Raw genomic sequence first — 57,671 nt, 5'->3', positions numbered from 1 at the left:
GTCGATGGGCGCGTCCGGGACGACGGTCCCGTTGGTCTCGACTGTCGTGTGATACCCCCGGTCGGCCAGCCGCTCTAGCAGGGCCTCGCTCGAATCGTGAATGAGCGGTTCACCCCCAGTGAGGACGACGTGGTCGGCGTCGTACTCTTCGATAGCTGCCAGCACGTCGTCGACACCGAACCAGTCGTGGGTCGGTTCCCAGGAAGTGTGATAGGAGTCACAGAACCAGCAGCGGAGGTTACAGCCGCTGGTCCGGACGAACACGCTTGGAACACCCGCCAGTCGACCCTCCCCCTGGAGTGACTGGAACAGTTCGTTGATGGGGAGATCGCCCGCCTCCGCGTCGCCGTCGGCGCGCTCGATATCGACCCCGGGCGCGTCGTTTGCGACCGGCATCAGCGGACACAGAGTTCGCTCGTCTCCCGGACGGAGACGGCGACATCGGACACCGTCTCCGGGAGGCGGTCAGTGAGCCGCTGTTCCAGAATTGTGGCCATGACCTCGGCTGTCGGCGGATAGTCGAGGACGACCACGGCGTCGCCGTCGCCGCTGGCCTCGAAGGCCTCGACTAGCGGGTCGCCGGCCTCAAGCAGGAAGCGGTGGTCCCACTCGTCGACCACGTCCGTGATTTCGCCCTTGTCGACGACCCACCCCTCGTCAGTGAGGTCCCCGGTGATGCGGACGGTGACTTCGTAGTTGTGCCCGTGTGGGCGGGAACATTTGCCGTCGTGGTGCAGTAATCGATGGCCTGCGGAGATACGGAGCGGCCGGTCGCCGCCGACGACGAGTTCGCGTTCGCCCGCGTCGGCGAGCGTGTCTTCGGCCTTCGATAGTCGCTGAGACATACCACGGTATTATCGAAGGGGGGCTTAACTCTCACGGGAGCGGGTCGCCGCAAGGGATAGGTCACTGCAGTCCACAGAGACGGGTGTGACACGACGTGCCGTCGAACGGGAATTCGAGCGCTACCTCTCGGAGTTCGTCGACGAGACGTACGCAGCCTTCGACGTGGCGGCCGTGCTGCGCGGGTCAAGCGGGGGCGGTAGCCGCGTTGCGAGCAAACTGCTGAACAACAGCCGGCCGCTGGAACGCCACGCCATTCGGCCGAAACTCCAGTCCTACCAACAGCAGATACTCGACCAGTTGGAGCCGGTGCTAGACTACGCCGAAGCCACTGACGCGACGTTTGAGACGTATGCCGACGACGTGCTGGCCCGTGATATCTACTGGAACGGCCTCCGGGACACCGTTCGCGGCGACCGCCGGGACCGAATCCGGGAGCGGCTCCTGGCCCGCCAGCGCTCGTTCGGCGACGACCTCGCACCGCTGGTCGCCGCCGACAGCGACGACTTCTGGACCGCCGTCACCGAGTGCTACGACCGGGAAACGGCGACGGAAATCATTCAAAACCACCTCGAATTCACCGTCCCGCTGCGGGAGGAGCGGGACGCCTTCGCCTTCGAACTCACCATCGACCCCGGCGAGGTGCTGGGTGGCCTCGCGCGGGCGCTGCCCACGCTCGATGTCGAGTTCACGGACGAGGCGCTGCGGTCGATGCGACAGGCCGAACAGCAGGTCATTCCGGCGGCGAAGGCTGACGTGGAACAGGCCTACGAATCGTAATCAGCGGCGTCGCTATCAATCGTTTTTCACAGTACCAGCAACTGACTGGTGTTCCTCACGAGTTCGGTCCGAAAGTGGACACGGTAGCCGTCTTGGCACGTGGACGGCCGTCGTGTCAGGTATTGGTGTTGGTGTTGACTGACGACGGCAGGTGTGTTCTCACGTCGACTCGGTCTCGGACTCCGCGAGACCGATTTAGCATGGGAGCTTGCAGCGAACGCCGGTGACGGCGTTCACGTGCGGGCTACTGTACGTAGACCGATCGACCTGCCATCGGTTTCCAAGGACCCATATGGTAAATAACCTACGGAATATGTTACTTCTATACCGAGTAAATCATTATACCCCACTATCAGGGACCAGAGCACCGGAACGCGGCAGGCGGCAAACATACTAGAAATCTGGTAGTTCTTCGTCACAGGTCACGGGACGCAGATACAGCAGTCCGACTCAGTCGTCGTAGGGCCAGTCACCGGTAATCCGCATCCCTTCGGCGAGGTCCTGCGATTCGAGCGCGTCGGCGATTTTCGCGGGGTCCTTGTGGGCTGGCACGACCGAGCCATCGGCCAGCGTCACGGCGAGTTCGGTCAGGAGGACGGCCTGTTCGCGGAACGTCCGGGGCTCCAGTTTGTCCAGCGTATCGGCGTGAGTGTGGCCCCAGCCCCGCCCCTCGCCGCCGGTTTCACTGGTCACGTGATAACCGGGAACGCCCCGCTGCACGAACGGCCAGTGGTCGCTGTGGGGGCCTTGCTCTGGCGTGAGCGAAATGGGGTGGTCGAAGCGGTCGGCCACGTCCTCGGCGGCGGCTTCGAGTGCGTCGAAGCCGTGGGTGTAACAGTTCAGCGTCCGGCCCTGGACGACCCCGTCGAAGTTGAGCACGGCCGTCACGTCATCGAGAGTGGTTTCGTCGGCCAGCCGGTTCGAGCCGACCAGGCCGACCTCTTCGGCACCGAAGGCGACGAACTCCACGCGCGTCGCCAGTTCGTCTTTGCGGCCGGCCAGCGCGCGGGCCACCTCGACGACCATCGCCGTCCCGGCCCCGTTGTCCATCGCCCCCTCCGCGATGTCGTGGGCGTCGACGTGGCTGGTCACCAGCAGCCGCTCGTCGGTGTCTGGGCCGAGTTCGGCGTGGACGTTCTGGCTCGTGGCGTCGGGCGTCTCGCAGTCGACGCTGACGGTGACGGTATCGCCGGCGTACCGGCGTGACAGCCGCGCACCTGTCTCGCTGGCGACGCCGACGGCCGGAATCTCGCCGATGGGTGCCGCCGCCGTGCCGACGCTCCCGGTCGGTGGCAGCACGCCCTCGACGTGGTTGCGGTAGATGAATCCGACTGCGCCGGCCTCGACGGCGTGATAGTACTTCTCCCGCCGATGGATATACCGGTCGTACCAGTCGGGCACGTCAGAGCGGGCCATCACGACGTTGCCCTCGCAGTCAGTGTCCTCGAACTCCTCCGGGAGGCCGTGACCGACATCGACCAGTTTACCGGTCACCTCGCCGGCCGGCGACCGCGGCAGGGCGATGCACTCGTGGGCCTGGGCCGCGACCGGCGACCCGTCCGCGTGGACGGCGCTGTCGCCGCGCTCCCAACCCTGAATTTCGAACTCGGAGAACCGAGCGTCGCGGGCGTACTCCGCGAGTGCGTCCCGGGTCGCTTCTGCGGCCGCCCGTTCGCCGTCGCTGCCCGCCATCCGGTTCCCGATGTTGACCAGCGTCTCCAGGTGGTCCCACCCGACTGCGCTGGTGAAGGTCTCGCCGATCCAGTCGGTGTCGTCCATACCGCCCGGTGGGGCCGTGGCGGGTTTGAAAGTAGGGGTGGCCGTCCGGGAATCGACGCGGCGATTACGAGGGCGCGAGTGGGCCGTACCGACTGGCGACCCCGTACCCGACGACTGCCAGTGCAGTGATAGCGAGGCCGAAGAGGAGCAAGGAAAAGAGGAGGTCAATCGGCGTGACAGCTATGAACCGGCGGTCCAAGAGGCGATAGTACACCGAAAAGAGCCCATTCCCGAAGACAGCGGCGGCGAGAAAGCCGCCGAAACTGGCGACGCCGACGGCGGCGGCAGCGATAGTGCGGTACCGCTGTGACAGGTCGCGCCGACTGGCGTCGGCGTACACCAGCGCAGCGGCGACCGGCGACACAAACAGGGCGACGAAAGCCGGAAGGAGGGTCATATCCGGTTATATAGCCGATGACAACATAAAACCGTCCTCGGTAGCCGGCCGGTCACCCACCTGTGGTCGCCGCCCTCCAGTATTTTGTCCGGGGCGCGCGAAGCCGACCCATGCGCGCCGCAGTGTTAGAGGCGTACGGCGAACCGCTTGGGGTCCGGGACCGGGACCCACCGACACCGGACCCGGACGGAGCCGTCGTCGCAGTCGAGGCGTGTGGTATCTGCCGGAGCGACTGGCACGCCTGGCAGGGCCACGGCGACTGGGCCGACGACGACGTGCCCCTCGGACAGGTGCTGGGCCACGAACCGGCGGGCCGCGTCGTCGCAACGGGCGACCGGGTGTCGACAGTGTCGCCGGGCGACCGTGCCGTCGTGCCGTTCAACCTCGGCGACGGGACCTGTGGCTACTGCCGGAACGGGCACGGCAACGTCTGTACCGACGGGTGGGCGCTGGGCTTCGAATCCGACGTTCCGGGCGCGTTCGCCGAGCAGGTGGCCGTCCCACGGGCCGACTACAACCTCGTGACACTGCCCGACGGTGTGGGGTTCGACGCCGCGGCGGCGCTTGGCTGTCGCTACGTCACGGCCTTCCACGCGCTCGCTCACCGTGCCGATATCGCCGCCGGGGACCGCGTCGCGGTGCATGGCTGTGGCGGCCTCGGACTGGCCGCAGTTCAAATCGCGTCGGCACTGGGCGCGAGCGTCATCGCTGTCGACATCCGGGACGAGCCGCTGTCGATGGCCCGCGACGTGGGCGCGAATAGCGTTGTTGACGCCAGCGCTGTCGAGGACGTGCCGGCAGCTATCGAGGCCGAAACCGACGGCGGCGCGGAGGTGTCCGTGGATGCGCTGGGTCGGGCCGAGACCTGCCGGAACAGCGTCCGGAGCCTCCGCCCCCGTGGCACGCATGTCCAGGTCGGGCTGACGACCGACACCGAGCGCGGCGAGGTGGCGCTGCCGACCGACTGGATAACCCGCTGGGACATCGACGTGCTGGGGTCCCGGGGAATGCCACCCTCGCGGTACGACGAACTCCTCCGTCTGGTCGCCGACGGCACGCTGAACCCCGGTGCGCTCGTCACCCGACGGGTCAGCCTCGATGCGGTATCGGAGCGGCTGGCGGCGATGACCGACTACGGAACCGAGGGTATCGAACTGGTGACTGAGTTCGGCCGATAGCGGAGTGTGCGTTTGCCGGTTCGGCGGACTATCCGAGTATGTTCGACACACTGCAGACGGCGGTCACCGAACCAGTCCGGGTGCCGTGCCGTTCCCGGTCATCACCGTGCTGTAGGTCGTCTAGTCGGCAAGACAGAGCGGGACGTAGCTGTCTCAAGCAATCCCTACCCAACGTCTGGCTTCACACCAGTTGCCGCCAGCTCCAGGTCGGCTCCCAGCCGAGCAGCCGCTCGGCTTTGGTCGTGTCGATCAGCGCCGCGTACGGGTTCTCGTCGTCGCCCGTTGGCCCTCGGTAGTCAGCATCGGGGTACAACGCCGCCGTGAGGTCGGCACTCGGCGTCTCGGCGCTCGTGTCCGGGGCCGACACCCAGACCCGCTCGTGGCCGGTAAACGACGCCTCGACGGCCCGCTCGACGAGCGTGACGGCGTCGGCGGCGTGGACATAGCCACAGAGGGTGTTGCGCTGGGTGTGAAAGTGCTCTGAATCCCGAAGCCCGGCGAGTGTGCGGTCGGTCTCGACGAACGTCTCCCGAGCCAGGTCGTCGTCGACGACCCACGGAAACCGAAGCGACGTGATGGTCTCGGGCGCGTCCTCGCTCCGGCGAGCGAACCCGTCGGCGGCAACTTCCATCGCCTGCTTCCCCATGGCGTACGGATTCGACGGTGTGAGCCGGTGATCCTCATCAATCGGGAGGTACTCGACCCTGATGGGATCCGGTTCGAACCCGCCGCCGATAGCGCTGAAACTCGACGCCAGCGCAACTGTATCGACGCCCAGTTCGCCGGCGGCCTCCAGCACGTGATAGCTGGACATGACGTTGCTCTCGTAGGTCCGATACCCCGGCGTGTGGTCGGGCGTGGGGATCATCCCCAGGTGGACGACGGCATCGGGGTCGCTCTTTGCGAGCGCGCCGTACACCTCCCCGGCGTCGAGCAGGTCCGTCCTGACGTAGGCGTCCGAGTGCGCTTCGTCCCGTTTGCCACGCGAGAGATTGACCGTTCGATACCCTTCGGCGGTCAGGTGTTCGAGGACGTGCTGTCCGAGGCGACCGTTTCCGCCGGTGACGGCGACCGATTCGGGCATACGTCCGTCTGCAGTCCACAGCTCCAAAACAGTCCCGCAGCCGGGACACATCAAGTCCAGATATCAGCCCGACATAAGCGCCGTCCGAACCGCATCCTCGATGGGCGTCTGGTCGATGGGAACGACGTTCTGGAGGTCCATCTCCGGGTCGACCGTCACCGGGTTCCGCATGCTCTCGGCCAGCGGCCGAGCGATGGCGTACTGCACATCGGTCGTCAGGCGAAGCCAGTGGGAGGACAGACTGGGCGTCATCACCGGCACCGGGACGATGAACACGCGCTTGCCCTTCTCCGCCGCGGTGAGTTTCAGCAGCGACTCGTAGGACCACACCGACGGCCCGCCGATGTCGTAGGTCTCGCCGCGGGTGGCATCGGCGTCGAGGAGTTCCACGAGGTACCTGATGGCGTCGTCGACGCCGATGGGCTGGCAGGGCGTCCGGACCCACTTGGGGACGAGCATCAGCGGCAGGCGGTCGGTCAGGTCATCGACGATTCGGAAGCTCGCGCTTTCAGCGCCGATAATGACGGCCGCCCGGAGCACCGTCAGGTCGAACGAACCCTCGGCCAGCACGGACTCGACTTCGCGCCGCGACGCCAGATGGGGGGAAAGGTTCTCCTCGTCGCCGCTGATGCCGCTCAGGTACACTACCCTGTCGACGCCCGCGTCAGACGCCAACTCGGCGAACCGGCGCGCGTAGCGGCGGTCGAGTTCGGCGAAGTTCTCGGCTGTCAGCGAGTGGATCAGATAGTACGCCACGTCGATACCGTCACAGAGGCCGTCCAGGGAATCCGGGTCCCCGAGGTCGCCCTCGAACGGTTCAACCCCGTCCGGAAAGGACTCCTCGCTTGCGCTGCGGGAGAACGCCACCACCTCGTGGCCCGCGTCGGACAGGGTACGAACCAATCGCTGTCCGATGAATCCGGTCGCACCCACGACGAGCACACGCATGTGTTCGTATCTTGTCTCCAATCCCCAAGGACGTTGCGGCGATCACTGTCGACTCATTCCGGTCCGGACTGAACGACCGCTGATTTCTCTCTGTCCAGCATCCGAGTACAGTAGTGTTCCCAGCCCAAATCTACTGAGTATAGAGATAACCAACGTTGAAATACATGGTTAGGGCATTTTTACTGCCATAAAATAAGATATAATTCTGTATTTTCGATTTTGAGAAGGTCTGGTCTTATACTACAAAAAATGATACTATTATTAGCCTATTTATATTTAGAACGTCGTCTAAAATAACCAGAATCGAATATATTCTATCAAACCTCCAATAGTACACGCATCCACCAATTGCAGCCGACACAGCAAAGACTCCTGTGGACTGCAGAAGCGGCCCGCCAGCCAAGAACACGTAGCCACACCCGTCGCCCGGATTAGTACAGGGCGTCGGCAATCGAGTCGTCAAGGTCCTCGAACTGGTCGAGATACGCCTCCCGCTCGGCCCGGAGCGACGCGAGTTTCGACTCGGCGTCGGTGAGGTTCTCCTCGACGGCGAATGCCTCGATATCCATTCCCGGCACGGATTCCGGGATAGTGAATCCCGTCGTCTCGTCCGTAGTCCACTCAAGCGTGCCGCGGGAGATGGCACGGAGGAGCGTGATCGTTTCCTCGACGCCGATGTCTCGGCCGCCGACGGAGCCGGTGTTCAGAACGTAGCAGTCCACGTCCAGGTCGTCGATCAGGTCGCGGAACCGGTTGCCCTCCTCGCCTTCGGACCCGACGATGAACGGGTTCGTCCCGACGACGCGGACAGACTCACCGGCGGCTGAGGGGTCCCCAGCGCTGGTCTGGACCGATTCACCTAGCATGAACGCGACCGCCGCCTCCTCGGGCGTGAGTTTCGCCACGGGCGGCATGGCCGGGTGGCGCGTGATGAAGAATATCTGGTCGACGCCGGGCAGGTCGATGTCGTCGTCGGCGGAGGCCAGTTCGTCCCGCTGGATGATGGCCCGGCCGTTCGTGGAGTACCGGTCGCTGTCGAAATCTACTGTGCCGTCGGCGGCGACATCGACGTTCTCAAGCACCGCGGATTCGTCGGTCGTCGCGTCGTAGATCGCCGGCTCAGTCTCGCGTTCGAGGCCGTGCGTTTTGATGAACAGTCCCTGGCCCTCGCTGCCGGCGACCGTGCCATCGGGGCGGAGCGCGCACACGTCGTCCTGGAGCATCGTCGCGTCCTCTGGCTCATCAAGCCAGAGCCCGTGTGCGGTCAGCGTGGACTTGCCGGTCCCCGACAGGCCGAGGAACAGCTGGCCCACCGTCTCCAGTCCGTTCTCGCCCTGGAGCCTGACCCGCTTGCTCCCGGCGTGGAGCCCGAGTCCGCCCTGTTGCTTGGCGTAGTACATGAACAGCCGGAGGAACGATTTCTTCGCTTCCCCGGTGTAGTCGGAGCCAGCGACCACGGTGAGTCCTGCCTCGGGGCGGATGCGGATTGCGGTCCGGTCCCAGTCAGGCAACTGGACAGTATAGAAATCGGGCTCGGCGTCCGGATCGGCTGGTTCGAGAAGCTTCGACAGACTCAGCGCGATCCGGCCGTACTCCTTCGGGACGTAAAGCCGGCAGACGTAGCTGTTGTCGGGATGGCGACCGACCCGTCGGTCGACGCAGACGAGGTCCATGTCGGCCGCTGCCGACACGACATCGGAAATAAGTTCCTCGTCCTCGGGGCCGAACTCGTCGTCGATGTCGTTTTTCGTCTTGTCGGCGTTGCGCGAGCGCTCGGTGCTGACATACGACGGCGCGCCGAACTCAGTGGTCGTCTCCTGGGATTCAGCGAACGACCGGAGTAGCTCGTTCGACGGATTGTAGATAACGTTCTCGGCAGTTTCAGGGTCGGGCAGTTCCAGAGCTGGTCTGTGGGTTGCCGACAGCGGGTCGGACATCGTATTCGGCACTACATTATGATCCGGTATAAACACACAGGGACTCTCATTGTAGTGAATTCGTTCACACGGCGGTGTAGACACAGTATTATTTGCCTGTAGTGACGGCCTACGTCGGTGCCACACCCGTACCGTGTGACTAACCGAACGTTCGAGAGCGGCACAGATACCGCCGGTCAGACCGGTCCGACGCACTCTCCGCTACTACACCTGAAAATTTGTTCATTAATTTGGAACGCTTAGAATAACGAGTGTACGCCCGTTATACCCTATCGACCGAAATGATATTTGGCGCCACAGGTCGTCATATCGTGGTCAGCAGGTAGATAACGTTTACTACGTCACAGGGAAACATACGCCGAGAAAGGGACGGTCAGTGTCCCTCGATATGGAACCGTCAACTGGTACGGACCGTCCCGTCTGGCACGACAGGTCCTCAGGAGTCGAGGCCCTGTTGCTCAAGGATATCGACGAATCGGTCAGCGAACTCGACCGTCCGCGTCGGGAGTCCGTACCGGTCTGTCTCCATGTCATACTCGGCTAGGTCCGAGACGAGCTCCTCCGTGTGCGTCATCGTGGTCACGGCGTCCCGAACGTCGATTTCGAGGGCCCCATCGTCAGTGTCTAACCAGGGTTGCATCCGCTGTGCGTCGTCGTACTCAATCCGATATGTTTCGCCGCCGACGGCGGCGACAATGTCATCGAGTGCGCCGATGGTAACCCGTGTATCATCGTGGCAGAGGGACAGCGTTCCGTCGCGACAGTCCGGTTCGAATTGTTTCATAGTCCACAGGTAGTGTGTCGCTGCCACATAATCCTGGGGGTCACTGCGCCGGGATACCATCTGAAAGACTTCTGACAAGACCACCGCAATGAGACCACCAACCGATTGCCCAGTTTCTCGACCGCACAGACAATTTGCATTCGAGACTGTGGCCACGGATAGTGAGAGGTTCACCCCGAGACTCCGAGACGATCCGCCTCACTATCCATGAGCCCAGTGGTGCACAGAGAAGTAATTAAACACGGTGGCATATCGGGATCACTCTCACGATTATATCAGCGTTTCAGCCCGCCAAACGGTGTTCCAGAGGACTCTACTTGTCCGCTGGTCTGACTGGGACGCCAACCGAAGCCCCAGAATCGTTGCTGCGGCAGCCATAGATAGCATGAGCGGCCTGTCCTGTTGGAGCCCCACATCATGAGGCATTATGTTAAATTACTTTTCGCCGACTGGGCGAAACACCGGTACCGTTCGGACGAAGAGACGCCGTACCGGCGCTGTCACGTTGATTATCGAGTATTTGGATTACAGCGCCCAATATCATAATCATTATTAGCGCCGGAGGGAACCTCAATATATATGCCAGCGAAGATCAGCGTTCATAGCGACCATTCCATCGACCGGATCTCCGAGAATATCTACGGTCACTTCGCGGAGCACCTCGGTCGATGTATCTATGGCGGCATCTGGGTCGGCGACGATGACGACCGCGTCCCGACCGAGGACGGCATCCGCATGGACACCGTCGAACTGCTGCAAGACCTCGACATGCCCGTGCTGCGGTGGCCTGGCGGCTGTTTCGCCGACGACTACCACTGGGAGGACGGCGTCGGCCCCCGCGAGGAACGGCCGACACGGCGGAACCTCTGGTGGGCACAGGGCCGTGAGGAGCGCTTCATAGAGACCAACGAGTTCGGGACCGACGAGTTCCTCGAACTCTGTCAGATGGTCGATACCGACCCGTATCTGGCCGTCAACGTCGGTTCAGCAACACCTGAAGAAGCTCTCGACTGGATCGAGTACTGCAACTCCGACGCCGACACGGACCTGACCAGGCGGCGTGTCGAGAACGGTCACGAGGAGCCATACGACGTGACCTACTGGGGCATCGGTAACGAGAACTGGGGCTGTGGCGGCCGCTTTGCGCCCGACGAGTACGCCGACCAGTACCGCCGCTTTGCGAACTACCTCAACGGCTTCGACGACCACATCAATCCCGGCTCGACGGAGTTCATCGCCTGCGGGCACATCACGGACGAGTGGAACGAGGCGTTCTTCGAGCGACTCGACGGCGGGATGGAGTTCGGCCCCGGGACCTTCCTGGGGATGGGGTCGCCGTATAAACTGCTGGATCACTTCTCCGTCCACCGGTACTACCAGGCCGGCGACGACGCCGACTTCTCGGACGAGCAGCACTACCGGCTGTTCGCCCGTGCACAGAAAATCGCGGACGACATCGACAGCGCGGCCGAGACCATCTCGTCGTACGTCCCGCGAGAGGATGTCGGGATTATCCTCGACGAATGGGGGACCTGGCACCCGCAGGCGACGCCGGACAACGGCCTCGAACAGGCAAACACCGTCCGGGACGCGCTTGCTGCGGCGGGCGTATTCGATATCATGCACGAGCGCGCCGACGTAGTTTCGATGGCGAACATCGCACAGACGGTCAACGTCCTCCAGTGTCTCGTCCAGACGGACGAGGACGACGCGTGGGCGACGCCGACCTACCAGGTGTTCGACCTGTACCAGAACCACAGCGGGAACACGGCCGTCGAGGCCACCGTCAACGCGGACAAGAAGTACTTCGACGAGGAGGACCACGACGTGCCCCTCGTTTCGGCCTCGGCATCGGTCAATGACGACGAACTGTTCGTCACTGCGTCGAACCGAACCATCGAACAGAGCGAGACGGTCGAAGTCGAGGTCGACGAGACGTTCGGCAGCCCCGCGGGAACGGTCCTGTTCGAGGACAAAGGGCCACGAGCGTACTCGAGGGCGGACAACGCAGCCGAGTTCGAGGCTGACGATATCTCCGTCGACGAAGCCGACGACGGACAGTACGCCATTGACGTCCCGGCATCATCGGTCGTCGGTGTCACGTTCACAAAGTAACGGCCGACACCGCGGCCCCATTTGAACGGGACGACAGCCACCGAAGCCACACTGGCGGTAGCCCGACCGGAACCTCTTTGTCGTTGATTCACACAGTAGTAGGCAATGAAACTGAGCAAGACCGTATTTCGGTTCATGCTCGTCATCATGTCGTTCCTGACGCTGCTTACGGCCGCGCTGTTCCTGTTCCAGGAACCGGGCACCGATGGGTATGTCATCTCGGTGGTGTCGCTCGTGATTCAGATTGGCTTCCTCCTCGTGGTCGGTATTGCGCTGTACCGCGACTGGGACCCCTTCGCGGCAGTCGAGGACTCGTTGTAGCGGTCGGCGGGACCGGGTCAGGTCTCGCAATTTGGAACGCCACCAACCGAACGCCGAAAAGTAATTAAACACCCGATTGTAATTATCGTCCATGGCTAATGCAGAACGCCCCGGCGATGCGAGCGCGGCCCGCCCGGAGATACCCCAGTCACGAGGGGACGATGCGGAGCCGGACAGCAATGTTCGACCCGAGAACGTGAGCGTCGCGGCCCTCCGCGAGTATCTGACCGAGGTCGAAGGGAAGACCGCGACCAAGCGAATCATGGTCGGGATCAACCACAAGGAGGGAGTCCCCCAGACGGAACTCGCGGACTGGTACGACGTGTCCCGGACGACGATCCACAACTGGCTGAACCGCCTCGAACGGCTGGCCGACGAACCGCTCGAAGACGTGGTCTACGACGACGACCGGCCCGGTCGCCCCTCGAAGCTCACCCCCAGCCAGGAGAACCAGCTCCAAGAAGTCCTCGCCAAGCCCCCCGCCGAAGCCGGCTACGAAGCCCCGGAGTGGACGCCAAAACTCACCCGCATGTACATCACGGAGATGTTCCACGTCGAGTACACGCTGAGCTACGTCCGCGAACTGCTGCACGATGCCGGCGTGTCGTGGGATAGCGAAACCGACCAGACACCGGAACACGTACAGGAAGCGTTCAAGAGCGGGTTCGAGTCGGACGACGACGGCCATCAGTGGATGCACGGCTGTCGCCGCTGACAGAGTGGTTCGAGTCGCTATCGCCGAAACGGTGTCGATTCCGGCAGGGCGACAGACACAGCGCACGCTGACCCAAATTATTTTATACCAGGTTTACGGAGTGTGTAGCGATGGGTGCAGAGATTCACGTCCACCGGCATGACCCGATAGATCAGATTAATCCAACCGTCTACGGCCACTTCGCTGAGCACCTCGGCCGATGCATCTATGGCGGCATCTGGGTCGGCGACGACGACCGCGTCCCGACCGAGGACGGCATCCGAATGGATACCGTCGAACTGCTGCAAGACCTCGACATGCCCGTCCTGCGATGGCCCGGCGGCTGTTTCGCCGACGACTACCACTGGGAAGACGGCGTTGGCCCGCGTGAGGAACGGCCGACACGGCGGAACATGTTCTGGACACAGGGCCGCCGGGACATCCCCGAGGAGCCAAACACCTTCGGGACGAACGAGTTCGTCCGCCTCTGTGACATGCTCGACACAGAGCCGTATCTCGCCGTCAACGTCGGGAACGGCTCGCCGTCGGAGGCGGCCGACTGGGCCGAGTACTGCAACTACGACGGCGACACCGAACTGGCGAACCGCCGCGCGGAACACGGCGTCGATGAGCCCCACGACGTGACCTACTGGGGGGTCGGCAACGAGAACTGGGGCTGTGGCGGCCGCCTGAGCCCCGAGGAGTACGCCGAGCAGTACCGCCGCTACGCGACGTATATGCGCAGTTTCAACGGGATGATGAGCGACGCCGAGATGGAGTTGATTTCGGTCGGGCACATCTCCGAGGACTGGAACCGCCGGTTCCTCGATGCGCTCGCGGAGTGTTCCGAGTGGGTCGAAAGCCCCTACGAACTGATGGAACACATGTCGGTCCACCGGTACTACGAGGCCGGCGGCGACACGGAGTTCGACGACGAGGAGTACTACCGCCTGCTCGCTCGCTCCCGGCTCGTCGCGCAGGACATCGACAACGCCGTCGAGACGCTGGGTGTGTACGCACCGGACAACGACATCAGCATCGTCGTCGACGAGTGGGGCGTCTGGCATCCGGAGGCGAAAAACACCAACGGCCTCGAACAGGAAAACACCGTCCGTGACGCCATCTCCGCTGCCGGGGTCTTCGACGATTTCCACGAGCGGGCCGATGTGGTGTCGATGTCGAACATCGCCCAGACAGTCAACGTCCTCCAGTGTCTCGTCCAGACCGACGAAGACAGCGCATGGGCGACGCCGACCTACCAGGTGTTCGACCTCTACAAGGACCACATGGGCGCAACGTCGCTCGAAACGGTCGTCGACACCGAAGCCGAAACCGTCGAGGACGAACCCTTCGACGTGCCGCTGGTCAGCGCCTCCGCCTCCGAACAGGACGGCGAACTGTTCGTCACGCTGTCGAACCGGGCCCTCGACGGGAGCGAGGCCGTCGAAATCAACACGGACCTCGACGACGCATCAGTCGTCGAATCGGCGGTCCTGTTCGACGACCAGGACGTTAGCGAGTACTCGACTGACGACAACGCGGACACGTTCGAGGCTGACGACATCGAGGTCGAAAACCACGGCGACGGCACGGTCGTCGTCGACGCACCGGCCAGCTCCGTCGTGAGTGTAACGCTCGAATAACGCTCCCGTCTAGCCGTCCGCTTTCAGTTTCCCGACGCATGCCTTCCCTGCCCCCGATAGCAAGACCCCATCTATATCACCGTCTAGATGCAGATACGGGATATGCAAACGGAAGTCCACGTGGCGCGGCACGACCCGGTCGGGCGGATCAGCCCCAACGTGTACGGCCAGCTCTCCGAGCATCTCGGGCGGTGCGTCTACGGGGGTATCTGGGTCGGCGAGGATGACGGCGTGCCGACCGAGAACGGCATCCGCATGGACACTGTCGAGTTGCTTCGAGACCTGAACACGCCGGTCCTGCGGTGGCCCGGCGGCTGTTTCGCCGACGACTACCACTGGACGGACGGGCTGGGACCCCGCGAGGAGCGACCCCGGCGGCGGAACATGTGGTGGACACAGGGGCGAGATAACCTCCCCGAGGAGTCCAACGCGTTCGGAACCGAGGAGTTCATGGATTTCTGTGAGATGTTGGGGACGGAGCCGTATCTCGCAGTCAACGTCGGCGCCGGCGACCCCGACGAGGCCGTCGACTGGGCGGAGTACTGCAACTACGACGGCGATACGGAGATAACGCGGCTCCGGGCGAAAAACGGCAGCGAAGAGCCACACAACGTCACGTACTGGGGGGTCGGCAACGAGAACTGGGGGTGTGGCGGCCGCTTCAGTCCCGAGCAGTACGCCGAGCAGTTCCGCCGCTACGCGAACTACCTCCGGGGGTTCGACCGCGTGATGGCTGACGAGTCCCTCGAACTGGTCGCCTGCGGGCACATCACGGATAGCTGGAACCGGCGGTTCCTCGAACATCTCGCCGAGTGTGTCTCCTTCGGCCAGGGAACGGTGTACAACCTGCTGGACCACCTGTCGGTCCACCGCTACCACCACTCCGGCAGCGATACGGAGTTCACTGACGACCAGTACTACCGCCTGCTGGCCCGGGCGCGACAGGTCGGCGAGGACATCGACCGGGCGGCGGAGGCCCTGCAACTGTTCGCCCCCGGGACCGACATCGGCATTATCGTCGATGAATGGGGTGTCTGGCATCCGGAGGCGGTGTTCGACAACGGCCTCGAACAGGAGAACACGGTTCGTGACGCACTCTCCGCCGCCAGCGTCCTTGATGACCTCAACAAACGTGCCGACGTGGTTTCGATGGCGAACATCGCACAGACGGTCAACGTCCTCCAGTGTCTCGTCCAGACCAACGAGGACAGCGCGTGGCCGACACCGACCTACCGCGTCTTCGACCTCTACAAACAGCATATGGGAGCAACGGCGCTCCGGACGGTCGTCGACACCGAGGTCCGCGCGGTCAAGAGCATCGGGAACGAGTTCAACGCCGACAGCGAACACGAAGTCCCGCTGGTGACCGCTTCCGCCTCCGAACAGGACGGTCAGGTGTACGTCACGCTGTCGAACCTCCACCGGGACGACGCTCGCGAAATTACCGTCACTGTCGAAAGCGACGGCGTGACAATCGAGGACGCACAGGCGCTGTTTGGCGGTCTGCCCGCGGACCTGTACTCGACCGAGACCAACGCCGAGCGGTTCACGCCCGAGGAAATCGAGGCGGAGAACCACGGCGACGGTACGGTCGTCGTCGACGCGCCGGCCGGTTCCACGCTAGGACTCTCCGTTCAGGTGTAGCGTACTGGGGAGTGAACATCGGATATAGGGAACGCAGGGACGAGGCCCGACGGCCGGGAAATGTCTGCATCCCTAGCTATTTTACGTCCGCCGGTGAGCTACGAACCGCAATGACGACGCTCTTTAGCCACACGGACAGCGACACGCCCGAGCGTGCGACAGTGCGACTGGACCCGTCGCGGACGGCCGACCGCGAGGTCCCGGCGGCGCTGTTCGGAAAGTTCGGCGAACATCTGTACTCGCCTTGGCGGGTCACGAACGCGCTCGAAGCCCAGGTGCTCTACAACCCAACCGTCGGGAGCTGGTCATTCCAGACCCGGGAGTTCGGTGCCGACGGCGGCCGAGGGGGTATCCACGACCCCGAAGCGATTGGCGAACGGATCGAGCAGTACGCATCGATTCACGACCTCCCTGATGCCGACCGGCTCCGGGCAGCCTACGATGACGGGACCGCACTCTGGTGGTTTCCCTACGGCGAGGCTGCTGTCGAGACGAGCCCCGATGTGGGGACGGCGGGTGACCGCGCCCAGCGGGTCGAGGTCACGGAAAGCGAGGGGCAGCCCGCGGGGATCGCCCAGTGGTGTTACCTGCCGGTTCACCGGACCACGGGGTTCGAGGGGCGAGTGACGCTACGAGCGCCATCGGAGACAACGGTGCGGGTTGCCCTGCACAGCGTGGACGGACAGCGTGAGACCGCTGATCGGGGCGGGTCGCTCGGGCCGACTATCGCGGAGACAACGGTCGCCGCCGGAGCTGAGTACGAGACGAGCGAATTCACGCTCGAGGTCCCGGAGTCTGTGTCGACTGAGCCGGGCACGCTGTTCGGGTTCAGTATCACGGTCGACGATGACGACGCCGTGATCGTGGACCGGGCGCTGTTGTCCCCGGCCGACCACGTCGGGACGGCGGACCCGGAAATCGTCGACCTGTTTGCCGACATGGAACTGCCAGTTCTCCGGTGGCCCGGCGGCAACTTCGCATCCGGCTACCACTGGCAGGACGGCGTGGGGCCAGTCGAGTCACGCCCGACCAAACCGAACCCGGCGTGGGACGGCATCGAACCCAACCTGTTCGGGACCGACGAGTTCCTCGCGTTCTGTTCGGCGGTGGGCTGTGACCCGGTCATCTGTGTCAACGCCGGCACCGGCACCCCCGAAGAGGCCGCCCGGTGGGTCGAGTACTGTAACGGCTCGACCGACACGGAGATGGGGGCGCTGCGGGCCGAACATGGCCATCCGGAACCATACGACGTTACCTATTGGGAACTGGGCAACGAACTGTACGGACAGTGGCAGCTCTCGTGGACGACACCCGAGGGGTACGCGGACCGGTTCGAGCGGTTCCGGGAGGCGATGACGGCCGTCGACGACTCCATCGAGGTGCTGGCCTGTGGCAACCGCCTGACCGACTGGAACGAGCCGACCCTGGATGCCCTGCACGACGGGGACTGGCTCACCGACCACGTGCTCGTCGAGTGCCACGCAGACGCGGGGACAGACCCGGTCGAACTGTTCAACGCTCATTCGGGATTCGCCCAGCAACTCGGGGAAGAGTATCGCCGCGTCGCAACTACCTGCCGGGACGCCGGGCTTGCTGACCCACGGTTGGCAGTGACTGAACTGCAGTTGTTCACGCGGTTCGACGAGTCCGAGGACACCGACGACGGGACGCTGTCCGAGGACGACGACGCTGGGCTGCTGACGGAGGAGACACTCCCCGGGAGCCACAGCATCACCGAGGCGGTGTTCGATGCGACAGTCGTCAATCAGTGCCTCCGGGGCGGAGTCGTGGAGATGGTGACCCACTCCGGTGTCGGGAATCACGGCGGCGGGATTCGGAAACAACGCCAGCGCGTCTGGGCGGACCCCTGCTTCTACGGGCAGCAACTGGGACTGGCCGTCGCCGGCGGACAGCCCGTCGGCGTTGACGTGACCTGTGGAACGTACTCAACCGACACCGCGTTCGGAACGGATACGAGCCAGTGGTTCGGCGAACTCGAACCGGTGTCGGACCGCCCTGTTGTCGATGCGGTCGCGGTGACGGACGCCACCGACTACGACTTTGCCGCGATTCTCGTCCATCGCGATGCTGGCACGGGGCCGGTCGAAGTAGACGTGGACGGCGGTGGGCTGCTGTCCGATGTCGACACCGTCAAGAAGCGGACCCTCACGGCCGAGACGATGCACGAGACGAACACGCTCGACGCCCAAGACCGGATTGCACCGACCGAGGACCGAGTCGCTGTCGTCGATGGGACCGTTTCCCTCACGCTCCCCCGGTATTCTGTGGTCACCCTCACTGTGGAGTAAGCCGTCTCAGGGGTGGTGATGAACAGATCGGACTCGGCCACAGTTTCGCAGTGTCGTGTCTGCCAATAATGTAGTTGGGGAATAATACCATAACGTTTATTATGTTTTGCTATGCCCTACCACTATGGCGACAGGCGATAGTGCCAATGAGCCGAATAGAATGTCGCGTCGGAGCGTGATGCGACGTGCAGGAATGATCGGTGCGACAGGTGGGGTCGGAATGATAGCCGGCTGCGGCGGAAGCGGCGGGAGCGAAAGCGGGGGCGGAGGCGGCGACGGCTCCTCCTCGGGCGAGGTCACGACTGCCGGCGGCGACATCCAGCCGGTGGATAACGCCTTTGCGAACACGACGACGGACAACCCAACGAACTGGCAACATAACGTCTACAACTTCACGACGCCGTACGAGCACGAGATGCAAAACGACCAGTTCCAGCGGTACAACATCGAGACGGGGGAGTACACCGAGTACGCCCTCCAGATCGACGAGTGGGCCGGGTCCGAGGAGCGGGTCGTACTCAAAGTCCGTGACGGGCTCACCTGGCACAACGGCGACCCCGGCGACCCGGTGACCGGGGAGGACCTCAAAGCGAAGTTCGGCTGTGAGCAGATCGTCGGGAACACAGTCGCAGACCACTACACCGATATGCAGGTCGTGGGGGACAAGAAGCTCGAACTGACCCTCGACGGGCAGGTCAATAAGCCGATCTTCCGGGAGTCGCTGAACTACCAGTGGATCGATACGCCATACCGGTTGTACGGCAAGTACATCGAGGCCTACGAAGACGCGACGACGGACTCGGAGCGAAGCGATGTCAAGAGCCAACTCCGCAACGACACATTCGAGGAGCCGTACGGAAACGGCCCCTTCCAGTTCATCGAGCGATCCGAAAACCGGTATCGGATGGAACTGTACGAACACCACCCCGACGCTGACCAGATAAACTGGCAGTACTGGGATGTCCAGCGCGTGTCGACGGACACGGCCAGTGTCGCCCTGAACATGGTTCCGGACGGTGATGTCGATACGATTCGGAACTACAACCCGCCGGCGTCAGTGTACAACAATCGCCAGGAGGGGCATCTCACCACGCAACTACCTGCGCTGTGGGGACAGGCGCTCCCGTTCAACTGCGAACACGAGGACTTCGGCAACGTCCGGGTCCGGCAGGCCATCGCCGAGTTCATCGACCGGAAGTCGGCCGCCGAGAGCTACGGGCAGTTCGGCCAGTTCGTTGAGGCTCCGAGCGGGCTGGTCGGCAACATCGCCGGCGACAACTCGCCGTCGGACCGCTGGAAAGACTGGGTCTCCGAGGAGGGGGCGTCGGCGCTCCACCGGTACCGCGACGCCGAACGCGGCCGGCAGCTGCTCCGCGACGAGGGCTACGAGAAGGTCGACGGTCAGTGGCAGCGGCCCGACGGGAGTCGGCTCGAACTCCCGATCACCGTGCCCTCTGATCTGACTGACTGGCATCCGATCTACCAGACGGTCGTCGGCTCGCTCGAACAGGAAGGCATCAAGGCCGAGCTGAAGATGGTCGATTCGACCTCGTACTGGTCCGATCACTACCTCGCTGGCGACTACGTCGGTGCCTCGACGGGCTGGACGCTGCAGAACCAGCACCCCTTCTACACGTTCGGGATGTACTTCCGAACCGACAACGAGTTCATGAACCTGACGCCCGGCGAACTACAGGCCCCACCGTTCGGTGAGCCGGACGGCGACCTGCAGGATGTCGACATCGACGGCCTCATGAACGACCTGCGGACCTCTACGGGGGAGACTCAGACAGAGTACATCGACCAGCTCGCCTGGATAATGAACCAGACGCTGCCGATGATACCCCTCATCGAGATCAACGACGTGCTCTGGATGACGGACGACGACTGGGACTGGAAACCCGAAATGAGCGACTCGGCGTGGCAGACCAAATGGCCCCAGTGGTGGTTCCCGCGGATGGGCTTGCTCAAAGCCAAGGGGAGCCAGTGACTCTCGGCGCTATGGCAGGACAGCAGCACACAGACACAGCCTAAACGGACCACAGCATCCATGAGATATTTCGTCAAACGAGTCGGCCAATCCCTCCTGACAATCGTGTCGGTGGTCGTGTTTACCTTCGTCATGATCCGACAGATGCCGGGGGGTCCGCTCGCATACATTCGCGCACAGGTCATGCAGTCACGGGGAGCGGACAGCATCGACATGGCAGAGCTCAGCAAGCTCTCCGTCGACTACATGAACTACAGCGTCAACGACCCGATCCACGTGCAACTGTTCAATTACACCGCACAGATTCTGCAGGGGGATCTCGGTCGGTCGTTCAACTACGGCGAACCAGTGGGAGAGATAATACTCAAATCAGCGCCCTGGACGATCTTCCTGCTCACGATTTCGATCATCCTGACGTTCGCCATCGGTATCCTGCTTGGCGCAGTCATGGCCTATCAGGAAGGCGAGCGGTTCGATACGGCCTGGACCGGCGTGTCGATGTTCCTCAACTCCGTCCCGTATTTCGTCGCCGCCCTGCTTTTCGTGTACGTGTTTGCGATTCAGCTGTCGTGGTTCCCCGCGTCCGGGAACGTCGCGTCGAATCTGGACTCCGCGCTGACGCCACAGTACGTCAGTAGCGTGCTATATCACGCGACACTCCCGATCGCGTCGCTGGTGTTGACAGGGTTTGGGGGCATCGCGCTCGGAATGCGCGGGAACGCGATCAAGGAGATCGGCGAGGAGTACATCCGCGTGGCCCACCTGCGCGGTGTGCCGGGTCGTCGCATCGCTATCCGCTATGTCGGGCGAAACGCGGTGTTGCCGCTGTACACCCAGTTCATGATCTCCGTGGGATTCATGTTCGGCGGCTCAGTGATTCTGGAACAGATCTTCGCGTACCCGGGGCTGGGATACTACCTGTTAGAGGGGATCAACGCCCGCGACTATCCGCTGATGATGGGTATCTTCATCGTCATCACCGTCGCGGTGGTCGCCTGCATCCTGTTTGCGGACCTGACCTACGGCATGATCGACCCACGTGTCTCCGACGAAGCATCACGCGAGGCCTACTGAGAGAACAGGAATGTCAGACAAGAACACCACGTTCAATTCCGTCGGCGGTTCAGGAGCAGAGCGCGACAGACAACCCTCCAAGGCGGACCTCTATCGCGAGCGGCTCGACATCTTCGTGTTGACGCCGCTGCGCGTCATGTGGAGCGACTGGCGAACGCGGACTGGAGGACTCATCATTCTGGCGTACGTGTTCGTCGGTGTCGTCGGCGTCCATCTCATCGAGCCGGCACAGACCGGCGGTCCGCGGCTCATCGGACCGCTCCAGAACATGCAGTACCCGCTTGGAACGAACAACCTCGGCGAAGGGCTGCTGGCGAAAGTCGTCCACGCGACCCCGCCAATGCTCAAGATGGTCGTCTCCGGGGCCGTCTTCTCGACAGCCCTCGCAACCGTCGTGGGGACGGTGTCCGGATACAAGGGCGGCTACACTGACACGGTGTTGACGACCATCAGCGACATCGCGATGACGATTCCGGGGCTGCCTCTGGTGATCCTGTTTCTGGTGGTCTTCGAGCCCTCGAACCCCTTCTTCATCGGGGTCATCCTGTCGATCAACGCCTGGGCGGGGCTCGCGCGAACAATTCGGTCACAGGTGCTTGAACTGCGAGACCAGTCCTACATCGAAGCCTCGCGCATCATGGATGTTTCCCTGCACCGCATCATCGTCGACGACATCCTGCCCAACATCATGCCCTATGTCCTGATAAGCTTCGTCAACACCGGGCGCGGCGTCATCTTCGGGTCAGTGGCGCTGTTCTACATCGGCGTCCTGAACGTCCCGTTCTCGAACTGGGGCATCATGCTGAACAGAGCGTACTCGACCGGCGGGGCGCTGTATTCGTGGTCGTCGTTGTACTGGATCATCACGCCGATGGCGGCCATCGTCGTCCTGTCCCTTGGCCTGGTCCTGTTCTCACAGGGGACCGAGCGGCTGTTCAATCCGCGAATCCGCGCACGGCACGCTGAATCAATCGAAGAGACGGGGCCGACAACGGGAGACTAACAATGCAAACGACAAACGACGTGACCTTCGGTGTGACAGACCCGATATTCGAGATACGGAACGCCTCCGTCACCTTCGACATGGAACGCGGAACGTCGAGGGTGATGGACTCAGTCGATATGAACATCCAACGGGGCGAAATTCTCGGCGTCGTCGGGGAGAGCGGGAGCGGCAAATCGATGTTCGCCTCGGCGCTGCTCGATGCGATCCCCGACCCCGGACAGCTCTCGGGCGAGATCACGTTCCGCCCGGAATCGGGCGAAGAGATAGAGCTCCTGCAACAGTCCGAATCAGAGATCAAGCAGATCCGCTGGGAGGAGATCGCGATGGTGTTCCAGGGGGCAATGAGTTCGTTCAACCCCACAATGACCATCGGCGACCACTTCGAGGAAACGCTGGATGTCCACGGCTACGACGTAGACGACGGGATGGAACGGGGACGGGACCTGCTCTCGGAGTTGTATCTCGAACCCGAGCAGGTCCTCCACTCCTACCCCCATGAACTGAGTGGCGGGATGCAACAGCGCGCCCTGCTCGCGATGAGTCTCCTTCTGGACCCGGAGGTGCTCGTGATGGACGAACCGACTGCGGCGCTTGACTTGCTCATGCAGCGCAGTATCATCGAACTCATCCGGAAGATTGGGCAGCAGCGGGACCTTACTATCGTCTTTATAACACATGACCTGCCGCTGGTCGCCAATCTGGCGGACCGGCTGGGGGTGTTGTACGCCTTCGAATTTGTCGAGGTCGGGCCGGCAAACGACGTGCTCACCGGGTCGAAACACCCCTACACGCGGGCGCTTCTCAACTCCACGCCGAATCTACACACGCCGCGCGAGGAGATGCGGCCGATAGAAGGGAAAAGCCCCGACCCGGTCAGCGTCCCGGACGGCTGTACCTATCATCCGCGCTGTCCGATGAGCGACGACAACTGTGTCGCGGCTGATCCGCCGTTTCAGGCCGGTTCCGGAGCCACGGACCACCAGGCGAAATGCCACTACATCGACGACGTAAACGAGGCAGTCCCGCTGAACCTTCGGGAGGTTCACAATGAGTAGCGACGAACACGTCGTGTCGTTGCAGGATATCGAGGTCCATTTCGAGACGGACACCGGTATCTTCGGCCGGGACAGCGACATCGTGAAAGCCGTCGACGGCGTCTCGCTCGATATCGAGGAAAACGACGTGGTGGCGCTGGTGGGGGAGTCCGGCTGCGGAAAGACAACGCTCGGCAAAACGGCCATCGGCGTCCAGCGCCCGACCGAGGGACAGGTCGAGTACCGTGGGCAGGACATCTGGGAAGCGCGTGACAGCTCGGGCAGTAGTTCGATCCCGTTCAAGCAGATCCGCCAGTCCCTCCAGATAATCCATCAGGACCCGGGAGCGTCGCTCAATCCGAACAAAACGGTGATGCACACGCTTTCGGTCCCGCTGCGGGCCACCCAGCCCCAGATGACGACCTTCGACAGGCGCGAGCGCATCCACGAGATGCTGTCCCGGGTCGGCATGGAACCGCCGGAGGCCTACTCGAAGCGGTATCCCCACCAGCTCTCGGGCGGTGAGAAACAGCGGGTCGCGCTCATCCGCGCCTTGCTGATGAACCCCGATCTCATCCTCGCCGACGAAGCCGTGTCCGCGCTGGACGTGTCGCTCCGGATCGATATGATGGACCTGATGTTGGAGCTGCAAGACCAGTTCAACACGTCGTATCTGTTCATCAGTCACAACCTCTCGAACGCGAGCTACGTGGCCGGCGAAGCCGACGGTCGCATCGGCATCATGTACCTTGGGGAACTGGTCGAGCTGGGGCCCGTCGACGAGATCGTCAAGAACCCGAAACACCCCTACACGAAGGCGCTGATGTGGGCCGCGCCAAGTCTGGACCCCAACGCGGACGCGGACCCGTCGTCGCCGCTTCGAACGATTGACGTGCCGGACCCCCGAAACCCACCCAGCGGCTGTCGGTTCCATACCCGGTGTCCCGAAGCGCGTGAGGCCTGCAAAAACGACGTTCCGGGCGAACTGGCCGTTGACGGGCACACGGACCACACCGTGACCTGTTTCCGCGAAGACGACCATCACGACTACTGGCATAGCCCCGAACTGGACGAGGTCTCGACCGACGAAGCGGACACCGCCGCGTCCGACTGACCTGTCGCAGCGTTCGATGGCGCAGAAATCGGATGGGGGCCGCGGTCAGTCTATTGTTTAGACATTACTCCCTTATCTGGATAGCATTTGTTTGTTATGTCGATGATTCAGATATTATCACAAAGTATTATGTATATTAGGACAGACAATGCAGACGCATGGTAACAAACAGCCCAGATGGCGATAGCGCTAGCGACGGCACAGCGGCGACACGGCGGCGGTTCCTGGCGGCGCAGGGTGTGTTGCTGGCCGGGGCAGTAACGGGAGCCTCCGGCGTCGGTGCCGCACAGTCCGGCGAGACGATTCAGAACACAGTCGAAATCAGACACGGCGACCAGACCGAGGCAACCGTGTCGGACCAGTTCTACGGCCGGTTGTGTGAGCACTACCAGTCAGGGACGATCTATCCCGGTGTCTACTCACAGCATCTGAAGAACCCGACGTTTTTCGACCGGACCCCGCCCGAAGAAGATTTCTGGGGGCCGAGAACGTTCTACTCTGCCGAGGATATCAGTCGGGACGAAAACGTCCCGTTCCCGTGGGAGCCTGTCGCCGATTCCGGGGTCAGTTTCGAACAGCGGGAGGGCGGCTACGCCGCCGTCGAGACGACCTATTACCCCCGCGTGAGTGTCGACGACGCCCGCGGCGGCATCGCACAGAAGATCGTGTTACCGGACTTCCGAACGCTGGGCTATGACCTTTCGTTTGCCGTCCGCGGCGAGGGCGTCGACAGCGTGATGGCATCGCTCACGACGCTTGACGGGGAGACGCTGGCCTCGCAATCGATTCCCGTATCCGAGGACTGGCAAACCGTAGCGCGCACGCTCGAACTCAGCGACCCCAGCGGCGACCAGTATATCGCGGGGGCCGTCGGGGATGTCGATACGCCCTACGGGAAGTACAGGCTCGAACTCACGACCAGCGGCAGCGGGCACGCCGATTTCGATTTCGTCCGGCTGGCCGCAGACGACGCCATCAACGGGAAGTTCAACCCCTCGACGGTCGAGCTGATGCGCGAGAAGAACGTGACGTGGTTGAAGTGGCCCGGCGGCAACTTCACCAGTCAGTACAACTGGCGGGACGGCATCGGCCCGCTGGCGGAGCGCCCGGCGCGGGTCAACCACGCCTGGGGCGGCATCGAACCGAACTTCTTCGGGACGCTGGAGTATCTGGAGCTGTGCGAGGTCGCTGATCTGACCCCACGGATCACCATCGGTTGGTGGGACAACCCGCCCGAGTGGGCGGCCGAGCGACAGACGACGCCCGAGGACGCGGCCGACTGGGTCGAGTACGTCAACGGCCCGCCCAGCACTGAGATGGGGCAACTGCGGAAGGACCACGGCCGGCCACAGAAGGCCGACGTGAAGTGGTGGGGCGTCGGCAACGAAGTCTGGGGACCGTGGCAGCGCGGGTCGACCCAGGACGCCGGGGAGTACGCCAGCGGGTCCGACGAGCGGACCGGGTTCAACACGTACGCCGAAGCCATGAACGCGGTCGACGACAGCATCGAGATCCATATCAGTGGGATTGATCCGGGGTACGGAGAATCCGATACGCCGGACCCCGAGACGTGGAACTCGACACTCCTGGAGGAGTCCGGGGACCACATAGATGCGATGAACATCCACCGGTACGTGTGGGGCATCGAGGACGACGAAGCCCGCGAAACCTGGTTCGATGAACACGACGCAGACGCCATCGACTACAACGAGGTGCTGATGATGGTCCCGACACAGTTCGAACAACTCATGGAGGGGCTGGTCGAGACGGCGGCCTCGAAAGGGGTCGAGGACCTCTCGCTCAATATCAGCGAATACGGGGCGTTTCCGGCGGTCAACGACGGTGCGCCGTATCCCGGCCCCGAAACGATGCCCGGCGGCACGTTCGTCGCGGGAATGCTCAATGCCTTCATCGCCCAGAGCGAACACATCCGTGCGGGCGCTCAGACGTGGGTGCCGGTACGGATGTTCCCGCCGCTGCGGTCCGACGACTACCCACCGGACCCGAACCCGCAGGCCCCGGTTGGCACTGTCTTCGAGCTATATTCCAGCCTGTTTGAGTGCCACGACGAGTGGTACGCCACCGACACAGCAGTGAGTGGCGCGAGCCGGACGCTCCCCGAAACGGGGGACCGGATACGGCGCATGGAGGGCGTCCCCTACGTCGACGCCGCTGCGATGGCGACCGACCGTGGCGACACGTTGGCGGCGTTCCTGACGAACCGGAACCTCAGAACCGGGAGTACTGTGACGGTTGAGCTCGGCTCACAGTACGCAGACCAGCCGGTCGAAGTCGTGCTCGTTCGCCCGACAAGCGACGAACGGCCGCTCCCGCACGAGGCCCAGACCTCATGGGAGGAACCGTCGAACCACCAGATCATTCAAACGACCGAGCGCGTCGGCCCTGACGGAACGCTGGAACTCACGCTCGACCCCGCATCGGTCGTTCGACTGCACGTCGGGGGTTCAACAGACCATCCCGGCGTGGGTAACGGACAAAGCAACGGGAACGGGAACAAGAACGGCCACGACAAGAGCAACGGAAATGGAAACAAGAACGGCCACAACAAGAGCAACGGAAATGGAAACAAGAACGGCCACAACAAGAGCAACGGAAACGGAAATAAGAACGGCCACAACAAGAGCAACGGAAACGGGAACAAGAACGGCCACGACAAGAACGGTACTAGCGAGAACTGTATGAACAACGGGACCGAAACCGAGGATAGCGAAGACGAAAACTGAGGAACCGAGAGCGCCACAGGATGTGACCATTGAATAGTGCGTCGAGAACGTAATTTCGGAACCACCGAAGAAGTGGGAGCAGTCTCGATAGCGAAACTGACTGACCCAGTTTCGGGACGTCGCTATCTCGGCTGAGTCCACACCCGCCTTCCGCAGAGAAATGATTTAACAGTCGTCTGAAGAATACTAGCTAGTAGCAGTGGCGCGCCTATCATGGGTCACTTCGTGGGATTCACACAGTTCGACTATTGCGTGATGCCTTTCACATGGGGCCACAGGGGAGCGGAACCACGCAGATAGTGTGGTATCTATAGACATTGGACAGCGCGTTCAAAATGCACTACCGCCGAAAACACAGTCGGTCAGTAGCCCTACCGTAGTGGAGACACAGGCTTGTCATTTCAAGGACTTGTAGCAGAATACCCGATGGTTGTTCAACTACTTTATTCTGCGACAGTATGCTTCTGACGGCCATCTAGTACAGTAGATTACAGGCGTATGCTTGTAATTCACTCTGATATAGGTTAAATTTCAGTTCTAGATTCTATATTTGGGACAAGGTTAGCAACGGTATATCTCCGTGTTCCTGCATACTAAATCTAAACGACAGAATTACCAGTTATCTGTATCCCTATTTCCTCATTATAGTCTTAGTGGACATAGGATGTTATCAGAATACCCGTTATTGAATTCAGACATGAGATGTATGTTTCCTTGTTTCCGACTTTGTGTATAGATCCGAATACTACCTCGTTCTATCGCTATTCATCGGTTGGTGTAGTTTCTACCCGCGGTTTCGCAGATAATAGATAACGGGCGGCGAGGGATTTGAACCGAAGCCAGACGTGCTCACTCCGTTGTGCGCGTCTGGCAGGGTTCAAACCGCTCTTATACTGCTATTCACACGTCACGTCCGTTCCTCGCAGAATAGCGGGCGGCGAGGGATTTGAACCCCCGACCATCTGGTCCGGAACCAGGCGTTCTGTCCGCTGAACTAGCCGCCCGCAAAATACGCTATCAGACAGCCCGTCTTAACGGTTGTGAACCCAGCGTCAGGGCGATTCGCCGGTTTCGAGGGTGAAATCGCTGGTCGGATAGGCGACACAGGTCAGGCAGTACCCCTCTTCCATGTCGTCGTCCATCAGCGAGTCGTTGTTGCTGTGGCGGATATAATCCTCGGCCGGGCCGTCCTCGATGTGGCCGGCACAGGAGATACACTGGCCCTCACGGCAGGCGTAGGGGAGGTCCCAGCCTTCCTCCTCGCCGGCGTCGAGAAGCGGCTCGTTGTTTGCGACCTCGATCGTCTCGCCTTCCTTGGCGAATTCGATCTCGTAGTACTCGACCTCGTCGTCGGCGATATCGTCGGGATCGAAGCCCTCGTCCTCTTCCTCGGCCTCCTCGCCTTCGCCGAGTTCGCCTTCGGCCTCGCCGGCCGGAATCGCTGTGGCACCGCCACCACCGATAGAGCGGTTGTACGGCTCCGGAAAGTCCGTCTCGGGGACTGTCGCGGCCCGCTGCTCGAGGACCTCCTGGGAGATGTCTTCCGGTGCCTCCCAACCGGTCCCTTTGGCGTAGTGGAGCGCGACCACTATCAGGGTGAGCGTGGCCCCGGCGGCGAGTCCAACGAGTTCTACCATGTGGACGGCTTTGGATTACTGGTTTAATTAGCTGTTGTTTCAGCGCTCGAACGCCGCCGACACCGCTGGACGGGGCAGCCCTCGGTCCAGAACGGAGCGCAAAAATCCAGCCGCGATGATTCATACGGATTATTGTAGCAATTTACCGGTGTCCGCCGACCCCGGGTCGGCGTACTCCGGAAATAATCTACAGTAATCCGTATCAGACCCTACTCGCGCCGCGGCACGTCGTGGCGACCGAAGCCGTAGCGGAGCCGGCTGGCGAGCCGTCGCGAGAAGCGACCGTCGTCGGCCCGCGAACCGAACCGCTCGGCCAGCGCCTGGTAGATGAGCGGCACCGGCACCTCCTGTTCGAGCGCCTCCTGTACGGTCCAGGTTCCGGTCGATCCGCCCTCAACGCGGTCGGCCACGGTCCCGAGATCGTTGCCCTCCTCGCGGAATGCCTCTTCGCAGAGTTCCAGCAGCCACGAGCGGATGACGGCCCCGTTGTTCCAGGTGTTGGCGACCGATTCCAGATCGAGGTCGTACCGGCCGTTTGCCAGCAGTTCGAAGCCTTCGCCGTAGGTCTGCATCAGCGCGTACTCGACGCCGTTGTGGACCATTTTGACGTAGTGGCCCGACCCCGCGGGTCCCATCCGGTCGTGGCCGTCGGGACCCGTCGCCACAGCGTCGAAGACGGGGACCAGTTCGTCGTAGGCCCACTCCGGGCCGCCGACCATCAGCGAAAAGCCAAGTTCCGCACCGGCGGGGCCGCCGGAGGTCCCACAGTCAAGGTAGGCCGCGTCGGTCGACTCGGCGCGTCGGACCGAGTCCTCGAAGAAGGAGTTGCCGCCGTCGACCACGATGTCCTCGTCGTCGAGTGTCGGAGCCAGTTCGTCCAGCGCGGCGTCAACTGGGTCCCCCGCGGGGACCATCAGCCAGATACGTTTCTCCGAGCCGAGCTGTTCCGCGAGATCCTCGATAGACGACGCCGGCTGTGCGCCGGCTTCGGCCGCGTCGGCGACGCTCTCCTCGTCGATGTCGAAGACCACGACCTCGTGGCCGGCTTCGAGTACGCGGTCGACGACGATTCGGCCCATCCGCCCGAGTCCGATAACACCGAGTTCCATACCGGAGGCTCGCCGAGCGAACAAGTAGGGGTTGCGGTTCGGTCAGAAAAACGTGGCACGAACACCAGCCGTGCCGTCGTCAGTCATGGTGCCGTTGCCAACCGGCTGTCGCGGGCGTGGAGAGAGTAACTGCCACGAGTCCTGTCCCGTACTGCACCGGGAAATTCAATTCGGGGACGCAAAAAATACACGGAATACACTCAATCCAGACGCTGCTGTCCGGCGATCACCGCCGTTTTGACCCGCCCGCTCCTGGTGGAAATATGGACGACCGCATACACGAACACGCCCGGACCCTTGTCGACTGGAGCGCTCGCATCGAAGCGGGCGACGACGTGGTCGTGGCCGTCGAGGACGGTGCCCACGAGTTGGCAGTCGCCGTGGCCGAGCAGTTGGGCGACCGCGGCGCGAACCTGCTGTCGACGTACCAGTCCGACGAGCTCACGCGGGCCTACCTCAATGCCCATGACGGGTCGTTCACCGAGAACCCCGAGTACGAACTGGCGCTGTACGAACAGGCTGACAGCGTGCTGTTCTTGAAAGGGTCGAGGAATACAACGGAGACGGCTGGCGTGGACAGCGACCGTCGGCAGGCGTACTCGACGGCGCGACAGGAAATCAGGGAGGCGCGCCTGGATACGGAGTGGGTATCGACCCAGCATCCGACGCGGGCGATGGCCCAGCAGGCCGGGATGGCTTACGCCGACTACAAGGATTTCGTCTACGACGCGACGCTGCGTGACTGGGAGGCACTTGCAGAAGAACAGGCCCGGCTGAAAGAGATACTCGACGACGGCGAAAAAGTCCGTATCGTCGCCGACGGCACGGACATCACGCTGTTCATCGACGGCCGCATCGCCGTCAACTCCGCCGCTAGCGTGGCCTACGACTCCCACAATCTCCCCTCTGGAGAGGTGTTTACTGCCCCCTACGACACCGCCGGCGTGGTCACTTTCGACGTGCCGATGACGATACAGGGTCGCCGGGTCAAAAACGTCGAGATGACGTTCAAGGACGGCGTCGTCGTCGACTGGTCGGCCGAGCAGGGCGAGTCGGTCATCGACGACATCATTGGGACCGACGGCGGGTCCCGACAACTGGGCGAACTCGGCATCGGGATGAACCGCGGCGTCGACCGCGTCACCGACAACATCCTCTTCGACGAGAAGATGGGCGGAACAGTTCACCTCGCGCTCGGGCGCGCGTACGACGCTTGCCTGCCCGAAGGCGAATCGGGCAACGACAGCGCCGTCCACGAGGACCTCATCACGACGATGGGCGAGGGGTCGCGCCTCGAAGTCGACGGCGAGGTCATCCAGCGAAACGGACTGTTCCGGTGGGAAGACGGGTTCGAAGGGTAGCTGTCGCGGAACTGCGGCGGCGTCTTGCGGAGAGTCGCTGTCGCGGTGCCGTGGGCCGGGAGCGCCCTGCGTGGCGCGACCCGGGGAAGGGCAGGTCTGCACAGAGCTGAACCGCGGATGTACCGCGAGCGGAGCGAGCGGTTTCACTCCGAGCGCGGCCACAGGCCGCGACTCGGAGGTCGTTTTTAGTGTAGATTTTTGCGAACCCGCTCCCAGCAGCGCGCTCAGAGAGCGCGCGAGGAAGGGGGTGACGTAAAAAGGTACTACTCAGATGGACAGGAACTGCGACACCAGCCACTTCGTAAACGTCCCGGTAATCGCCCCGATCCAGGACAGCATCACGAAGTGCATGTAGGTGTTGGCGTTGTGGCCGCCGTCGACGGTCCGGATCATCAGCGACGACAGCATCGCGCCGAACATGATGATAATGATGAGCAGGAACTCGATGAGCGGGATGTTGTAGACGCTGGTGTTGATCAGCGACGCGGCGTCGAGCCGGCTGCCGGTGCTCAGATTGAGCGACATATCCGCGAGGATGTTGACGACCTGCAGGCCGATAAAGAAGGCAAAGGTCGAGGCGGCGGTCATCCCGTACAGCAGACCGACAAGCGTCGTCGTCGCCTGTTTGCGCTTCTGGCGGAGCTGCAACACCTGGTTCATGTTCTCGGAGATGAGTTCGCCCAGTTGCTTTGGCGACCCACCCATCTCGCGGCCGATGAGGTACATCTCCGAGAAGGTCTGGATGAGATAGGAACGGCAGTCAGCAGTGAAGAAGCGCCAGGCGGCCGTCGGCTCGATACGCATGTTGAGTCGCTTGTAGAGGTTGTCGATGTTTGGCGATAGCGCGCCGAAGTCCTTTTTGCGGAGGGTCCGAAGCACCGCACCGGTCGTCGACTGCTTTGCGCCCTCGGTCGCACCGAGCGCGCGGATGAAGTTCGGGAACTCCGAGTCGCGGTTCTTGATACGCTGTTCCTCCTGCCGGAAGACGATACCGGGGATGAGCATCGGGGTTATCGGCGCGGCGGCATAGATTGGCAGCGGCACTTCGTCGAACATGAAAAAGAGGTCGTTCAGCGTAATCGGTGAGATGCCGAGCATGCCACCCAGCGTGATGAACACGAGCAGCATCGATAGCCCGACACCGGCGGCCATCGATTTGTTGAGTTTGGACTCAATCGGCGACGGATAGTCGACCGGGTGGAACCACACCGGGTCGTATGGGGCCATCGAGCGGATAGCGAGATAGAAGCCGGTCTGGACGAAGACGAACATCACGATGACGGCGCTGACGGTCATCGTCGGGTTCGTCCCGGTCAGAACCGGCAGCACGACGGCAAACACCAGCGCGAACGTCATCGAGAGAATCATCGACAGGTAGAGGTCCTTCATGACCTCCAGGCTGTCGAGTGAGCTCTTGTACACCGTCGAGTAGTGCTGGATGATCTGCTCCTGTTCAGTCAGGAGGTAGTCGTCGAGTCCCTGCCCGGCCCCGAGCGTGTACGCGAGACGGTCGAAGAAGTCAGAGACGGCGCGACTGGGAACCTGTTTGGCCCGTCGGCGGCAGGCGTCGTCGAGGCTCAGGTTCCAGGTGTCGACCAGCTGGACGATGCGGTGCATCTCCATGGCGAGTTCGCCGTACTCGTCTTCCTCGGCGAGGGTGCGAAACACCTCCATCCGGTCGATCTTCGTCGTCGCCAGCACGGTCATGTGCGTGATGAGCAGATGAAACCGGTTGTTGAGTTCGCGCTTGCGCTGGCTCAGGAGGATCTTCGGGTAGAAAATCGCCGAGGCCATCACCAGGAAGCCAAGCAGCGGGATGGGTGCCCGGACCGCGAGGGGCTGGTTCAACACCAGGGCGACGACCGTCGAGATGACGAAGAAGGCGACGGCGGGCAGCAGGATGATGAAGAGATACCGCTCCAGCGGGATCGGCATCTGGCGATAGGATTCGACGAGCGACTGTATCGTCTCAGTGATCGTCAGGTCGAGGTCGCTCTCGGCTTCGCTCTGTGCCATCGTTAGTCCGGTCTGGCCATGTTGAACGGTATCCCTTCGACGCCGTCGCGCTGGAAGTCCGAGATGAAGTCGTTGACCTCGTGATAGCCGAGAATCCCCTCCTGAATGGCGCGTTCGATGAGGTTCGCGCGGAACTCGAGGTCGTCGTAGATGTCACGCGTGTCCTCGTACCCCAGCAGCGTCGCGATCTGCTCTTCGAGGACGAAGGAGTTGTTCATCCCTTGGAAGATGATCTCGTCCTCGACGGGGTCCCAGTTGAACACCTGCCGGGTGACGACACCGTCCATCTCCTTCGAGTACCCCTCGATTTCCTGAACGCTGGTCACGCGGCGCAGGACCTGATCGCCCTGTTTGACGCGGTTCTGGAACAGCGCCACGTCGGCCACGTCCATGAACGTCTCGGGGACGTTGATCGGTTCGCCCGTAAAGCGCTGAATCATCGAGACGATGTCGCTCGCGTGGAAGGTCAACATGACAGGGTGGCCAGTCTGGGCGGCCTGGAACGCCATCCGCCCCTCCTCGCCACGAACCTCCCCCACGATGATGTAGTCCGGGCGGGAACGCAGCGCGGCGGCGACGAGGTCGAACATGTCGATGCTGGTCCCCTCGTCTTCGCCCTCACGGGTGAGCAGCTGCTGCCAGGTGTTGTGCGGGGGCAGCACCTCGGCGGTGTCCTCCGCGGTGTAGATCTTCGCGTCGTCGGGGATGAACGAGGTGATGGCGTTTAGCGTCGTCGTCTTCCCGGACGCCGTCTCTCCGACGACGAACACCGTCTGCTCGTTCTCCAGACAGAGCCAGAGATACGCCGCCAGTTGCGGCGACAGCGTCATCCACTTGGTAATCTGGAAGATGGAGAGTGGGACCTCGTCGCCCTGACGGATGGTGAGCGAGGGGCCTTTGAGGCTCACGTCGTCGGAGTAGATGAGGTTCAGACGCGACCCGTCAGGCAGCGTCGAGTCGACGATGGGGTCCGAGTCGGAGACGGGGTCACCCATCCGTTCACCCATGTTGCGGAGCCACTGGTCGAAGGCCTCCTCACTCTGCCACTCGACAGTGGTTTCGAGCATGCCGTAGACCCCGTGGTCGACGTGGCACTCGCTGCGGCCGATAACGTGGATGTCCTCGTTGGCCGGGTCGCGCATGACCGGTTCGAGCGGGCCGAGGCCGACGATATCGCGGTTCAGCCGGTAGAGGATGTTCTCGTAGGTCTCCTGTGTAACCTCGACGCTGCTCACGTCGGTCAGGTTCGAGAGCCGCGTGAGAACGCCGCTGTCGCTGTCCTCGTCCCGGACTTTGGTGGTCTCCTGTAGGAGTTCCTCGATGCGGTCGTCGAACTGGGCCTCGTTTTCGGGCGCGGGCTTGTTGACGCTGCGCTGGAGCAGGCGGTTCCGGACCTTCCCGAAGACGGCCCGCTCGTCCTCATCGAGTTCCGGCTCGATAGCGTAGTACTTCATGTCCTGGCCCACGTCGCCGTAGATATGACAGAAGATGGGGCCGCCCACGGGGTAGAGCACGTTCGGCCGGTTCGTCTCGTACTCGTCGTCGGCCTCGTCGATGAGCATCGGGAACTCACCGGTGATCTGCTTGAACTTCTTCAGGTGGTCCCGCAGGTGCGGTCGCCGCGCTGCCATCTGTCGAAGCTCGTCCGATGGTTTCGCACGTCCGTGGTCTGTCATATCTTAGGTCACCTCTAGGCGACGCTCCGTGATTCGATGACGATGCCGGTTCCCGAACGCACCGAGAACCCGATAGTATCACCGACCTGTTCGCCCATCCCCGCAAAGCGGAGGACGTTGATCTGCCGGCGCACGTCGTTGCCGACCTCGATCATCTCCAGTTCGATGAACACGTCGGCGATGGCCCGGAACGGGCCGATAGCCTCCTCGTCGAGCGTCGACGGGTCGACAGTGAGCATGATGCACTTGCCCTGTGAGATCACGTCTCGGAAGTAGGAGATAACCTCCAGTGCGGCCTGTCGCTCCTCGTTTTGCCGGACCAGCGCCTCGAACTTGGGGTCGTTCCGGAGGATGGCGTCGAAGGTGTCGATGACGATGACATCGGCGTCCCACATCACCTCGGCCTCCATCAGCCGCTTGAGGAGTTCCTTCCGGTCGGACTGGTCGTCGCCGCCGGTGAGCGCGTTCGACTCGCCGATATCGGCGTGGAGGAACAGCACGTCCTCGTCGAGGATGTGGTCGACCATGTCATACGACAGCGAGTGCATCTGGTCGAGGAAGCTCCCGACGGTGAGTTCCGTCGAGAGGTAGGTCACCTCGTGGCCCTCCTCACAGAGGCCGTAGGTGAACCGCTGGCTCATGGCGGACTTGCCGGCTCCGTAGTCACCCTCGACGAGGATGATACTTCCCGGCGGGATACCGCCGCCCAGTTCCTTGTTCAGTCGGTCGTGATCGTCCAGGCCAAGCGAGAATAGGTCAGTACTTGCGATACTCATGTGTTGAACTCGAACACCTCCTCGTCGCCGTTGACGATGAGTTTGATGCGGTGGTCGCCGCCACTCAGCGACTGCGTGATCTCGATGCGGACGACATCGCCGGGCCGCCAGCTGTCCCCACCATTGGGTTCCAGCGTCACCGTGTAGTCCGTGGCGAAAGCGCCGTCGACGAACAGATCCATCTGCCCGGGGACTGGCGCTAACGTCTCTGATCCGGTGTTTTTGACGTGGATCGTGATCGTCTCGGCGGTGTTGTCGTAGGTGGTGTCGCTACCGCTGTCGGTGATGATTTCGACATCGCTGCGGACATCACTGCTCACGTCCAGTCCCTGTTCAGAGACGGCGTTGCTCAGCTCGCCGATACTGCTCGTAAAGACGCCGGCCACGCTCGCGGCGATGGCCATCGACGCGATGAACAGGATCAGGTGTGAGACGGAGACGCTCGCCATGTCAGCTCACCACCATCGTGTCGGCGATGCCGTTCTCCGTGACGATTTTCACCCGGTCGGGCTGGCTGCTGAGCGAGGAGACGGTAATCTCTAACCGCTCCTGTGACGCCCAGATATCCGTCGAGCCCACGCCGTCGACGGCCGTTTCGTAGTTCGAGCGGTAGTCGTTGTCGACGAGCAGGTCGGTTTCTTCGACCGAGAGCGTCTCCGAGCCGGTGTTGTCGACGGTCACGACAAGGTCCTCGCTGCCGCTGCTGTTCCACGTCGCGGACACGAGCGAAATGTCGGTGTTTTGCTGATCGAGCAGTCGGTCGCGCTGGTCTTCGCGGGCGTCGTTGACGCGCTCGAAGCTGTTAGCGGTAGCGGAGTAGAACATCCCGAAACCGATGAACGCGGCCACGAAGATGACGGCCGCCGAGCCGCTAACGCTGAATCCCATCGGAACCACCTCCACGCACCAGTTTCGAGAGCGCAACGGCGTCAGCGCCGCTGTCACTGTCGAGCTGTGAGATGTAGTGCAAGCTCTCCGTGTGGTGGTCGATAGAAAGCCCCTCCCCAGTGTCGCTCACGTCGTCAAAGCCCCGGAGGTACTCCTTGAGCTGGTCCGCGACCGACTCGTCGATCCAGTCGATGGTCTCGTAGTAGTCGATGGCCCGCGCCGTCTCGCGGTAGCCCGAGTGCTGGACCAGAAACTCCAGCCACTCGACGATGATGAGGTCCGCCGCGAACCCTTCGGGCATCGTCGAGAGGTACGGCTTGCCGTCGTCGGCGTCTGCGTCGGATTCGTCGTCCCCCGCCGACCCGTCGTCGTTGTCAGTCGCAGCCGTCTCAGTCTGTGTCGTCGCGGGCTCTGGTTCTGGCTCCGGTTCCGCAACCGGCTCGGGGTCCGGTTCCGGTTCGGGCTCTGGCTCGGGCTCGGGTTCCGGGTCGGCTTCCGCGGCGGCTTCACCGTCGTCAAGCCCGTCGTCATCGATGACCTCGTCGAACAGATCGTCGTCTTCCAGCGCGTCCGCATCGTCCCCGTCGTCCTCGGCGAGCAGATCGTCGTCCTCGTCGGCAAGCAAGTCATCGTCCTCGTCGCCAAGCAGGTCTTCGTCATCCGCTTCGTCCTCGGGCTCCTCGCCCTCGGCCCACTCGGCGTCGCCGGACTCGTACTCGTCTTTGAGTTCCGCGAACGACTTGCCGCCGTCACCGTCGTCGCCGTCCTCGTCCATGCTCTCCCCGTCGTCCATGCTCATCCCATCATCCATGCTCATGTCGTCCTCCGTGTCGTCGAAGTCGTCGAACTCCTCGTCGAACGACCCGCCATCGTCCTCGAAGCCGCCCATATCGTCGCCGTCGTCGTCGGGGAACATGTCGTCGACACCGCCGTCGTCCATCGACATGTCACCGCCGTCGTCCGTGAGGTCCTCGTCGAAAAAGCCCTCAGCGTCGGCGTTGGCGACATCGTCGTCGATGTCTTCCTCGGTCTCGTCGCTCCCGTCGTCGTCGAACAGGCCGAAGGAGCCGCCGCCTTCCATGCCGCCCATGCCGCCGTCGACATCGTCGGCGAAGGGGTTGACACCGCGGGTGACCATCTCGTAGATATCCAGCAGTTTCCGGACGTTTTCTTCGGTCTCCTCAACGGACTCGGAGATGCTCTCGTTTTCCGTTCGCACCGTGTTGACCGTCGAGGAGAGACTGCCGACCTCGTTTTCCAGTTCGTCAAGGCGGTGTTCCAGCTCGTCGGTATCGGGGCCGCTGGCGTCCTCCATGTCGCCGAACTCGTCGTCACCGAACCCGCCCATGTCGTCGCCACCGTCATCAAGCCCGCCGAGACCCCCCAGGTCGTCACCGCCGCCACCGCCGTCATCGCCCATCAGGCCGCCGCCGTCGGCCATCTCGTCGCTGCCGCCGTCGCTCGCGTCCCCGCTCTCGTCGTCCGACAGGATCGAGTCGAACATGTTCTTGATGCTCATACCGACCAGCCCGCCGGTCAGCAGGACAAAGAGGACGGGAGCGAGACCAACCAAGTCCGGTGAGACGGCTGGGGCCAGTGGCACGAGAGCGAGACTACTCATCTTTCCTAATCCAGGCTGTTTCTACCCTTGAATATTCCCCTTAGCGTATCATATTTGATAATAATATCCCATTTTCCTGTCCCACATCCGCTAAATAAACTATCCAAGTACTATCGAATTACATTTCAGATTAATTTCGGAGCGCGAATCGGAGAACAGAGCCGTCTCGGTGCGCCCCCGACAGACAAGCGGCAGCCGCCCGTCTGACGCGGTTACGGGCGTCTGACGCCCGGTTTCACGCGCGTGACGAGAAATCGAGATCGTCCGCACCACTCACAGCGTTTTCGATTCGGTGTTCGCGCTCTTGACGACGAGGTTGCCGGTGTCCGCTTCGAGTTTGACCGAGCGACCGTGATCGCCGCCAAGGTCCTCGCCGACGACGGGGACCCCGAACTCCTCAAGCGTCTCGCGCACTTTCGCCGCGTTGCGCGAGCCGATAGAGGACCCGCTCTCGGAGAAATCGAGCATGTCACTCCCGCCGGCGATCTTGGCCTCCATGGTGTCCGTCGACGCGCCGGCGTCCTCCATGGCCTCGATGAGCGCCTCGACGCCCGTGTCCGCGAACTTCGCGCTGTTCCCGCCGTCGATGTCAGCCGCCGACGGCAGCATCACATGAACGAGCCCGGCGACCATGCTGTGTGGGTCGTGTATCGCGATACCGATACAGGACCCCAGCCCGCTCGTGGTCAGCAGGGCCGGCTCCGTGGTCACCTTGTACTCCGCGATGCCGACTTTGATGCGCTCCGGGGTGCTCTGAGCAGCACTCTCCGTTTGGCTACCATCGTATACTTTCATTATTTGAAGATCTGTTCCACGTCCGCGCTCGTCTCGGTCGCCCGCTCGACATCGAGGTCGTCGAGGGCGGCGCGCAACTCTTTCTCGTTGGGCAGGGCGTGAATCTCAGCCTGAAACTCGATGTCGTCGGTCCGCATCTCGGAGTCGATGATAAAGGCGTGCTCCTGGTGCTGGCCGACCTGTGCCGCCAACGGGTCCATGATCGCCCGCCCCATGTCGTGGACGACCCGCGGCGGCGTGTGTTCGACGGAAGTCTGGAGGACGTTCGCCCAGCCGTCGACGAATCCGCTCGTCATGATGTTCCCCAGCTCCTCGATAGCGGCCTTGTGTTGCTCGGTCAGCTCCTCGCTGTCCATCTCGATTGGCATCATCGCCTCCGCGACGTTGATCGCAGAGACTTCATCGAACAACACCATGAGATAGCCACTGGGCGTCCCAGTGAACTCGACGACCGTCCCGACGAACGTGTCCGTGCCGATCTGCTTTGGCACGTCCTCGATGGGGGCGAAGCTGATCTGTGTCACCTCCGCTGCCGTCGGGATTCCGGTCATCATCTCGACGTTGTCCGCGGCCTGCTGGGTGCCGCTTGTCGTCATCTCGTTGAACGTCTGGAGTTTGTCGATGGGGATCGCATCGCCGTCCGTATCGACGTGCTCCACCATCATCTCCGTGAGCGACTCGTACTCAGGGAGCATGTAGATGTAGAAATTCACCGATTCGTCGATCCACTCGATCTCCGATTTGAACACGAACACCTGCTGATGGTCGCCGTTCTCGGGCGCATCAGGGAGCACGTCACTACCGGACTCCTCGATGTACTTTGGCGGCGAATGGTCGATGGTCGCACCGACGTAGTCGGCCCACCCGTCGATGAACCCGCTCATCATGATGTTGCCGATCTCCTCGATACCGCTCCGGGCCATCGCCTCGTCGTCGCCGCTGCCGGGCATCATCTCTTCCGTGATGGTCCCGGCGCTGTCCACGTCAAACGCGAGGACAGTATCGCCCTCCAGCACGCCGTCGAAGGAGAACTGGACGCCGACGAAGTCTCGCCCGACCAGTTCCTCACCGACATCCGCTCTGTCCAGCAGCGTGATCTTGGTCACGTCGACGACGGCGTCGATGCCCGTCATCTGGCCCATCGACTGCGTGGCCTGTTCCGCGCCCTCGTGAGCGAGTTGGTTGAAGGTACCGAGCGACTGAATATCGACGTTCATCTATGACGGGACTACGTCCTCGATAGCCTCCATCACGCTGGGTTTCTGGAACGGCTTGGTGATGTACCCGTCAGCCCCCGCCTTCACCGCCTCTTTCATCTTCTCTTCCTGGCCGACGCTCGTACACATGATAACGTTGGCGTCGGGGTTGGACGATTTGATCTCGTCTGTGGCCTCGATCCCGTCGCGGATGGGCATCACGATGTCCATCATAACCAGGTCCGGCCCTTCCTCTTTGAACACTTCGACTGCTTCGACGCCGTTTTCGACCTCCCCGACGATCTCGTGGTCTTCTTCGAGAATCTCACGGAGGAGGTTACGCATAAACTCTGAATCGTCGGCGATCAGTACGTCTGGCATGCTTATCAAGGCTACATATCGTGATGAGTTAGATAAAGGTGTCCCGTAAATTATCGCGTGTGATATCAGAGAGGGTTACACCGCCGGGAGATGCGTGGCGAGAACACGGACGAAATCGAGCGCGAAAGGGCCGTACTGGAAGTACACGAGCCCCGAGAGCAGGAGGTACGCTGTCGTCAGCCCCGCGGGAAGCGCCAGGCCGACCGCGACGGCGCTGGACGGAACGTGATCGGGAGCCAGGGTGCGACCCAGTACGGCACCACCACAGATCGCTGCACCGGCCAGATTGACGAGCGCGTGGAACTGCACTGCCTCCCCGAGCGCCAGGTCGAGTCCGGCGACGACACCCAACCCGAGGATGAGACCGCCGACGGTACTTGTAACGTACCCACCGGCTAACCATCGCTTTGCATCCCGGGCAGCCTCGTGTACTGCCGGGATCCGAACGACGCCGTACATAATGAGCGGAACCGTCGGCAGTATATACCGGACAGTGAGCTGTGTGTGCAATGGCAGGCGGCTCAGATAGATGAGCGTGAAGACGGCTGCGAGGGCTGTAACAAGCATATCGGTCTGCGTTCGAGGCGAGTACCGCGAGGGGAGGACGCTCCACTGCCGTATCCGCTGGTGGACTACTCGGACCAGAACGACGGGGAGCGCCGCTACCGCGCCGAACAGCGGGACGGACTCGAGCATCGTCAGTTCGATTGCCTCGTAGCTATTCGGGGCATAGTTGATACCCGAAGCGGTGCCGCTCCTGAGGAAGATCTGAGACATCCTGTCCGGAGTCGCCAATACATTGATGCCACGACTAACTGCCCTGGTGACAAATTCCATCGCAGGTGCTACAGTACCCTTCATTTGGTCAAGCAGGCCGAGAAGGGGCGTCACAATTGGCGTTCCAGTGTCACTGGCTTCACCACCAGATCCGCTGGTTCCGCTATCACTTCCGCCAGATCCTTCACCCCCAGCAGTAGACCCGGAGCCGTCGGTTCCGCCCGAACCACTACCGTCGGTTGTTCCCCCATCACCGCCAAGGTCTGGTGTGAACTCGACGTTCGCACCGCCGACAGAGGGAAGCAACCGCGGCGTTTTAACGGGGTTGCCGGATATCAGGTAGTTCGTCACGAGCATCGGGAGCGAGCCGATGAAGAGTGCGAGGCCGACGACAGCGAGATGCAGGAGGGAGTTCCGTCTCGCGGTGATGAGGTCAACCAGAGCCAGCGTCGTCACCAGAAAGAACCCCTCGAAGGCGTGTGTCCAGGTGACCAGTCCGGCTGTCAGATACGCACCGGCGCGAAAGCCGAGTCCGAGTCGGAATCCGGAGTTAGCATACGCAACGCGGCTTCGAGCGAACAGGTACACCGTTGTCAGTATTAGCAGTCCCACCAAGACGTGCCGTTTGGGGAGCGAGGCCCAGAACCCGATAGACGAGCCGATACCGACCGCGACACCGGCCGCCAGTGCGACCGAGCGGTCGTGCCAGAGTCCGACGAGGCGATAGAGGACGAGACCGGTCGTCGCCGCCGCAAGCATCGTCGATATCTGGAACGCGGCTATCGGGAGCGGCGTGTCCGGGAGCGCTGTCGCCGTAGCGACGCCGATCAGAAACAGGGTCCCAACGAGAGCGCTGCCGACCCACAGGATCGTCCGCTCAGCAATGTCGGTGTGTCGCTGTCCGAGTACGCCGAGTTGGGACACCAAAGCGAGAGCGGTGCCCGACCAGAGTCCGAGGACCAGTAACCGCGGCGTAACGAACACCGACAGGGCTTGCAACGCCCAGACGAGCGGAGCGGCGAAAAGGACCTGCCCGTAGTTGCGCCCGTAGAGTCTGTTGCCTGACTCATGCAGGCCCGGTTGCGAGCCAAGTGTCAGCGTGTAGGGCGTCTCCGTGATGTGGAGCTGTCCGTTCGAGACCGCGACGAGCGTGTTGGCCGTGGTGTACGTGTCGGTGATGAAGATGCCAACGCGCCAGTAGAGTCCGAACGTCACGAGCAGGCCGAGCCAGAGAACGTAGCCGTAGCGGTCGCCGAAGACGGACTTCCCGAACCGTCGGCAGCGGTCTCCAAAGCGTCTCACGGTTCGGCTCATCGTTCCACCTGAACCGTCACGTTTTCCGTGACTATCGTCTCGTCAGTTTCGAAGCTCTGGACCCGAATCCGAACGCTCCCGTGGTACGTGTCCTGCTCCGGTAATGACAGCGCAAGCCCCTTATCGCCGGGCGCAAGGCGGTACGTCCCTGTCTGTCCTGCAGACAATACCTGTTCGTCTTCGAGGGAGACATCGAGCGCAGGAACATCGACTTGATACAGTAGCCGCGGCCGTCCTGAGACGGCATCGACGGTCACACTGGCATCGGGGACCCGGAGGTACGCCGCGTCCGCACCGAACCGACCGTCCGTGATCCGGATCTCCGAGGAGGCTACGTCTACAGAGCTGACCGACGCCGTCCCGTCGCCGATAATCGTCGGCTGTGTCTCGACGGCGTCGACGCCGAGGAGTGGTCCCGTCACGAGCAGTGTTACCACGATAACCACGGCAACAACTGTCGGCGGATGGCGCGGGACCATGATCTACCCTACACACTGCTGTGCCCGAATTTAAATCCCTCGTCGTTCAGAACTCGGCCCCGTCAGCGTCCTCGACGGCCTGTAAGAGGTCAGCGATAGAATCGTCGGGCGTCAGCTGTGTCGACCGAACGAGCTGTTTGATAACTGCTGGCGGATAGCGAACCGGGACGTTCGATTCCGAGAGGAGGATCCCAAGCACTTCTTCGACCGGTGTGGAACCGTCCATCTGGCGACCGTACCAGAGCATGAAGCTCTCGAAGACGGTGACGATGTCGTTCGAGGTGAGCTGTTGCTGGTCGACATCGCCGTCGAACTTCGCGGTCACGTCGAAGCCGTATCTGGCGTTCGAGTCGGCCATCTGTTCTGCGAGCCACTCGTGGACGTTCGCATCGGAGAACTCGGGAGTCGACGGCTCCGGTTCGGGTTCGGGGGCCGGTTCAGACGCCGAATCCGACTGGATCTGGTTCCCGTAGGAGTCGTCGGTGCGGACATCTGACGAGACGACGTAGCGACCCTCGTCGATCTCGGTGACGTGCTCGTCGTCGGCGATATCGAGCTCTTCGGGCGAGAGTACCTTGCCCTCTTCCGGATTCGGTTCGTCTGACCGCCGAGCCATAGGTACTAGTGTGAGAGGCTATCGTATAACTCCGTCGCTGGTCACCGTGAGCAAGAAAAGAAACGCGTCGAAACGAAAAGATCCGAAAGCTTAGAGGCTGACTGCGGAGTTACCAGACAGGGTCTCCGGAACGACCAGTCGAACCTGGGTCGTACCGCCGGACTGGGTGTTCATCTGGATGGTAGCCGTGTCACCTTCGGCTAATCCACCGTTACCGACGATGGCGTCCGTATCGAGGATGATCTTGGCTCGGTCAGCAGGGTCGTTCAGAACCGGGTTCGGGTCCTGGATGGAATTTCCACCCTGATCCTGGACGCTGGTAACAGTGAAGTCTTCACCGTTGCCACTGTCCGTCTCTGCGTACGTCAAGTCGCTGGAGCCGCTTGAGTGGACAAACTGGAGGATCGTCGTACTCAGGTCGATATTTCCAGCACCGGGTGCCTTTTTGACAGTTATATCGACCGTATCGACATTACCGCCCGTTACGGTACCAACCTGGTTAACCACTTCAAGCCGATTCGTCACTTGGTCACTGCTCTGTTGTCCGGTTTCCTCCGCACTGCTCTGGAGGAAGCCAGCCGTGTTGATCAGGACGCCCGCAGCGATTGCCGCCACCAGCACCATCGCGATGAACACGATGAGGGTGCCGATACCGACCTGCCCGCGGTCGTCGTCGTTCGTAAGTTCCGTTAGCATTATTGATCCGGGTCTGTCTGACCCTACCCTACCGTTCTTTTCGTTCGTAATAATACCTCCCCCCAAATTATAGCTCTTGATAACAAGTGTTTGAGCGGTTATAGAGACTATTTCTTGCTGTAGAGAGTGTAAGACGAGGTCTGTAACTGTAGGGGCGCTCCTGGTCGCTGGAAATCATATTTGAGACAGTCAAAACAGCGCTATCAATGGTAGAAATGAGAGCTATACAGTAGCTTACCTACGGGCTGCCGGGCCACGGGCGTTCGCGTACGAAGATACGACTGGAACGATCACAGTAGTGTTCGAAGGGCAGGTGGTCACTCGTACGTGACAAGACTGTACATCACGAACAGATAGCCGAACGTCGTGAGGCCGCTGTTGACCAACAGAAGCGACCGCACGCCCTCGAAGTCGTTGATAAACGCACTAATCATCGTGGCGGCCGCCCCCGCAATCGCCAGCGAGAACCCGACCGAGAGGTGGAGCATCGCCTGCCGGGACGTTTGGACATACGCCCGCATGGCCATCCCGACCATTGTCAGCCCCGCCACGACGAACACCAGCGTCGAAATGGCGTAGAGAAGTTCTATCATCAGTACTATGCATGGCTACAGCGAACCCGGTATTAAATCCACGCTCGAAAATATCTCTCGTGATAACGCTGGTTTGAGCCGCTCTACCGCTCGGAAAGGGTCCGCCACGCCTCGTCGAGCTTGTTGGTCACTTCCGACCGTTCCTCGATGTGGACCGTCAGTTCGTCCTCGAAATCGACCCGGACTTCGTCGACGTTTCGCCGGTACACTTTGATACGGCGGCGGTCGTCGGAGAGGATGTTGTCGTGGAGTTCCAGGAGGTTATGTTCTGTCAGTTCGTCGATCCGTCGATAACACGTCGCAATGGGGATCCCGAGTTCGTCGCTGAGTTCCTGTGCGGAGACCGGTTCGTCCGTCGCATCGAGAATCTCGGCACTGTATTTATTGCCAAGCGTCTGAAGAATCTCCCCTGAATCCATCGTTATCAAATCATAAATTCAGTCGATAATAAAGCTATCGCCTGTGATATCGAGTGCATGAGAGACAAACACGCGTTCCGGGGGAGTCGTGTAGGAACGGCGTTCTATGCGTCTGTACCCGCCGTTCTACGGAGTAATAATGGCCAGTTCCTGTCCTCAAATTGGTGATTCTTCCTCGCTCATCATCGAAAAGGCACTGGCGTTCTCGTGGACATCGATACCGCCGTGGCTGATCTCCATCGGATAGATGTCCGTCTCGATGTTCTGTTTTCGCATCTTTGCAACCCAGACGTACCGGTTGACGCCAGTGTCGGTCGGCGTCTGGATGAGGTAGATGTTGCCGTCGGTCAGGTAGTTCTCCAGTCCGATCTCGGTGTCCGGGAAGACGGCCCCTTGCTCGTTGGTCATCAGCGTCGTGAGGCCACTGTCACTGAGAATGTCGGTGAACTTCAGGAGGTACGTCCGTTTCTCCTTCTCGTTTTCGAAGAACAGTTCGAACATGGCAAGCGAGTCAAGCACCAGCCGGTCGTAATCGCCGTCTTCGAGTTCTTCAAGCAGGATATCAAGCGAGGAAGTAAAGTCGTTCTCGCGCAGGAGGACCTGCTTGTCGTACACCTTGATATCGCCGTTATCGACGTGTTCTTGCCAGTTCTCAAAGCCGATAGATTCGGCGGCTTCCCGGAGGTCCGATTCGTCTTCCTCAAAGGAGAGATAGATCCCTTTCTCGTCGTACTTTTCGACGCCGTTGTAGATATACTGGAGACAGAGAATCGATTTCCCGGCTCCGGGGTTGCCACTTACCAGTGTCGTCGAGTTCTTTACAATGCCGCCGTTCAAGATGCCGTCGAGGCCCTCGATCCCCGTTTTAGTTTGCTCAATCATAGTTTCGGTAGGAACTGGAAGTTGATTAGATACTTGTCTGTCGGGAATGTTAAAAAGTCTTGCTGGTATGTCGCTCAGAGAACCGGAATCAGTCACCAGCGTGGACGACGGCAGGGTCCACCCAGATAACGAAACTGTCATCTCGCTTGATGACGCCCCGAATAGAGCCGGCGTCGTTGGCGGGGGACTGGTCGACCTGTTCCGGCGTGACCTGGACCACTTGGTACACTTCGTCGACGAGCCAGCCGGCCGCCCCCTGTTCCTCGACGATTTCGGGGTCGAAGACGATGATGCGCTTTTCGGAGCCTTCGTCCTCGATGCCGAAGACGACTTTGGGGTCAACAATCGATGTCGTGCGCCCGCGCAGGTCCATGACGCCCCGGACGTGCGGTGGGGCGTTCGGAACGGACGTGAGCTCGCCGATGTCGACGATCTCAGTCACGTAGTCGATACTCACGCAGTACGTCTCCGAGCCGAGCTGGAACTCGAGTACCTGGCCGGTGGTGGCTGACTGGGCTGCCATAGCGGTTCTTATCCACACTGTCGCGGACAGGGGCGCATAAAGGTGCCTGCTGGGCTATCAACTTTGATTACGTGGGCGGAGTATTTATTTCGGGGCCGACCGCGAATTGGAAGTAGGTATGAGGATGTCGCGTTCGCCGATGTTTCCTGTCGGACGGGAGCGTTGGTGACATGGCAGACGGTGTCCGCGCCGTAGTCGCAGACGACTCTCACTTCATGCGGAGTGTCATCTCTGATATCCTCAGCGATGGCGGTATCGACGTTGTCGCGCAGGCGCGTGACGGCGAGGAGGCAGTGTCGGCCGTCATCGAGCACGAACCGGATGTCGTGACGATGGATGTCGAGATGCCGGTAATGAACGGCATCGAGGCGACGGAGCGCATCATGGCGGAGTGTCCGACACCGGTGTTGATGCTGTCGGCTCACACCGACGAAAACGCCGATGTGACGTTCGAGGCGCTCGATAAGGGCGCGGTCGATTTCTTCACCAAGCCCGGCGGTGAGGTATCAATGGAGATGTCGCGTCTGAAAGACCAGCTCGTGGAGATAGTCGTGTCTGTCGCAGCCGTTGACGTAGGCACGACGAAAGGCAGCACAACCAGCAGCGGCGGAACAGCGTCGACGGCGGCCGGCGGTTCGACTACTGACCGGACGGGGGCCGGAACCGCGGCAAGCCAGACGACATACGTCGCGAACCCGACGCTCGTCATCGGCTCCTCGACCGGCGGCCCGAAGATGGTCGAACAGGTGATGGAGGGGCTCCCCATCGAGGCCGACCTTCGGGTGCTTATCATCCAGCACATGCCGGAGGGGTTCACCGGCCGGTTCGCCGAGCGGATCAACACCCGAAGCGAGTACGAGGTCCGGGAGGCCACGGACGGGGCACGCATCGGCGGCGGCGAGGGACTCGTCGCGGCCGGCGACCAGCACATGGTCGTGAAGAACTACCGGAACGGCCGACTGCGGACGAAGCTGACACAGGACGCGCCGGTCAACAGCGTCCGTCCGGCCGTCGACGTGACGATGCGGACGGCCGCGGAAACCATCGACGACCCGCTCGTCGGCCTCATCCTCACCGGGATGGGCGAGGACGGTGCGGACGGGATTCGACGGATCAAGCAGGCCGGCGGCGAGACCATCGCACAGGACGAGGCCACGTCCGCGGTGTACGGCATGCCAAAGCGTGCCGTCGAGACGGGCTGTGTGGACACTGTCTTGCCTATCGGCGACATTGCGGACGGCATTATCGACACGATTACTACTGAGGTGACCTGACAATGGACGACCAGTATCTAGACGCATTCATCCGTGAAAGCGAGGAAGCGATTACCGAACTCAACAACTCACTGCTCGAACTCGAATCCGACCCCTCCGACACGGAGGCGATGGACTCGATATTCCGGACAGCCCACACACTGAAGGGCAACTTCGGCGCGATGGGCTTTGACAACGCGGCGGATCTCGCGCACGCGATGGAGGACCTGCTCGACGAGATGCGCCAGGGGGAGATGGAGGTCACGCCGGACTTGATGGACCTCATCTTTGCCGGCGTCGACCAGATAGAAGTTATCGTCGGAGAGATCGAGGAACACGGCGAATCGGGAACGGAAACCGACGAGATGGTCAGTGAGCTCCGCGCGGTTCTCGAAGAGGGGGCCGTCGCCGCGGACGACGCCGAACCCGCTGCGGAAACAGCGCCCGCGGACAACGACGACTCGCTCACCACGGAGGCCAGTGTGGCCGATGCCGACATCGGCGGAGCCGCCGTCGACGGGCGGGTCCTACAGGCCGAGATCGACGTTGGGGAGTCGGATATGCTCGGCGTCGACTCGATGCTGGCCGTCGAGTCCATCGAGGGGCGGTTCGACATTCTCGATTCGAGTCCGAGCCGGGCCGATATCGAGGACGGCGAGTTCGAAGACACGTTCGTCCTGTACCTCGACGGTCCCGATGCAGCCACCGTCGACGCCGAACTGGGGACGACCGGAAAGGTCGACAGCTTCGACGTGACCGACGTGACCGACGAACTGGGAAGCGACACAGACACCGGCTCCGGTGCTGTCGACGATAGCGACGCGGGCTCGGATTCAGACTCCGGCCCAGACCCGGACACCGAAGAGGAACACAGCGTCGACGAGATCAAGTCCGTCCGCGTGGACGTGGACCAGCTCGACGACCTCCACGGGCTCGTCGAGCAGCTGGTCACCAGCCGCATCAAACTGCGGCGGGGCGTCGAACAGAATAACCTCGATTCGACCAGCGAGACGCTGAACGAACTGGACAAGATCACGGCGAACCTCCAGAACACGGTGATGGACATGCGGCTCATCCCGCTGAAGAAGGTCGTCGGGAAGTTCCCGCGGCTCGTGCGTGACCTCGCACGCGAACTCGACAAGGACATCGAGTTCGAAATCGAGGGCGAGGACATCGAACTCGACCGGACCATCCTCACCGAGATTTCGGACCCGCTGATGCACATCCTCCGGAACGCCGTCGACCACGGCATCGAGCCGCCCGAGGAGCGCGAGCAGGCGGGCAAACCACGCACCGGCCACATCACGCTCCGGGCCTCCCGCGAGCGCGACCACGTTATCATCGAAGTCGAGGACGACGGGGCCGGACTCGACGTGGAAGGGATCAGAGACAAGGCCATCGAGAAGGGTGTCCGCTCGCCCGAGGAACTGGACGCGATGGACGACTCGGCCATCTACGACCTCGTGTTCCACCCCGGCTTCTCGACGGCCGACGAGGTGACCGACACGAGCGGGCGCGGCGTCGGCATGGATGTCGTCCACGACACGGTGTCCCAGCTCGACGGCTCGGTCAACGTCGACTCGGAGCCGGGCGAGGGGACCACCGTCTCCCTGCGCCTGCCGGTGACGATGGCCATCGTCAAGGTGTTGTTCGTCAAGGTCGGCGGCGAGGAGTACGGCGTCCCGATCAAGAACGTCGACGAGATCACGGGGACCGAGGCCGCAAAGCAGGTCAACGGTCAGGAGGTCATCAAGCACAACGACGAGATCTACCCGGTCATCCACCTCGACGACACCTTCGACATCGAGGGCGAGACGGCCAACGGCGACGGGATGCTCGTCCGCATCCGCGAGTCCGAGCGCCAGGTCGCGCTCCACTGTGACTCGGTCAACAGCCAGGAGGAAGTCGTCGTCAAGCCACTGGAGGGCATCCTCTCGGGCACGCCCGGGCTCTCGGGGACGGCCGTGCTGGGTGACGGGAACATCGTCCACATCCTCGACGTGGTGACCCTATGAACAAAGGCAGCGAACGCACCTTCGAGGACCTCGTTGAGTTCATCGGCGACGAGATGGACTTCGAATCGGGCTTTTACAACGACTCGTATCTCGACCGCCGCATCACCGCGCGGATGCGTCGGACCGACACCGAGGGCTACCAGTCCTACCAGCGGTTGCTGGAACGGGACGACGGCGAGCGCGAGGCGCTGCTCGACTCGCTGTCGATCAACGTCACCGGCTTCTTCCGGAACCCGGAAGCGTGGGAGCAATTACGGCCAGTGTTGCGGGAGCTGACGGAAAACAACCGTACCGTCAGGCTCTGGTCGGCCCCGAGTGCCGACGGCCGGGAGCCGTACTCGGCGGCGATGCTGGCGCTCGACGACCCGGAAATCGACGCCCGTAAGATCGAGATTACGGCGACGGACATCAACGCCGACATCCTCGAAGAGGCCCGCAAGGGAACCTACGCGACCTCCCAGACGACAGATATCGCCGAGGAGCTGGAACCGCTGAACGATTACACGAAATACATCCAGCAGGACGGTAACACATTCGAAGTTCGGGACCGGGTCAAGGAGATGGTCACCTTCGAGCAACACGACCTCATCCGGGGCGACCCCAAACGCGACTTCGACCTGGTGTTCTGCCGGAACCTCCTCATCTACATCGATTCGGAGTTCAAGGTCCCCATCTTCGAGACGATCCGCGGGTCCCTCCGGGAGGGCGGCTATCTCATGATCGGCATGACCGAGACGCTGCCGACGGAGTGTCGGGACTCCTTCGAAGCGGTCGACAAACGACACCGGATCTACCGGCGAGTGTAGCGACCGATGAGCCTCTACGAACTGGAACGGGACGGCAAGGCACAGGAACTCATCCGCCTCCTCAGGGAGACCGACAACGAGCGGGTCAAGACCCGCGCCGCGGAGTTACTGGGGAACTTCGACGACCACGACGACCGCCGCGACGTGGTCAACGCGCTCGTGGACGCAGCCCAAAGCGACAGCGACGCGGTCACCGGCGCGGCAATCGACTCGCTGGACGAACTCGGCGACGACGCGATCACGCAACTCATCGGGAGCATGGCCGGCGTCGACCTCGAAGACGACGCCGCCGACTGGGTGAAGGCGAAAGCGTACATGCAGGTGCTTGATTCGGACGTGCCGGAACTCCGGATGGCGGCCGCGAACGGTCTCGGCAATCTCGATCAGGCCGACGCGGTCCCAAAACTCACCGAGCGCTTTCGGGACTCCGACCCGCGTGTGCGGGCGCGAGCGGCCCGGTCGGCCGGGAAAATCGGCGACTCGCGGGCGACGACGCCGCTGGAAAACGTGCTGACGGACCCCAAAGCCGCCGTCAGGCGCGAGGCGGCGGACGCACTGGGGAACATCGGGAACCGGCAGGCGCTCCAGGCGCTGTTGCCGCTGTACGAGGACGACGACGAACGGGTCCGGCGCATCGCCGTCGGCGCGTTCGGAAACTTCGGCAACGACCGCCCCGTCGACTACCTCATCGAAGCGCTCTCGGACGAGTCGGCTGCCGTCCGCCGGACGGCCGTCTACTCGCTCATCGAACTCCTGTCGAACGTCCCGACCGATCAAAGTCACGAGATACGGGACACCGTCGTCGAGAAGCTCTCGAACACGGACGACCGGAGCGTCGTCGTGCCGCTGGTCGAGATTCTCGAAGAAAGCACGCAGGCCGCCCAGCGGCGCAACACCGCCTGGATGCTGGGCCGGGTCACCAGTCAGGAAGAGCGGGACCGGGTCATCGAATCACTCGTCGACGCGCTCGGCGAGGACGACCAGATGCTCCGGCAGTTCGCCGCCACCAGCCTCGCCGAACTCGGCGACGACGACAACATGGTGGAGCGGCGGCTGCTCAAAATCGTCCAAGATGACGGCGTCGACCCCGAAATCCGAGGGCAGGCCATCTTCACCCTCGGGAAAGTCGGCGGCGAGCGCTCCCGGAAGACGCTTGATAAACTCATCGACGAGACCGAACACGACGTGATCCGGAAGAAGGCGTTCTCGGCCATCTCGAAGCTCGGTGGCCGCGGATGAATCGTCCGAGTGGATTAAGACGCCGCGGGGCGTACACGAGAGCGATAGCTAGCTAACCGATGAGCGACGGAGAACACGCACTGGTCGATACGAAGGGGAAGTTCGTCCAGGTCGTCTCGGACGGGCGCAAGCGAAACGACATCGAGTGGCTACCCGGTCGGGTGCTCCTCTCGAACAAGCGCCTCGTCCTCGCGACCAACGACGGCAAGCGGACCATCCCGCTGTCGAAGGTCAGCAGCGTCACGGCCAGCCAGATGAACCAGCCCCTCGCACAGGTCGACAGCTACATGAAGATACAGGCGGGCCGAGACGTGACGCTCATCTCGGCGAAGCAGGCCGAGGAGTTCCAGGAGAAACTCTACAGCACGCTGCTTGACCAGACCGTCGTCCTCGTCAACCATCCCGCGGTCAAAGGCGGCGTCGTTCAGGACGGTGGCTGGGAGAAGGCCCGGCTCAAACTCGACGGCGACTGCATCAATCTGGCCATCACCAGCGGCATGTTCGTCGAACTGGACATCGACGACGTAGGGACCGTCGAGTCCAAGGAAAAGACCATCCGTGGGGACGAGCGGCCCCTGTTGGAGGTCGAACACACCATCGAGGGCACCAGCGTCGAGACGCACATCTCGGGCACGCCCCGCCACGTCTCGCTCATCGAGGGACTCGTCCGGCAGGGCGAGCAGCGCAACATCGCCGACGACGTGGATCTCTCCGACAAGGAAACCCAGGTTCTGATGGCACTGTACTCCGGCATCTCTCCGTTCAAGATTCCGGAGTTCGTCGACATGGAGATCGAAGAAGTCGAAGAGGTGTACGACCGGTTGATGGAGGCCGACATCCTCGAACCGGTCCGGACGCGCCGAGAGGTCCAGCTCGAAGCTCGCGGGCGATCTATCGCGAGCGATGCGATGGCAGACCAGTAGCAGCGTTCTGACCCTGATCTATCGTGGGTAGCGGAATAGCGTACCACAAGAGGGACATACGCTCATATTGTTAGAGAGTAGCATGGGAGAGCCCGAACGTCCCCGGATCTCGGTGTTGCACGTCGACGACGAACCGGGACTCGCGGAGACGGCAGCCGGATTTCTCCGACACGAGAACGGCGGGTTCAGCGTCGAAACGGTGACCAGCGCCAGCGAGGGGCTGGAGCGGCTCGACGACGGGTTCGACTGTGTCGTCTCCGACTACGACATGCCGGAGATGAACGGCATCGAGTTCCTCAAGGCCGTCCGGGCGTCGTATCCGGACCTCCCGTTCGTGCTGTTTACCGGGAAGGGGAGCGAGGAAATCGCCAGTGAGGCGATTTCGGCCGGCGTGAGCGATTACCTCCAGAAACGGGGCGGCACCGAGCGCTATGCGCTGCTTGCGAACCGAATCACGAACCTCGTCGCCAAGCACCGCGCGGAGGCCGGCCTCCAGAGGCGGGTACGACAGCAAGCGGCCGTGGCGGACCTCGGCCAGTACGCGCTGACAGGGTGTGGACTCGACGCGCTGTTCGAGCGGGCAGTCGAGGCGGTGTCGAGGGGCCTCGGGACGGAGTACAGTAAGGTACTTGAGTACCGACCGGCGACCGACGATCTGCTGTTGCGGGCCGGCGTCGGCTGGCAGCCGGGGCTAGTCGGTGAGGCTGCAGTCGGGGCCGGCGAGGAATCACAGGCCGGCTACACGCTCCAGACAGAGGAGCCGGTCGTCGTCGCGGACCTGCGGACGGAGACGCGGTTCAGCGGGCCGCCGCTACTGCTTGAGCACGGTGTCGTGAGCGGCATCAGCGTCATCATCGGGACGCCCGAAGACCCCTGGGGCGTGCTCGGCACGCATACGACCGAGCGGCGGGCCTTCACCGAAGACGACATTACGTTCGTCAGAAGCGTCGCAAATATCCTCACGGACGCCATCGAGCGGGAGGAACTCGAACGCGACCTCCGACAGGCGGAGCAGCGGTATCAGACGCTGCTGGAGAACTTCCCGGATGGTGGTATGTTCCTGTTCGACGACGACCTGCGGTATCTCGTCGCACGCGGCGAGGGACTGGACGTTCTCGGGCTCGCACCGGACGACATGGAGGGAAAGACGCTTGAGGAGGTGTTTCCCCCGAACGTCGTCGAGAGACAGGAGCCCAAGTACCGCGCCGCGCTGGACGGGGAGGAACAGGTCTGGACCCAGGAGTACCATGGTCGGCAGTACCAAGTGTACGCGCTGCCGGTCACGGCCAGCGGCGACGGCGAACGGCTCGGCATGGTCGTCTCCCAGGAGATTACCGGCGCGCGGAGCGAGTGATCCGACCGACGACCCACGAGAAAGACGGTTCGACGCGCTTTTGAAGCGCGGTTGATTGAGAACAGGTATGGCAGAATTCACGGTCGCCGTCTCCGATCCGGAGGACGGCCACACCTACCAGATCGACGTTGACGGACAGGACGCAAACCGCTTCATCGGCCGCGAACTCGGTGACGAGGTCGACGGCGGCGCTGTCGGCCTCGACGGCTACACGCTGGAACTGACCGGCGGCTCGGACACCTCGGGCCGACCGATGCGGCCCGACGTGCGCGGCGTCGCAACGAAGGAGATCATGTCCGACGGCGGCGTCGGCTTCAAGCCGACCACCGACGGCGAGCGCAAGCGCATCACCGTCCGCGGCCGCGAGGTCAGCGACGACACGCGCCAGATCAACGCGAAGATCACGGCCCGCGGCAGCGAATCCGTCGACGACCTGCTCGGCGACGACGACGAGTAAGGCACCGTGCCAGACCGCGTTCCCAGTGACCACGAAACCATCGAGACGCATCGCGTTCCCGTCGAGTCGGTCGGCCGGACCGACCGACCGCGGGTCGTCCTGCCGACTGCCCTGGACCTCACAGACGGCGACACCGTCCGCCTCGCACTTGACGGCGACCAGTACCACGCCGTCGTGGAGACGAACCTCGACAGCGAACCGGTGATCTCGCACGTCGCCGACAACCGCCGATTGGCCCGCGAGCGGGACGGGACGAACCGCCTGGCGGAGTGGATCGCCGACAGCGATGTCTCGCTCGGTGGCTCGGCACACCTCGACGTGGTCACCGACGGAACCGAGTACGGCCTCCGGACGCCGGGCAAGCGAGTCGTTTACGCTGCAACCGACGGGCCGGACTCGTCGCTCTCCGATATCGCCCGAAACCTCGATAACTGACGACGTTTGCCCGCGTTCTCACGACTGGGGTCCGATTTTTGCTGTTGATACTCGCGCGAAACGCTCAATATCAGTGCTGGTGTACATCGGGTAACGGACGAATGTCGGAATCAGTGATCGCGGATTTCGTCGGCAAATTCAACTCCGAGGTGGCCGGTCGGGGCGACCCCATCAAGGGTCGGATCGTCCTCTCCCAAAAGCGGCTGGTCCTGGCCGCGAGCGAGGACGACAAGCTGACGATTCCGCTTGATTCCATCTTCGACATCGCCATCGGGCAGGTCCCGCCCGACCTGGGCGATTTCTTCGACTCGACGGTAACGATTGCCTTCGAGCACAACGGAAAGCGCCTCGTCGCAGCCATCGAGGCCGGCGACGAGAAAATAGAGAAGTTCGGCACGGTGCTTTTCAAGGCGGTCATCAACGGCACCGAGACGACGGTCAAGGATCGCGCCCGCGTCGGTGGCCGCGTCACCGACGAGTCGTTCAAGACCGCGAAGCTGTTTCTCGCACCAGGCAGTGTCGAGTTCCGGCGCAGCGACGGGTCGTTCACAATCGACCTGAAGACGGTCTCTGACTTCGACCGGAACACGCGGGAGATCAACGGCAAGAGCCGGCCGGTGCTGACAGTCCGACACATGAAAGACGGGACGGCCATGACGACGCTGGCCGCGATGGCTTCGAACCGCAAGATGTCCATCCTCGGGCGCTATCTCCGCCGCGAGTACGCCGAACTTATGGAGGAACTCAAGGATGTCGACCTCACGAAAGACAAGAAGGAGGTGCTGGTCGCCATGTATTCGACCGGCGACATGGACGGGATGCCGCTGGCGAGCATCCTCGGGAAGGACTCCTCGCAGGTGTCGATGATCCTCCAGGACCTCGCCGAGGACGGCCTCGTTCAGGATGCCTCCGACGGGCCGACGCTCACGCCGACCGGCAAAGTCGTCGCCAGTCGCCACCTCGAAGACGTGAATGCGTGAGGGGGACGCTGCTCGTCGATTTACTCCTCGGCCTCGACAATCGTGCTGATCCTGGCGTTTTCCTTGAGCCGCAGCCCTGCGCCGCCGACCGATAGCGGCACGCGCGGAAGCGCGTCGACGTGCAGCGTCGGATGGGTCGCCCCGCGTTCTAGCAGTTCCGTCCGCGGCTGGAGCGTCACCGTCGCCTCGCCGGTCAGTGACTCGTTGTACTCGATGAGGTACTGGCCACTCCGTAGCGTCCACCACTCGTAATCATCGTCCGGATTCCGCTTCTCGCTTGCATGGGGCGAAACACCGGCGGTCTCCAGTTCCCCGCCGCCGAAATCGATCCGCCCCGGTTCGACAACCTCGGACACCGAATCAACGGTCAGGTCGAACCCCGGGCTGTCGGTCTGGGTCGGTTCGTGGACGACATCCGTGACGTACTCGCCGAAGTCGGTCATAGGCGACCATACCGGGCGGGTGGGCCTAAAGATGTGGCTGTCAGAGGCGGTCACACTCCGTCTCGGCCCCGGTCGGAACGCGTCACTTTTGCCCGGCGAGTGACTCCCTCCTTGCATGACCAAACACGCGGAGTTCCTGGCCGGCGAGCGACCCGGGGACGTACTCTTCTTCCTCCACGAGGACGCCGTCTCGAACCCCGGCGCACTGGCGGAGTACGCCGACAAAGTCGATGACGGGCACATTCTCGTCCTGCCGGGCGACGACGGTCGGAGCGCGTTCCAGTCAGCGACGGGCATCGACCCGATGGGACTGGCACAGGAGGCGATGGGCACCGAGGGCGACATCGACGACGACCTGACCGGCGCGGTCTGTCCGGTTGCCGAGGAGGAACCGGAGAGCAACCACACCACCCGATTCGTCTTCGCCTTCGCCGAGGAGCAAAACGAAGACGTTGGCGGCCTCTACGCCGAGGGCGACGTTGTCCACGCCTACGCGGTGTGTGCCTGTGGCGAGCGGTACAGCGACAAGTGGGTCGTCGGCGAGTAGTCTACAGCAGGAACGGTTCGGCCAGCCGGACAAGCAGCGCCTTTGG

Annotated in this window: 54 protein-coding genes and 1 tRNA gene (2 of these 55 only partly in view); 25 read left to right on the top strand and 30 right to left on the bottom strand. The window is 62.3% G+C overall.

What is annotated here, in order from left to right; genetic code table 11:
- Both Harman_RS10570 and Harman_RS10565 read right to left on the bottom strand, forming a co-directional pair.
- Positions 1 to 396: the 5' portion of a 7-carboxy-7-deazaguanine synthase QueE gene (locus Harman_RS10570; RefSeq protein WP_137683736.1), read on the bottom strand. 387 nt of this gene lie to the left of the window's left edge; only the first 396 of its 783 coding nucleotides appear in the window; it begins with the start codon at positions 394 to 396; the stop codon falls past the left edge of the window.
- Complete coding sequence (locus tag Harman_RS10565; RefSeq protein WP_137683735.1) at positions 396 to 845, bottom strand: 6-pyruvoyl trahydropterin synthase family protein; 450 nt, start codon at positions 843 to 845, stop codon at positions 396 to 398. The genes Harman_RS10570 and Harman_RS10565 overlap by 1 nt, the downstream gene beginning before the upstream one ends.
- An 85-nt stretch (positions 846 to 930) precedes the next feature.
- On the opposite strand from Harman_RS10565, the gene Harman_RS10560 reads away from it, so the two are divergent.
- Complete coding sequence (locus Harman_RS10560) at positions 931 to 1,623, top strand: hypothetical protein (protein ID WP_137683734.1); 693 nt, start codon at positions 931 to 933, stop codon at positions 1,621 to 1,623.
- 450 nt (positions 1,624 to 2,073) lie between these two features.
- Here Harman_RS10560 and Harman_RS10555 read toward each other — a convergent pair whose 3' ends face one another.
- Both Harman_RS10555 and Harman_RS10550 read right to left on the bottom strand, forming a co-directional pair.
- Positions 2,074 to 3,402, bottom strand: a complete 1,329-nt coding sequence (locus tag Harman_RS10555; protein WP_137683733.1) for a M28 family peptidase — start codon at positions 3,400 to 3,402, stop codon at positions 2,074 to 2,076.
- A gap of 64 nt (positions 3,403 to 3,466) precedes the next feature.
- Positions 3,467 to 3,799: a hypothetical protein gene (locus Harman_RS10550; protein WP_137683732.1), complete on the bottom strand. Its 333-nt coding sequence runs from the start codon at positions 3,797 to 3,799 to the stop codon at positions 3,467 to 3,469.
- A gap of 110 nt (positions 3,800 to 3,909) precedes the next feature.
- On the opposite strand from Harman_RS10550, the gene Harman_RS10545 reads away from it, so the two are divergent.
- Entirely contained in the window at positions 3,910 to 4,977 is a 1,068-nt protein-coding gene (locus Harman_RS10545) for a zinc-dependent alcohol dehydrogenase family protein (protein ID WP_137683731.1), read from the top strand.
- Between the two features lie 181 nt (positions 4,978 to 5,158).
- Here Harman_RS10545 and Harman_RS10540 read toward each other — a convergent pair whose 3' ends face one another.
- The 4 genes from Harman_RS10540 to Harman_RS10525 all read right to left on the bottom strand — a co-directional run bounded on the left by Harman_RS10540 (position 5,159) and on the right by Harman_RS10525 (position 9,730).
- On the bottom strand, positions 5,159 to 6,061 hold the full coding sequence (locus Harman_RS10540) for an NAD-dependent epimerase/dehydratase family protein (RefSeq protein ID WP_137683730.1): 903 nt from the start codon (positions 6,059 to 6,061) through the stop codon (positions 5,159 to 5,161).
- A gap of 63 nt (positions 6,062 to 6,124) precedes the next feature.
- Positions 6,125 to 7,009 carry an NAD(P)H-binding protein gene (locus tag Harman_RS10535; RefSeq protein ID WP_137683729.1) on the bottom strand — a complete coding sequence of 295 codons (885 nt, stop codon included), beginning with the start codon at positions 7,007 to 7,009 and terminating at the stop codon, positions 6,125 to 6,127.
- Positions 7,010 to 7,440: 431 nt separating this feature from the next.
- Entirely contained in the window at positions 7,441 to 8,946 is a 1,506-nt protein-coding gene (locus Harman_RS10530) for a phosphoenolpyruvate carboxykinase (ATP) (protein ID WP_137683728.1), read from the bottom strand.
- 436 nt (positions 8,947 to 9,382) lie between these two features.
- The gene (locus Harman_RS10525) at positions 9,383 to 9,730 is read right to left on the bottom strand and encodes a hypothetical protein (protein ID WP_137683727.1); all 348 of its coding nucleotides are present in this window, start codon (positions 9,728 to 9,730) and stop codon (positions 9,383 to 9,385) included.
- 579 nt (positions 9,731 to 10,309) lie between these two features.
- On the opposite strand from Harman_RS10525, the gene Harman_RS10520 reads away from it, so the two are divergent.
- The 12 genes from Harman_RS10520 to Harman_RS10465 all read left to right on the top strand — a co-directional run bounded on the left by Harman_RS10520 (position 10,310) and on the right by Harman_RS10465 (position 27,418).
- A complete protein-coding gene (locus Harman_RS10520) occupies positions 10,310 to 11,845 on the top strand; it encodes an alpha-N-arabinofuranosidase (protein ID WP_137683726.1) in 1,536 nt (511 codons plus the stop codon).
- A gap of 105 nt (positions 11,846 to 11,950) precedes the next feature.
- On the top strand, positions 11,951 to 12,166 hold the full coding sequence (locus tag Harman_RS10515) for a hypothetical protein (protein WP_200830876.1): 216 nt from the start codon (positions 11,951 to 11,953) through the stop codon (positions 12,164 to 12,166).
- 91 nt (positions 12,167 to 12,257) lie between these two features.
- A complete protein-coding gene (locus Harman_RS10510; protein WP_137683725.1) occupies positions 12,258 to 12,881 on the top strand; it encodes a helix-turn-helix domain-containing protein in 624 nt (207 codons plus the stop codon).
- A gap of 110 nt (positions 12,882 to 12,991) precedes the next feature.
- A complete protein-coding gene (locus Harman_RS10505; RefSeq protein WP_137683724.1) occupies positions 12,992 to 14,503 on the top strand; it encodes an alpha-N-arabinofuranosidase in 1,512 nt (503 codons plus the stop codon).
- A 102-nt stretch (positions 14,504 to 14,605) separates the two neighbouring features.
- The gene (locus tag Harman_RS10500) at positions 14,606 to 16,147 is read left to right on the top strand and encodes an alpha-N-arabinofuranosidase (protein WP_137683723.1); all 1,542 of its coding nucleotides are present in this window, start codon (positions 14,606 to 14,608) and stop codon (positions 16,145 to 16,147) included.
- Between the two features lie 110 nt (positions 16,148 to 16,257).
- Entirely contained in the window at positions 16,258 to 18,456 is a 2,199-nt protein-coding gene (locus tag Harman_RS10495; protein ID WP_137683722.1) for an alpha-L-arabinofuranosidase C-terminal domain-containing protein, read from the top strand.
- 220 nt (positions 18,457 to 18,676) lie between these two features.
- Positions 18,677 to 20,446 (top strand): ABC transporter substrate-binding protein, encoded by a 1,770-nt coding sequence (locus Harman_RS10490; RefSeq protein ID WP_235007191.1) that lies wholly within the window; start codon positions 18,677 to 18,679, stop codon positions 20,444 to 20,446.
- Between the two features lie 60 nt (positions 20,447 to 20,506).
- Positions 20,507 to 21,520, top strand: coding sequence for an ABC transporter permease (locus Harman_RS10485; protein WP_137683721.1), 1,014 nt, complete (start codon positions 20,507 to 20,509; stop codon positions 21,518 to 21,520).
- Between the two features lie 10 nt (positions 21,521 to 21,530).
- Entirely contained in the window at positions 21,531 to 22,523 is a 993-nt protein-coding gene (locus Harman_RS10480; RefSeq protein WP_137683720.1) for an ABC transporter permease, read from the top strand.
- A 2-nt stretch (positions 22,524 to 22,525) separates the two neighbouring features.
- Entirely contained in the window at positions 22,526 to 23,581 is a 1,056-nt protein-coding gene (locus tag Harman_RS10475; RefSeq protein ID WP_137683719.1) for an ABC transporter ATP-binding protein, read from the top strand.
- The gene (locus Harman_RS10470) at positions 23,574 to 24,674 is read left to right on the top strand and encodes an oligopeptide/dipeptide ABC transporter ATP-binding protein (protein WP_137683718.1); all 1,101 of its coding nucleotides are present in this window, start codon (positions 23,574 to 23,576) and stop codon (positions 24,672 to 24,674) included. Before Harman_RS10475 ends, Harman_RS10470 begins: the two co-directional genes overlap by 8 nt.
- A gap of 158 nt (positions 24,675 to 24,832) precedes the next feature.
- Positions 24,833 to 27,418, top strand: a complete 2,586-nt coding sequence (locus Harman_RS10465) for an alpha-L-arabinofuranosidase (RefSeq protein ID WP_200830875.1) — start codon at positions 24,833 to 24,835, stop codon at positions 27,416 to 27,418.
- A 931-nt stretch (positions 27,419 to 28,349) separates the two neighbouring features.
- Here Harman_RS10465 and Harman_RS10460 read toward each other — a convergent pair.
- The 3 genes from Harman_RS10460 to gnd form a co-directional block, all read right to left on the bottom strand.
- Positions 28,350 to 28,422 (bottom strand) — tRNA-Arg (locus Harman_RS10460).
- Between the two features lie 48 nt (positions 28,423 to 28,470).
- Complete coding sequence (locus Harman_RS22070) at positions 28,471 to 29,055, bottom strand: 2Fe-2S iron-sulfur cluster-binding protein (protein WP_008307859.1); 585 nt, start codon at positions 29,053 to 29,055, stop codon at positions 28,471 to 28,473.
- Positions 29,056 to 29,264: 209 nt separating this feature from the next.
- Positions 29,265 to 30,164, bottom strand: a complete 900-nt coding sequence (gene gnd, locus Harman_RS10450; RefSeq protein ID WP_137683717.1) for a phosphogluconate dehydrogenase (NAD(+)-dependent, decarboxylating) — start codon at positions 30,162 to 30,164, stop codon at positions 29,265 to 29,267.
- A gap of 263 nt (positions 30,165 to 30,427) precedes the next feature.
- Here gnd and Harman_RS10445 point away from each other — a divergent pair, with 263 nt between their 5' ends.
- Complete coding sequence (locus Harman_RS10445) at positions 30,428 to 31,525, top strand: aminopeptidase (protein WP_137683716.1); 1,098 nt, start codon at positions 30,428 to 30,430, stop codon at positions 31,523 to 31,525.
- Between the two features lie 267 nt (positions 31,526 to 31,792).
- On the opposite strand, the gene flaJ is transcribed toward Harman_RS10445, so the two are convergent.
- The 17 genes from flaJ to Harman_RS10360 form a co-directional block, all read right to left on the bottom strand.
- Positions 31,793 to 33,541, bottom strand: a complete 1,749-nt coding sequence (flaJ, locus tag Harman_RS10440; protein ID WP_137683715.1) for an archaellar assembly protein FlaJ — start codon at positions 33,539 to 33,541, stop codon at positions 31,793 to 31,795.
- Between the two features lie 2 nt (positions 33,542 to 33,543).
- On the bottom strand, positions 33,544 to 35,217 hold the full coding sequence (locus Harman_RS10435; protein ID WP_137683714.1) for a type II/IV secretion system ATPase subunit: 1,674 nt from the start codon (positions 35,215 to 35,217) through the stop codon (positions 33,544 to 33,546).
- Between the two features lie 14 nt (positions 35,218 to 35,231).
- Positions 35,232 to 35,993 carry an ATPase domain-containing protein gene (locus Harman_RS10430; protein WP_137683713.1) on the bottom strand — a complete coding sequence of 254 codons (762 nt, stop codon included), beginning with the start codon at positions 35,991 to 35,993 and terminating at the stop codon, positions 35,232 to 35,234.
- Positions 35,990 to 36,442, bottom strand: a complete 453-nt coding sequence (locus tag Harman_RS10425) for a CARDB domain-containing protein (RefSeq protein ID WP_137683712.1) — start codon at positions 36,440 to 36,442, stop codon at positions 35,990 to 35,992. The genes Harman_RS10430 and Harman_RS10425 overlap by 4 nt, the downstream gene beginning before the upstream one ends.
- Before the next feature lies 1 nt (position 36,443).
- Entirely contained in the window at positions 36,444 to 36,881 is a 438-nt protein-coding gene (locus Harman_RS10420) for a flagellin (RefSeq protein WP_137683711.1), read from the bottom strand.
- Positions 36,865 to 38,502 carry a FlaD/FlaE family flagellar protein gene (locus Harman_RS10415; protein ID WP_137683710.1) on the bottom strand — a complete coding sequence of 546 codons (1,638 nt, stop codon included), beginning with the start codon at positions 38,500 to 38,502 and terminating at the stop codon, positions 36,865 to 36,867. Before Harman_RS10415 ends, Harman_RS10420 begins: the two co-directional genes overlap by 17 nt.
- Positions 38,503 to 38,775: 273 nt before the next feature.
- Positions 38,776 to 39,297, bottom strand: a complete 522-nt coding sequence (locus Harman_RS10410) for a chemotaxis protein CheD (protein ID WP_137683709.1) — start codon at positions 39,295 to 39,297, stop codon at positions 38,776 to 38,778.
- Positions 39,297 to 40,514, bottom strand: coding sequence for a chemotaxis protein CheC (locus Harman_RS10405; protein WP_137683708.1), 1,218 nt, complete (start codon positions 40,512 to 40,514; stop codon positions 39,297 to 39,299). The genes Harman_RS10410 and Harman_RS10405 overlap by 1 nt, the downstream gene beginning before the upstream one ends.
- A complete protein-coding gene (gene cheY, locus Harman_RS10400) occupies positions 40,515 to 40,874 on the bottom strand; it encodes a chemotaxis protein CheY (protein WP_004515265.1) in 360 nt (119 codons plus the stop codon).
- Between the two features lie 75 nt (positions 40,875 to 40,949).
- Entirely contained in the window at positions 40,950 to 42,965 is a 2,016-nt protein-coding gene (locus tag Harman_RS10395; protein WP_137683707.1) for an NAD(P)(+) transhydrogenase (Re/Si-specific) subunit beta, read from the bottom strand.
- Complete coding sequence (locus tag Harman_RS10390; protein WP_137683706.1) at positions 42,962 to 43,444, bottom strand: hypothetical protein; 483 nt, start codon at positions 43,442 to 43,444, stop codon at positions 42,962 to 42,964. The genes Harman_RS10395 and Harman_RS10390 overlap by 4 nt, the downstream gene beginning before the upstream one ends.
- A 46-nt stretch (positions 43,445 to 43,490) precedes the next feature.
- Entirely contained in the window at positions 43,491 to 44,060 is a 570-nt protein-coding gene (locus tag Harman_RS10385) for a DUF7500 family protein (protein WP_137683705.1), read from the bottom strand.
- A gap of 90 nt (positions 44,061 to 44,150) precedes the next feature.
- The gene (locus Harman_RS10380) at positions 44,151 to 44,756 is read right to left on the bottom strand and encodes an archaellin/type IV pilin N-terminal domain-containing protein (protein ID WP_137683704.1); all 606 of its coding nucleotides are present in this window, start codon (positions 44,754 to 44,756) and stop codon (positions 44,151 to 44,153) included.
- Between the two features lie 317 nt (positions 44,757 to 45,073).
- Positions 45,074 to 45,349, bottom strand: a complete 276-nt coding sequence (locus Harman_RS10375; protein ID WP_008307830.1) for a DUF7521 family protein — start codon at positions 45,347 to 45,349, stop codon at positions 45,074 to 45,076.
- 83 nt (positions 45,350 to 45,432) lie between these two features.
- Positions 45,433 to 45,768, bottom strand: coding sequence for an ArsR/SmtB family transcription factor (locus tag Harman_RS10370; RefSeq protein WP_137683703.1), 336 nt, complete (start codon positions 45,766 to 45,768; stop codon positions 45,433 to 45,435).
- A gap of 156 nt (positions 45,769 to 45,924) precedes the next feature.
- A complete protein-coding gene (locus tag Harman_RS10365) occupies positions 45,925 to 46,650 on the bottom strand; it encodes an RAD55 family ATPase (RefSeq protein WP_137683702.1) in 726 nt (241 codons plus the stop codon).
- An 88-nt stretch (positions 46,651 to 46,738) separates the two neighbouring features.
- Positions 46,739 to 47,173, bottom strand: a complete 435-nt coding sequence (locus Harman_RS10360) for a chemotaxis protein CheW (RefSeq protein WP_137683701.1) — start codon at positions 47,171 to 47,173, stop codon at positions 46,739 to 46,741.
- Positions 47,174 to 47,343: 170 nt separating this feature from the next.
- On the opposite strand from Harman_RS10360, the gene Harman_RS10355 reads away from it, so the two are divergent.
- The 9 genes from Harman_RS10355 (at position 47,344) to Harman_RS10315 (ending at position 56,635) form a co-directional block, all read left to right on the top strand.
- Positions 47,344 to 48,447: a protein-glutamate methylesterase/protein-glutamine glutaminase gene (locus tag Harman_RS10355; RefSeq protein ID WP_137683700.1), complete on the top strand. Its 1,104-nt coding sequence runs from the start codon at positions 47,344 to 47,346 to the stop codon at positions 48,445 to 48,447.
- Between the two features lie 2 nt (positions 48,448 to 48,449).
- Positions 48,450 to 50,441 (top strand): chemotaxis protein CheA, encoded by a 1,992-nt coding sequence (cheA, locus tag Harman_RS10350; protein ID WP_137683699.1) that lies wholly within the window; start codon positions 48,450 to 48,452, stop codon positions 50,439 to 50,441.
- Entirely contained in the window at positions 50,438 to 51,247 is an 810-nt protein-coding gene (locus tag Harman_RS10345; RefSeq protein WP_137683698.1) for a CheR family methyltransferase, read from the top strand. Before cheA ends, Harman_RS10345 begins: the two co-directional genes overlap by 4 nt.
- Positions 51,248 to 51,253: 6 nt before the next feature.
- Entirely contained in the window at positions 51,254 to 52,486 is a 1,233-nt protein-coding gene (locus Harman_RS10340) for a HEAT repeat domain-containing protein (protein ID WP_137683697.1), read from the top strand.
- 59 nt (positions 52,487 to 52,545) lie between these two features.
- Entirely contained in the window at positions 52,546 to 53,409 is an 864-nt protein-coding gene (locus Harman_RS10335) for a CheF family chemotaxis protein (RefSeq protein ID WP_137683696.1), read from the top strand.
- A gap of 82 nt (positions 53,410 to 53,491) precedes the next feature.
- Positions 53,492 to 54,763 (top strand): response regulator, encoded by a 1,272-nt coding sequence (locus Harman_RS10330; RefSeq protein WP_137683695.1) that lies wholly within the window; start codon positions 53,492 to 53,494, stop codon positions 54,761 to 54,763.
- 67 nt (positions 54,764 to 54,830) lie between these two features.
- Positions 54,831 to 55,220, top strand: a complete 390-nt coding sequence (locus Harman_RS10325; RefSeq protein WP_137683694.1) for a 30S ribosomal protein S6e — start codon at positions 54,831 to 54,833, stop codon at positions 55,218 to 55,220.
- Positions 55,221 to 55,226: 6 nt separating this feature from the next.
- Positions 55,227 to 55,655 carry a DUF7112 family protein gene (locus Harman_RS10320; protein WP_137683693.1) on the top strand — a complete coding sequence of 143 codons (429 nt, stop codon included), beginning with the start codon at positions 55,227 to 55,229 and terminating at the stop codon, positions 55,653 to 55,655.
- Positions 55,656 to 55,756: 101 nt separating this feature from the next.
- Positions 55,757 to 56,635 (top strand): CheF family chemotaxis protein, encoded by an 879-nt coding sequence (locus Harman_RS10315; protein WP_137683692.1) that lies wholly within the window; start codon positions 55,757 to 55,759, stop codon positions 56,633 to 56,635.
- A gap of 20 nt (positions 56,636 to 56,655) precedes the next feature.
- Here the strand turns inward: Harman_RS10315 and Harman_RS10310 are convergent, their stop codons facing one another.
- Complete coding sequence (locus Harman_RS10310) at positions 56,656 to 57,078, bottom strand: dCTP deaminase (RefSeq protein ID WP_137683691.1); 423 nt, start codon at positions 57,076 to 57,078, stop codon at positions 56,656 to 56,658.
- Between the two features lie 115 nt (positions 57,079 to 57,193).
- Here Harman_RS10310 and Harman_RS10305 point away from each other — a divergent pair, with 115 nt between their 5' ends.
- Positions 57,194 to 57,625, top strand: a complete 432-nt coding sequence (locus Harman_RS10305) for a DUF5807 family protein (protein ID WP_137683690.1) — start codon at positions 57,194 to 57,196, stop codon at positions 57,623 to 57,625.
- A gap of 1 nt (position 57,626) precedes the next feature.
- On the opposite strand, the gene Harman_RS10300 is transcribed toward Harman_RS10305, so the two are convergent.
- Positions 57,627 to 57,671: the final stretch of a hypothetical protein gene (locus tag Harman_RS10300; protein WP_137683689.1), read on the bottom strand. The gene runs 393 nt beyond the window's last position; the window shows 45 of its 438 coding nt (coding positions 394-438); its start codon lies off the right edge, out of view; its stop codon occupies positions 57,627 to 57,629.

The organism is Haloarcula mannanilytica (genome assembly GCF_005406125.1).
In the GTDB taxonomy this organism is placed as follows: Archaea; Halobacteriota; Halobacteria; order Halobacteriales; family Haloarculaceae; genus Haloarcula; species Haloarcula mannanilytica.
The sequence above is the reverse complement of the archived record's forward strand: the minus strand, read 5'-3'. Positions and strand labels throughout refer to the sequence as shown.

Bases quoted from the DNA above. Each gene is read 5' to 3' on its own strand.
- Harman_RS10565 (WP_137683735.1), bottom strand. From the start codon at position 845: ATGTCTCAGCGACTATCGAAGGCCGAAGACACGCTCGCCGACGCGGGC.
- Harman_RS10470 (WP_137683718.1), top strand. From the start codon at position 23,574: ATGAGTAGCGACGAACACGTCGTGTCGTTGCAGGATATCGAGGTCCAT.
- gnd (WP_137683717.1), bottom strand. From the start codon at position 30,164: ATGGAACTCGGTGTTATCGGACTCGGGCGGATGGGCCGAATCGTCGTC.
- Harman_RS10365 (WP_137683702.1), bottom strand. From the start codon at position 46,650: ATGATTGAGCAAACTAAAACGGGGATCGAGGGCCTCGACGGCATCTTG.
- Harman_RS10395 (WP_137683707.1), bottom strand. From the start codon at position 42,965: ATGAGCCGAACCGTGAGACGCTTTGGAGACCGCTGCCGACGGTTCGGG.
- Harman_RS10345 (WP_137683698.1), top strand. From the start codon at position 50,438: ATGAACAAAGGCAGCGAACGCACCTTCGAGGACCTCGTTGAGTTCATC.
- Harman_RS10380 (WP_137683704.1), bottom strand. From the start codon at position 44,756: ATGCTAACGGAACTTACGAACGACGACGACCGCGGGCAGGTCGGTATC.
- Harman_RS10485 (WP_137683721.1), top strand. From the start codon at position 20,507: ATGAGATATTTCGTCAAACGAGTCGGCCAATCCCTCCTGACAATCGTG.
- Harman_RS10475 (WP_137683719.1), top strand. From the start codon at position 22,526: ATGCAAACGACAAACGACGTGACCTTCGGTGTGACAGACCCGATATTC.
- Harman_RS10340 (WP_137683697.1), top strand. From the start codon at position 51,254: ATGAGCCTCTACGAACTGGAACGGGACGGCAAGGCACAGGAACTCATC.
- Harman_RS10415 (WP_137683710.1), bottom strand. From the start codon at position 38,502: ATGAGTAGTCTCGCTCTCGTGCCACTGGCCCCAGCCGTCTCACCGGAC.
- cheA (WP_137683699.1), top strand. From the start codon at position 48,450: ATGGACGACCAGTATCTAGACGCATTCATCCGTGAAAGCGAGGAAGCG.
- Harman_RS10445 (WP_137683716.1), top strand. From the start codon at position 30,428: ATGGACGACCGCATACACGAACACGCCCGGACCCTTGTCGACTGGAGC.
- Harman_RS10315 (WP_137683692.1), top strand. From the start codon at position 55,757: ATGTCGGAATCAGTGATCGCGGATTTCGTCGGCAAATTCAACTCCGAG.
- Harman_RS10535 (WP_137683729.1), bottom strand. From the start codon at position 7,009: ATGCGTGTGCTCGTCGTGGGTGCGACCGGATTCATCGGACAGCGATTG.
- Harman_RS10360 (WP_137683701.1), bottom strand. From the start codon at position 47,173: ATGGCAGCCCAGTCAGCCACCACCGGCCAGGTACTCGAGTTCCAGCTC.
- Harman_RS10435 (WP_137683714.1), bottom strand. From the start codon at position 35,217: ATGACAGACCACGGACGTGCGAAACCATCGGACGAGCTTCGACAGATG.
- Harman_RS10490 (WP_235007191.1), top strand. From the start codon at position 18,677: ATGATAGCCGGCTGCGGCGGAAGCGGCGGGAGCGAAAGCGGGGGCGGA.
- Harman_RS10500 (WP_137683723.1), top strand. From the start codon at position 14,606: ATGCAAACGGAAGTCCACGTGGCGCGGCACGACCCGGTCGGGCGGATC.
- Harman_RS10310 (WP_137683691.1), bottom strand. From the start codon at position 57,078: ATGACCGACTTCGGCGAGTACGTCACGGATGTCGTCCACGAACCGACC.
- Harman_RS10330 (WP_137683695.1), top strand. From the start codon at position 53,492: ATGGGAGAGCCCGAACGTCCCCGGATCTCGGTGTTGCACGTCGACGAC.
- Harman_RS10510 (WP_137683725.1), top strand. From the start codon at position 12,258: ATGGCTAATGCAGAACGCCCCGGCGATGCGAGCGCGGCCCGCCCGGAG.
- Harman_RS10325 (WP_137683694.1), top strand. From the start codon at position 54,831: ATGGCAGAATTCACGGTCGCCGTCTCCGATCCGGAGGACGGCCACACC.
- Harman_RS10430 (WP_137683713.1), bottom strand. From the start codon at position 35,993: ATGAGTATCGCAAGTACTGACCTATTCTCGCTTGGCCTGGACGATCAC.
- Harman_RS10410 (WP_137683709.1), bottom strand. From the start codon at position 39,297: ATGAAAGTATACGATGGTAGCCAAACGGAGAGTGCTGCTCAGAGCACC.
- cheY (WP_004515265.1), bottom strand. From the start codon at position 40,874: ATGCCAGACGTACTGATCGCCGACGATTCAGAGTTTATGCGTAACCTC.
- Harman_RS10405 (WP_137683708.1), bottom strand. From the start codon at position 40,514: ATGAACGTCGATATTCAGTCGCTCGGTACCTTCAACCAACTCGCTCAC.
- Harman_RS10425 (WP_137683712.1), bottom strand. From the start codon at position 36,442: ATGGCGAGCGTCTCCGTCTCACACCTGATCCTGTTCATCGCGTCGATG.
- Harman_RS10385 (WP_137683705.1), bottom strand. From the start codon at position 44,060: ATGGCTCGGCGGTCAGACGAACCGAATCCGGAAGAGGGCAAGGTACTC.
- Harman_RS10305 (WP_137683690.1), top strand. From the start codon at position 57,194: ATGACCAAACACGCGGAGTTCCTGGCCGGCGAGCGACCCGGGGACGTA.
- Harman_RS22070 (WP_008307859.1), bottom strand. From the start codon at position 29,055: ATGGTAGAACTCGTTGGACTCGCCGCCGGGGCCACGCTCACCCTGATA.
- Harman_RS10515 (WP_200830876.1), top strand. From the start codon at position 11,951: ATGAAACTGAGCAAGACCGTATTTCGGTTCATGCTCGTCATCATGTCG.
- Harman_RS10495 (WP_137683722.1), top strand. From the start codon at position 16,258: ATGACGACGCTCTTTAGCCACACGGACAGCGACACGCCCGAGCGTGCG.
- Harman_RS10520 (WP_137683726.1), top strand. From the start codon at position 10,310: ATGCCAGCGAAGATCAGCGTTCATAGCGACCATTCCATCGACCGGATC.
- Harman_RS10480 (WP_137683720.1), top strand. From the start codon at position 21,531: ATGTCAGACAAGAACACCACGTTCAATTCCGTCGGCGGTTCAGGAGCA.
- Harman_RS10540 (WP_137683730.1), bottom strand. From the start codon at position 6,061: ATGCCCGAATCGGTCGCCGTCACCGGCGGAAACGGTCGCCTCGGACAG.
- Harman_RS10550 (WP_137683732.1), bottom strand. From the start codon at position 3,799: ATGACCCTCCTTCCGGCTTTCGTCGCCCTGTTTGTGTCGCCGGTCGCC.
- Harman_RS10555 (WP_137683733.1), bottom strand. From the start codon at position 3,402: ATGGACGACACCGACTGGATCGGCGAGACCTTCACCAGCGCAGTCGGG.
- Harman_RS10375 (WP_008307830.1), bottom strand. From the start codon at position 45,349: ATGATAGAACTTCTCTACGCCATTTCGACGCTGGTGTTCGTCGTGGCG.
- Harman_RS10525 (WP_137683727.1), bottom strand. From the start codon at position 9,730: ATGAAACAATTCGAACCGGACTGTCGCGACGGAACGCTGTCCCTCTGC.
- Harman_RS10465 (WP_200830875.1), top strand. From the start codon at position 24,833: ATGGTAACAAACAGCCCAGATGGCGATAGCGCTAGCGACGGCACAGCG.
- Harman_RS10355 (WP_137683700.1), top strand. From the start codon at position 47,344: ATGGCAGACGGTGTCCGCGCCGTAGTCGCAGACGACTCTCACTTCATG.
- Harman_RS10530 (WP_137683728.1), bottom strand. From the start codon at position 8,946: ATGTCCGACCCGCTGTCGGCAACCCACAGACCAGCTCTGGAACTGCCC.
- flaJ (WP_137683715.1), bottom strand. From the start codon at position 33,541: ATGGCACAGAGCGAAGCCGAGAGCGACCTCGACCTGACGATCACTGAG.
- Harman_RS10545 (WP_137683731.1), top strand. From the start codon at position 3,910: ATGCGCGCCGCAGTGTTAGAGGCGTACGGCGAACCGCTTGGGGTCCGG.
- Harman_RS10505 (WP_137683724.1), top strand. From the start codon at position 12,992: ATGGGTGCAGAGATTCACGTCCACCGGCATGACCCGATAGATCAGATT.
- Harman_RS10335 (WP_137683696.1), top strand. From the start codon at position 52,546: ATGAGCGACGGAGAACACGCACTGGTCGATACGAAGGGGAAGTTCGTC.
- Harman_RS10420 (WP_137683711.1), bottom strand. From the start codon at position 36,881: ATGGGATTCAGCGTTAGCGGCTCGGCGGCCGTCATCTTCGTGGCCGCG.
- Harman_RS10370 (WP_137683703.1), bottom strand. From the start codon at position 45,768: ATGGATTCAGGGGAGATTCTTCAGACGCTTGGCAATAAATACAGTGCC.
- Harman_RS10390 (WP_137683706.1), bottom strand. From the start codon at position 43,444: ATGGTCCCGCGCCATCCGCCGACAGTTGTTGCCGTGGTTATCGTGGTA.